This window comes from Tistlia sp., assembly GCF_040905785.1.
Classification (GTDB): domain Bacteria; phylum Pseudomonadota; class Alphaproteobacteria; order Kiloniellales; family DSM-21159; genus Tistlia.
Genome location: NZ_JBBDQW010000025.1, coordinates 56,793 through 112,181, shown reverse-complemented (window position 1 = coordinate 112,181; position 55,389 = coordinate 56,793). Strand labels below are relative to the sequence as shown.

General features: G+C 71.4%; 54 protein-coding genes and 1 riboswitch (2 of these 55 running past the window's edge). Of the genes, 30 read left to right on the top strand and 24 right to left on the bottom strand.

What is annotated here, in order from left to right; genetic code table 11:
* The 4 genes from WD341_RS06605 to thiE form a co-directional block, all read left to right on the top strand.
* Window positions 1-143 carry the final stretch of a multidrug effflux MFS transporter gene (locus WD341_RS06605; RefSeq protein ID WP_368424643.1) on the top strand. The gene continues 1,066 nt to the left of window position 1, outside the view, so only the last 143 of its 1,209 coding nucleotides appear in the window; its start codon lies beyond the left edge, outside the window; the stop codon is at window positions 141-143.
* 30 nt (window positions 144-173) lie between these two features.
* A riboswitch (TPP riboswitch) is annotated at window positions 174-292 on the top strand.
* Between the two features lie 64 nt (window positions 293-356).
* Window positions 357-1,472: a TRAP transporter substrate-binding protein gene (locus tag WD341_RS06600; RefSeq protein ID WP_368424642.1), complete on the top strand. Its 1,116-nt coding sequence runs from the start codon at window positions 357-359 to the stop codon at window positions 1,470-1,472.
* An 11-nt stretch (window positions 1,473-1,483) separates the two neighbouring features.
* Window positions 1,484-2,317, top strand: a complete 834-nt coding sequence (gene thiM, locus WD341_RS06595; RefSeq protein ID WP_368424641.1) for a hydroxyethylthiazole kinase — start codon at window positions 1,484-1,486, stop codon at window positions 2,315-2,317.
* A 2-nt stretch (window positions 2,318-2,319) separates the two neighbouring features.
* Window positions 2,320-3,006 (top strand): thiamine phosphate synthase, encoded by a 687-nt coding sequence (gene thiE / locus WD341_RS06590; RefSeq protein ID WP_368424686.1) that lies wholly within the window; start codon window positions 2,320-2,322, stop codon window positions 3,004-3,006.
* Between the two features lie 5 nt (window positions 3,007-3,011).
* Here the strand turns inward: thiE and WD341_RS06585 are convergent, their stop codons facing one another.
* Window positions 3,012-4,685, bottom strand: a complete 1,674-nt coding sequence (locus tag WD341_RS06585; protein WP_368424640.1) for a Na/Pi cotransporter family protein — start codon at window positions 4,683-4,685, stop codon at window positions 3,012-3,014.
* 177 nt (window positions 4,686-4,862) lie between these two features.
* Window positions 4,863-5,300, bottom strand: coding sequence for a PaaI family thioesterase (locus tag WD341_RS06580; protein WP_368424639.1), 438 nt, complete (start codon window positions 5,298-5,300; stop codon window positions 4,863-4,865).
* A 133-nt stretch (window positions 5,301-5,433) separates the two neighbouring features.
* Between WD341_RS06580 and WD341_RS06575 the strand changes: the two genes are divergently transcribed.
* On the top strand, window positions 5,434-6,249 hold the full coding sequence (locus WD341_RS06575) for an SDR family NAD(P)-dependent oxidoreductase (RefSeq protein ID WP_368424638.1): 816 nt from the start codon (window positions 5,434-5,436) through the stop codon (window positions 6,247-6,249).
* A 33-nt stretch (window positions 6,250-6,282) separates the two neighbouring features.
* Here the strand turns inward: WD341_RS06575 and WD341_RS06570 are convergent, their stop codons facing one another.
* The 3 genes from WD341_RS06570 to WD341_RS06560 all read right to left on the bottom strand — a co-directional run bounded on the left by WD341_RS06570 (window position 6,283) and on the right by WD341_RS06560 (window position 9,644).
* Window positions 6,283-7,359 (bottom strand): AbrB family transcriptional regulator, encoded by a 1,077-nt coding sequence (locus tag WD341_RS06570; protein ID WP_368424637.1) that lies wholly within the window; start codon window positions 7,357-7,359, stop codon window positions 6,283-6,285.
* A 2-nt stretch (window positions 7,360-7,361) separates the two neighbouring features.
* Window positions 7,362-8,525 carry an acetylornithine deacetylase gene (gene argE, locus WD341_RS06565; protein WP_368424636.1) on the bottom strand — a complete coding sequence of 388 codons (1,164 nt, stop codon included), beginning with the start codon at window positions 8,523-8,525 and terminating at the stop codon, window positions 7,362-7,364.
* 135 nt (window positions 8,526-8,660) lie between these two features.
* Window positions 8,661-9,644, bottom strand: coding sequence for a transcriptional regulator GcvA (locus WD341_RS06560; RefSeq protein ID WP_368424635.1), 984 nt, complete (start codon window positions 9,642-9,644; stop codon window positions 8,661-8,663).
* 167 nt (window positions 9,645-9,811) lie between these two features.
* Between WD341_RS06560 and WD341_RS06555 the strand changes: the two genes are divergently transcribed.
* A complete protein-coding gene (locus tag WD341_RS06555) occupies window positions 9,812-10,033 on the top strand; it encodes a DUF1127 domain-containing protein (protein ID WP_368424634.1) in 222 nt (73 codons plus the stop codon).
* 120 nt (window positions 10,034-10,153) lie between these two features.
* Here the strand turns inward: WD341_RS06555 and WD341_RS06550 are convergent, their stop codons facing one another.
* Complete coding sequence (locus WD341_RS06550) at window positions 10,154-12,460, bottom strand: xanthine dehydrogenase family protein molybdopterin-binding subunit (protein ID WP_368424633.1); 2,307 nt, start codon at window positions 12,458-12,460, stop codon at window positions 10,154-10,156.
* 42 nt (window positions 12,461-12,502) lie between these two features.
* Entirely contained in the window at window positions 12,503-13,354 is an 852-nt protein-coding gene (locus WD341_RS06545; protein ID WP_368424632.1) for an NAD kinase, read from the bottom strand.
* A 112-nt stretch (window positions 13,355-13,466) separates the two neighbouring features.
* Here WD341_RS06545 and WD341_RS06540 point away from each other — a divergent pair, with 112 nt between their 5' ends.
* The 3 genes from WD341_RS06540 (at window position 13,467) to WD341_RS06530 (ending at window position 16,719) form a co-directional block, all read left to right on the top strand.
* Window positions 13,467-14,654, top strand: a complete 1,188-nt coding sequence (locus WD341_RS06540) for a peptidase C39 family protein (RefSeq protein WP_368424631.1) — start codon at window positions 13,467-13,469, stop codon at window positions 14,652-14,654.
* Window positions 14,654-16,117: a RimK family protein gene (locus WD341_RS06535; RefSeq protein ID WP_368424630.1), complete on the top strand. Its 1,464-nt coding sequence runs from the start codon at window positions 14,654-14,656 to the stop codon at window positions 16,115-16,117. The genes WD341_RS06540 and WD341_RS06535 overlap by 1 nt, the downstream gene beginning before the upstream one ends.
* Before the next feature lie 77 nt (window positions 16,118-16,194).
* The gene (locus tag WD341_RS06530) at window positions 16,195-16,719 is read left to right on the top strand and encodes a molybdopterin-guanine dinucleotide biosynthesis protein A (protein WP_368424629.1); all 525 of its coding nucleotides are present in this window, start codon (window positions 16,195-16,197) and stop codon (window positions 16,717-16,719) included.
* Window positions 16,720-16,759: 40 nt separating this feature from the next.
* On the opposite strand, the gene moaA is transcribed toward WD341_RS06530, so the two are convergent.
* Entirely contained in the window at window positions 16,760-17,755 is a 996-nt protein-coding gene (moaA, locus tag WD341_RS06525; protein WP_368424685.1) for a GTP 3',8-cyclase MoaA, read from the bottom strand.
* 317 nt (window positions 17,756-18,072) lie between these two features.
* On the opposite strand from moaA, the gene WD341_RS06520 reads away from it, so the two are divergent.
* Window positions 18,073-18,399, top strand: a complete 327-nt coding sequence (locus WD341_RS06520; protein ID WP_368424628.1) for a hypothetical protein — start codon at window positions 18,073-18,075, stop codon at window positions 18,397-18,399.
* 89 nt (window positions 18,400-18,488) lie between these two features.
* On the opposite strand, the gene WD341_RS06515 is transcribed toward WD341_RS06520, so the two are convergent.
* From WD341_RS06515 to WD341_RS06500, 4 genes are read right to left on the bottom strand one after another with little or no spacing between them, the layout of a single operon-like run.
* Window positions 18,489-18,992 (bottom strand): PAS domain-containing protein, encoded by a 504-nt coding sequence (locus tag WD341_RS06515; RefSeq protein WP_368424627.1) that lies wholly within the window; start codon window positions 18,990-18,992, stop codon window positions 18,489-18,491.
* Between the two features lie 2 nt (window positions 18,993-18,994).
* Window positions 18,995-19,561, bottom strand: a complete 567-nt coding sequence (locus tag WD341_RS06510) for a CAP domain-containing protein (protein ID WP_368424626.1) — start codon at window positions 19,559-19,561, stop codon at window positions 18,995-18,997.
* The gene (locus WD341_RS06505; protein WP_368424625.1) at window positions 19,558-20,838 is read right to left on the bottom strand and encodes an MFS transporter; all 1,281 of its coding nucleotides are present in this window, start codon (window positions 20,836-20,838) and stop codon (window positions 19,558-19,560) included. The genes WD341_RS06510 and WD341_RS06505 overlap by 4 nt, the downstream gene beginning before the upstream one ends.
* The gene (locus WD341_RS06500) at window positions 20,835-21,476 is read right to left on the bottom strand and encodes a class I SAM-dependent methyltransferase (RefSeq protein ID WP_368424624.1); all 642 of its coding nucleotides are present in this window, start codon (window positions 21,474-21,476) and stop codon (window positions 20,835-20,837) included. The genes WD341_RS06505 and WD341_RS06500 overlap by 4 nt, the downstream gene beginning before the upstream one ends.
* Window positions 21,477-21,583: 107 nt before the next feature.
* On the opposite strand from WD341_RS06500, the gene WD341_RS06495 reads away from it, so the two are divergent.
* A complete protein-coding gene (locus tag WD341_RS06495) occupies window positions 21,584-22,594 on the top strand; it encodes a class I SAM-dependent methyltransferase (protein ID WP_368424623.1) in 1,011 nt (336 codons plus the stop codon).
* A gap of 15 nt (window positions 22,595-22,609) precedes the next feature.
* Here the strand turns inward: WD341_RS06495 and WD341_RS06490 are convergent, their stop codons facing one another.
* The gene (locus WD341_RS06490; protein ID WP_368424622.1) at window positions 22,610-23,233 is read right to left on the bottom strand and encodes a CDP-alcohol phosphatidyltransferase family protein; all 624 of its coding nucleotides are present in this window, start codon (window positions 23,231-23,233) and stop codon (window positions 22,610-22,612) included.
* 211 nt (window positions 23,234-23,444) lie between these two features.
* Here WD341_RS06490 and WD341_RS06485 point away from each other — a divergent pair, with 211 nt between their 5' ends.
* The 3 genes from WD341_RS06485 (at window position 23,445) to hemN (ending at window position 25,841) form a co-directional block, all read left to right on the top strand.
* Window positions 23,445-23,948 carry a MarR family winged helix-turn-helix transcriptional regulator gene (locus WD341_RS06485; protein ID WP_368424621.1) on the top strand — a complete coding sequence of 168 codons (504 nt, stop codon included), beginning with the start codon at window positions 23,445-23,447 and terminating at the stop codon, window positions 23,946-23,948.
* A 177-nt stretch (window positions 23,949-24,125) separates the two neighbouring features.
* A complete protein-coding gene (locus WD341_RS06480) occupies window positions 24,126-24,431 on the top strand; it encodes a non-heme iron oxygenase ferredoxin subunit (RefSeq protein ID WP_368424620.1) in 306 nt (101 codons plus the stop codon).
* A gap of 87 nt (window positions 24,432-24,518) precedes the next feature.
* Window positions 24,519-25,841, top strand: a complete 1,323-nt coding sequence (gene hemN, locus WD341_RS06475) for an oxygen-independent coproporphyrinogen III oxidase (RefSeq protein WP_368424619.1) — start codon at window positions 24,519-24,521, stop codon at window positions 25,839-25,841.
* A gap of 9 nt (window positions 25,842-25,850) precedes the next feature.
* Here hemN and WD341_RS06470 read toward each other — a convergent pair whose 3' ends face one another.
* From WD341_RS06470 to WD341_RS06445, 6 genes are all read right to left on the bottom strand, one after another.
* Window positions 25,851-26,711 (bottom strand): amidohydrolase family protein, encoded by an 861-nt coding sequence (locus WD341_RS06470; RefSeq protein WP_368424684.1) that lies wholly within the window; start codon window positions 26,709-26,711, stop codon window positions 25,851-25,853.
* A gap of 2 nt (window positions 26,712-26,713) precedes the next feature.
* On the bottom strand, window positions 26,714-28,054 hold the full coding sequence (locus WD341_RS06465) for an NAD(P)/FAD-dependent oxidoreductase (RefSeq protein ID WP_368424618.1): 1,341 nt from the start codon (window positions 28,052-28,054) through the stop codon (window positions 26,714-26,716).
* Between the two features lie 17 nt (window positions 28,055-28,071).
* Window positions 28,072-28,896, bottom strand: coding sequence for an ABC transporter permease (locus tag WD341_RS06460; RefSeq protein WP_368424617.1), 825 nt, complete (start codon window positions 28,894-28,896; stop codon window positions 28,072-28,074).
* A complete protein-coding gene (locus WD341_RS06455) occupies window positions 28,893-29,753 on the bottom strand; it encodes an ABC transporter permease (protein ID WP_368424616.1) in 861 nt (286 codons plus the stop codon). Before WD341_RS06455 ends, WD341_RS06460 begins: the two co-directional genes overlap by 4 nt.
* Entirely contained in the window at window positions 29,750-30,841 is a 1,092-nt protein-coding gene (locus tag WD341_RS06450; protein ID WP_368424615.1) for an ABC transporter ATP-binding protein, read from the bottom strand. The genes WD341_RS06455 and WD341_RS06450 overlap by 4 nt, the downstream gene beginning before the upstream one ends.
* Window positions 30,842-30,914: 73 nt before the next feature.
* The gene (locus WD341_RS06445; RefSeq protein ID WP_368424614.1) at window positions 30,915-31,997 is read right to left on the bottom strand and encodes an ABC transporter substrate-binding protein; all 1,083 of its coding nucleotides are present in this window, start codon (window positions 31,995-31,997) and stop codon (window positions 30,915-30,917) included.
* Between the two features lie 199 nt (window positions 31,998-32,196).
* On the opposite strand from WD341_RS06445, the gene WD341_RS06440 reads away from it, so the two are divergent.
* Complete coding sequence (locus WD341_RS06440; protein WP_368424613.1) at window positions 32,197-33,129, top strand: LysR substrate-binding domain-containing protein; 933 nt, start codon at window positions 32,197-32,199, stop codon at window positions 33,127-33,129.
* 30 nt (window positions 33,130-33,159) lie between these two features.
* On the opposite strand, the gene WD341_RS06435 is transcribed toward WD341_RS06440, so the two are convergent.
* The 3 genes from WD341_RS06435 to WD341_RS06425 form a co-directional block, all read right to left on the bottom strand.
* Window positions 33,160-34,878, bottom strand: a complete 1,719-nt coding sequence (locus WD341_RS06435) for a class I adenylate-forming enzyme family protein (RefSeq protein WP_368424612.1) — start codon at window positions 34,876-34,878, stop codon at window positions 33,160-33,162.
* A gap of 103 nt (window positions 34,879-34,981) precedes the next feature.
* A complete protein-coding gene (locus WD341_RS06430) occupies window positions 34,982-36,610 on the bottom strand; it encodes an acyl-CoA synthetase (protein WP_368424611.1) in 1,629 nt (542 codons plus the stop codon).
* A gap of 5 nt (window positions 36,611-36,615) precedes the next feature.
* The gene (locus WD341_RS06425) at window positions 36,616-38,754 is read right to left on the bottom strand and encodes a molybdopterin oxidoreductase family protein (RefSeq protein WP_368424610.1); all 2,139 of its coding nucleotides are present in this window, start codon (window positions 38,752-38,754) and stop codon (window positions 36,616-36,618) included.
* A 75-nt stretch (window positions 38,755-38,829) separates the two neighbouring features.
* Here WD341_RS06425 and WD341_RS06420 point away from each other — a divergent pair, with 75 nt between their 5' ends.
* The 13 genes from WD341_RS06420 (at window position 38,830) to WD341_RS06360 (ending at window position 51,937) form a co-directional block, all read left to right on the top strand.
* Window positions 38,830-39,153: a c-type cytochrome gene (locus tag WD341_RS06420; protein WP_368424609.1), complete on the top strand. Its 324-nt coding sequence runs from the start codon at window positions 38,830-38,832 to the stop codon at window positions 39,151-39,153.
* A 121-nt stretch (window positions 39,154-39,274) separates the two neighbouring features.
* Entirely contained in the window at window positions 39,275-40,288 is a 1,014-nt protein-coding gene (locus tag WD341_RS06415; RefSeq protein WP_368424608.1) for a TRAP transporter substrate-binding protein, read from the top strand.
* A 107-nt stretch (window positions 40,289-40,395) separates the two neighbouring features.
* Complete coding sequence (locus WD341_RS06410) at window positions 40,396-41,019, top strand: TRAP transporter small permease (protein WP_368424607.1); 624 nt, start codon at window positions 40,396-40,398, stop codon at window positions 41,017-41,019.
* Between the two features lie 10 nt (window positions 41,020-41,029).
* Window positions 41,030-42,427, top strand: a complete 1,398-nt coding sequence (locus WD341_RS06405; RefSeq protein WP_368424606.1) for a TRAP transporter large permease — start codon at window positions 41,030-41,032, stop codon at window positions 42,425-42,427.
* A gap of 319 nt (window positions 42,428-42,746) precedes the next feature.
* Complete coding sequence (locus WD341_RS06400) at window positions 42,747-43,640, top strand: division plane positioning ATPase MipZ (protein WP_368424605.1); 894 nt, start codon at window positions 42,747-42,749, stop codon at window positions 43,638-43,640.
* A 70-nt stretch (window positions 43,641-43,710) separates the two neighbouring features.
* Window positions 43,711-43,965 (top strand): hypothetical protein, encoded by a 255-nt coding sequence (locus tag WD341_RS06395; protein ID WP_368424604.1) that lies wholly within the window; start codon window positions 43,711-43,713, stop codon window positions 43,963-43,965.
* A gap of 340 nt (window positions 43,966-44,305) precedes the next feature.
* On the top strand, window positions 44,306-45,067 hold the full coding sequence (locus WD341_RS06390) for a VWA domain-containing protein (protein WP_368424603.1): 762 nt from the start codon (window positions 44,306-44,308) through the stop codon (window positions 45,065-45,067).
* 20 nt (window positions 45,068-45,087) lie between these two features.
* Complete coding sequence (locus tag WD341_RS06385; protein ID WP_368424602.1) at window positions 45,088-45,843, top strand: DnaJ domain-containing protein; 756 nt, start codon at window positions 45,088-45,090, stop codon at window positions 45,841-45,843.
* A 364-nt stretch (window positions 45,844-46,207) separates the two neighbouring features.
* Window positions 46,208-47,101, top strand: a complete 894-nt coding sequence (galU, locus tag WD341_RS06380) for a UTP--glucose-1-phosphate uridylyltransferase GalU (protein ID WP_368424601.1) — start codon at window positions 46,208-46,210, stop codon at window positions 47,099-47,101.
* 45 nt (window positions 47,102-47,146) lie between these two features.
* Window positions 47,147-48,472 carry a UDP-glucose/GDP-mannose dehydrogenase family protein gene (locus WD341_RS06375; protein ID WP_368424600.1) on the top strand — a complete coding sequence of 442 codons (1,326 nt, stop codon included), beginning with the start codon at window positions 47,147-47,149 and terminating at the stop codon, window positions 48,470-48,472.
* A 3-nt stretch (window positions 48,473-48,475) separates the two neighbouring features.
* Window positions 48,476-49,864, top strand: coding sequence for a phosphoglucomutase/phosphomannomutase PgmG (pgmG, locus tag WD341_RS06370; protein WP_368424599.1), 1,389 nt, complete (start codon window positions 48,476-48,478; stop codon window positions 49,862-49,864).
* A gap of 78 nt (window positions 49,865-49,942) precedes the next feature.
* Entirely contained in the window at window positions 49,943-50,464 is a 522-nt protein-coding gene (locus tag WD341_RS06365; RefSeq protein WP_368424598.1) for a gamma-glutamylcyclotransferase family protein, read from the top strand.
* Between the two features lie 78 nt (window positions 50,465-50,542).
* Window positions 50,543-51,937 carry a methyl-accepting chemotaxis protein gene (locus WD341_RS06360; protein WP_368424597.1) on the top strand — a complete coding sequence of 465 codons (1,395 nt, stop codon included), beginning with the start codon at window positions 50,543-50,545 and terminating at the stop codon, window positions 51,935-51,937.
* A 92-nt stretch (window positions 51,938-52,029) separates the two neighbouring features.
* Here the strand turns inward: WD341_RS06360 and WD341_RS06355 are convergent, their stop codons facing one another.
* Window positions 52,030-53,337, bottom strand: a complete 1,308-nt coding sequence (locus WD341_RS06355; protein WP_368424596.1) for a serine hydrolase — start codon at window positions 53,335-53,337, stop codon at window positions 52,030-52,032.
* Between the two features lie 164 nt (window positions 53,338-53,501).
* Between WD341_RS06355 and WD341_RS06350 the strand changes: the two genes are divergently transcribed.
* Window positions 53,502-54,260, top strand: coding sequence for a hypothetical protein (locus tag WD341_RS06350; RefSeq protein ID WP_368424595.1), 759 nt, complete (start codon window positions 53,502-53,504; stop codon window positions 54,258-54,260).
* A 44-nt stretch (window positions 54,261-54,304) separates the two neighbouring features.
* Here the strand turns inward: WD341_RS06350 and WD341_RS06345 are convergent, their stop codons facing one another.
* Window positions 54,305-55,066 (bottom strand): peptidase, encoded by a 762-nt coding sequence (locus tag WD341_RS06345; RefSeq protein WP_368424594.1) that lies wholly within the window; start codon window positions 55,064-55,066, stop codon window positions 54,305-54,307.
* Window positions 55,067-55,383: 317 nt separating this feature from the next.
* On the opposite strand from WD341_RS06345, the gene WD341_RS06340 reads away from it, so the two are divergent.
* Window positions 55,384-55,389, top strand: the 5' end (the start) of a protein-coding gene (locus WD341_RS06340; RefSeq protein ID WP_368424593.1) for a phasin family protein. It continues 522 nt past the right edge of the window; 6 of the gene's 528 nt are visible here — the first part of the coding sequence; it begins with the start codon at window positions 55,384-55,386; the stop codon falls past the right edge of the window.

Below are 55,389 nucleotides of genomic sequence, written 5' to 3'. Positions count from 1 at the left end.
CCCTGCTGATCGGCCCCCTGCCGGCGGCCGTGGCGATGGCCGGCGTCATGCTGCTCTCGGCGCTGTTGGCGCTGGCGATCTACCGCACCCTGCTGCACGGCCGCGGCGGGACGGGGGCGGGGGCGGCGGGCCGTCCCCTTTGACAGCAGCTTGCCGGATCGCCATCTTCGGAAGCGTTAGGCCTGGGGTGTCTTCCCGGCGGCGCTGCGGCGTGCGCGGGGGAGGCTGAGAGCAGACCCACCGAACCTGATCTGGATCATGCCAGCGCAGGGAGTCGCCGACGCCTCCGTTGCTCCCGCTTTCCGGAGTCTCGACGCGCCGACGGCCCCGCCGCGACGACACGCGAGGAGCCGACGATGACAGCAAGCCCTTCCCACCTCTCCCGACGCCGCCTGCTGGGTGCCGGCGCCGCAGCCGGTGCCGCCCTGGGGGCCGCCCTGGGGGCCGCGGGCCTGGCCGCGCCCGCGGTCCGCGCGCAGGTGCCGCGCGCCTGGAAGCTCGTCACCTCCTGGCCGGCCGGAGCACCGGGGCCGGGCACGACGGCGGCGCGCCTCGCCGAGCGCATCACCCGGGGCAGCGGCGGCCGCCTTACCGTCGAGGTCTTCGGTGCCGGCGAGCTGGTGCCGGCCTTCGAGGTCTTCGACGCGGTCGCCTCGGGCACCGCCGAGCTCGGCCATACCGCCTCGCTGTTCTGGGCCGGCAAGATGGCGATCGCGCCGGTCTTCACGGCGGCGCCCTTCGGCCTGATGCCGGAGGCGCACAACGCCTGGATCTACTACGGCGGCGGGCAGGAGCTCTGGGACGAGCTCTACGGCCGCTTCGGCGTCAAGCCCTACCTGGCCGGCAACTCGGGCTTCCAGATGGGCGGCTGGTACCGCCGGCGCATCGACGGCCTGGAGGACGTCAAGGGCCTGAAGATCCGCATGCCCGGCCTCGGCGGCGAGATCCTGCGCCGGCTCGGCGCGGCGCCGCTGTCGCTGCCGCCGGGCGAGATCTTCACCGCCCTGCAGACCGGCGTGATCGACGCCGCCGAGTTCCTCGGCCCCTGGAGCGACGTCGCCCTGGGGCTGGACCGGGCCGCGCCCTACTACTACTGGCCGGGCTTCCACGAGCCGAACGGCAGCGCCGAGGCACTGGTCAACCGCGCGGCCCTCGAGGCGCTGCCCGACGACCTGCGCAGCCTGGTCGAGATCGCCTGCGAGGCCGAGAACAATCGCGGTCTCGCCGAGGCCGAGTGGTTCAACGCCCAGGCGCTGCAGCGCCTTGAGGCCGGCGGCACCGAGCTGCTGCAATTCCCGGCCGACCTGCTGCAGGCGGCGCGCCGCGAGTCCGAGGACGTGCTCGACCGCGTCGCCGACGGCGACCCCCTGTTCGGGCGCATCCTGGAGTCCTGGCGGGCGGCGCGCGAGGCCTCAATCGCCTGGGGCCGGGTCAGCCGCCACGCCCTGCTCGGCGCCCAGCTCGCCTCGTGAAGGAGATCGCCATGACCGCCCAAGGCTCCGCCCTCAAGGCTCCCGGCGCCACGCTGGCGGCAATCCGTCACCAGGAGCCCCTGGTCCACAACATCACCAACTTCGTCGCCATGGACCTGGCCGCCAACGCCCTGCTCGCGATCGGCGCCTCGCCGCTGATGGCTCACGCCCGCGAGGAGGTCGCCGAGGTCGTCGCCCTGGCCGCCGCCCTGACGCTCAACATCGGCACCTTCTCGCCGGCCTGGGTCGCCGCCGCCGAGCTGGCGGCGGGCGAGGCGCGGCGGCTCGGCAAGCCCTGGGTGCTCGACCCGGTCGGGGTCGGCGCCACCGCCTTCCGGCGCGATAACGGCCGCCGCCTGTCCGCCCTCGGCCCGACCGTCGTGCGCGGCAACGCCTCGGAGATCCGCGCTCTGGCCGGCCTCGCCGGGCAGGGCATCGGCAGCGCCGGCAAGGGCGTCGACGCCTCCGATTCGGTCGAGAGTGCGGCCGAGGCCGCCGACGTCCTGGCCCGGCGTCTCGACTGCGTCGTCGCGGTCACCGGCGAGGTCGACCGGGTGACCGACGGGCGGCGCATCGCCACGGTCGCCAACGGCCACGCCATGATGACCCGGGTCACCGCGCTCGGCTGCTCGCTGACCGCCGTGACAGGCGCCTGCCTGGCGGTCCAACCCGACGCCTTCCTGGCCACGGTCCATGCGCTGGCGCTGGTCGGCGTCGCCGGCGAGCAGGCGGCCGGGCAGGCGACGGGCCCCGGCTCCCTGCGCGTCGCCTATCTCGACCGGCTCTACGGCCTGTCGCCCGAGGAGCTCGACCTGGCGGCCAGGATCGAGGAGGCGGTCGCTTGAGCATGCCGGCCCTGCGCGCGCCCTTCGACCTCTCGGTCTACCTGGTCGTCGGGCCGGGCGACTGCCGCGGCCGGCCGGTCGCGGAGGTCGTCGCGGCGGCGCTGCGCGGCGGCGTGACGCTCGTCCAGCTGCGCGACAAGGAGGCCTCGAGCGGGGCCTTCCTGGCCCTCGGCCGCGAGCTCAAGGCGCTCTGCCGCGAGGCCGGCGTGCCCTTCATCGTCAACGACCGGGTCGAGGCCGCGGTCGCGCTCGACGCCGACGGCCTGCACGTCGGCCAGGAGGACCTGGACGCCGGCGCGGCGCGCGCGGCGATCGGCCCGGGGCGCCTGCTCGGCCTGTCGGTCCATGCGCCCGAGCAGCTCGCCGGCCTGGAGCCGGGCTGCGTCGACTATCTCGGCGTCGGCCCGGTCTTCGCGACGAACAGCAAGGCCGACGCCCGGCCCGCCGGCGGTGCCGAGGGCATCGCGCTGATCCGCCGGGCCAGCGCGCTGCCGATCGTCGCCATCGGCGGCCTGACCGCCCAGCGGGTGCCGGTGCCGCTCGGCGCCGGCGCCGATGGCGTCGCCGTGGTCTCCGCGATCGCCGGCGCGCAGGACCCGGCGGCCGCCACGCGCGAGCTGGTCGAGGCGGTGGCTGAGACTCGGCGGCCAGGCCGCGGCGCCTCGACGAGCCGGCCCGGCCGCCGCTGACTCCGTCAAGCCTGGGTGCCGGCCGACGCCGCCGCGGATGCCGAGGGCGCGGCGCGCAGGCTCTCCTGGGCGCCGTCCTCGGCTTCCTCGGCCTGCTGTGCGACCAGCGCGTGCGCCTGCCAGATCACCCGCTCGAACAGCGAGATGCCGGCCAGCATCGTCGCCGCCTGCTCCGCGTCGTCGGTTTCGCTGCGCTCGCCGAGGTAGCTCTCGCGGACGCTGCGGATCGCCGGTCCGCGGTCCGTGGTCACGTCGAGCGCGAAGGCGCGGTCCTCGGCCGTGGCCTCGCGGGCCAGGGCCTCCGCGCAGGTGTGGAGAATGGCATGCAGCGAGTCGCCGAGCAGCTGGCCGAGGTGCCGCCCGCCGTCGCTGGCCAGCAGCTTCTCGACCGTCGCGGTGAAGCGAGCGACGTCGTCCGTCAGGCTTTCGAGGTGCCGCTGCGCCTCGATCCGACGGTAGTACCGCCCGAGCTGGCCGGCGCTCATGGTGAGGCGGCCGAGGTCCTCCAGGAAGCCGTCGGTCGCGCGCAGCAGCGCGCGCGGCGCTTCGGCATCCGCGGGCCGGGCCCCCTGCGCCGGACCCGCCCCCGCCTCCGCCAGCGGGGCGAGCAGGTCGGCGACGGCCTGGAAGATCCTGTGATGCTCGCGCGCCGTCAGCTCGATCGCGAGGTCCGGATCTTGAAGAGCGAAGTCGCCGATGAACGCGGGCCGCGCCAGGTCCTCTGCCGGTGTGCGCGGCCAGAGGCGTCCGAGCAGTCGGGCCGAGGGGCCGAGCGTCGGCATCAGCAGAAGCGCCGCGCTGGCGTTGAACAGCAAGTAGGCCCAGGCGACGCGGGTCGCGGGGTCGTCGCTCAGCCATTCGAGGAGCGCGAGCGACAGCGGCAGCGACGTCATGGTCTCGATGAAGAACAGGGGCAGGAAGACCAGGCAGCCCACGACGTTGAAGGCGACCTGATACATCGCGAGCTGGCGGGCCTCGCCGCGCAGCTTCATGGACAGCAGGTAGGTCGTGGCGCTCGACCCCAGGTTGGTGCCGTAGATCACCATGGCCGTGGTCTCGAACGAGAGGACGCCGCTGGCCATCAGCGACATGGAGAGGACGCCGATCGCGACCGAGGAATTGACGACGACCGTCAGCACCGCGCCGATCAGGAAGGCGAGCAGATGGGAGCCTGCCGTCGATTCCAGCAGGCTGCGGACGGTCTCGCTGTCGGCCAGGGGCGCGGTCCCTTCCTTCAGCAGGCTCAGCCCGACGAACAGCAAGGCGATGCCGAACAGCGCCCAGAGGCCCTGGCGCCAGGGCCTGAGACGCTCGATCGTGACGCCGAGCCCGACGAGTCCCGTGAGCACCAGGACCGCGGGCCCGAAGTCGAGGGACACGATGAACAGCAGCGCTCCGGCGCCGAGGTTCGAGCCGACGATGAGCGGCAGGCCGCGCACCACGACCGTCATGCCGGCGACCAGGAGGCCGACGACGATGAAGGTGACGACGGCCGAACTCTGGGTCAGGGCGCCGGCCAACGCGCCCCAGGCGAAGCCCTTGCCGGGGGTTGCGGTCCAGCCGCCGACGGCGCGCTGGAAGCGGCGGCTGGTCATCCCTCTCAGGTTCGCCGACAGCAGCTCCAAGCCGGCGAAGAACAGGCCGAGGCCGGCGAGGATCTGGGCCAGGGTCTCGATCACGCGCGGTGGCTTCCGGAGCGCCGAGTCGTCATCTGTCGCCCTGCCGGGCGGAGTCCGGGCGTGTCGATCGCCATTGGAGCCGCCTCCTGCTGTACAGCCGACCCCGACGCTAGGGCAGGCAGCCGGCGAAGGCCAGCTTTCGCTCTCTTGCGAACCGGCGGCCGGCGGTCCCGGCCCCTAGGCGGGCGCGCCCTCGAGCGTCTCGCTGCCGCGCTTCAGACGGAAGGTGCCGTCGCCGCGGCCGATCAGGCGGCCGTCCTCGCCGAACACCTCGGCGCTCGAGAAGTAGATGGTCCGGCCGCCGCCGGTGCGCGTCGCCTTGGCCAGGATCCGCTCGCCGATCTGGCCGGCGGCGATGAACTGGCTGGTCAGCGACAGGGTGAAGGCCCGGCGCGCGTTGGCCGGCACCGAGCACCAGGTCCCGGCGTAGCCGCAGGCGGCATCGATCAGCGTCGCCAGGACGCCGCCGTGCAGCACCCCCGTGCGGTTCCTGTGGTGCGCCTCCAGCAGCAGCCCGACCTCGGCGTAGCCCTCCTCCCAGCGCAGCAGGCGGTAGCCGACGAGGTCGCGGAAGCCGCCCGACAGGCCGTGCGGGTCGATCGCTGTCTGGTCCATCGGCCGCAGGTTGTGCGCTGCAGCGGAGTCTGTCCAGTCCCGGCGCGGCCGCCCCGGGCATGCTCCGGCCGCGCTTTTCCGCTGCGCGGGCCTCCGCTATAGCTGGCGGCCGACCCAAGGAGGAGGAAGCGACATGGCCGGACGGCTGCAAGGCAAGCGGGCGATCGTGATCGGGGCGGGCTCCTCGGGCCCCGGCTGGGGCAACGGCAAGGCGGCGGCGGTGCTGTTCGCGCGCGAGGGCGCGCGGGTGCTCTGCGTCGACGTCAAGGCCGAGGCGGCGGCCGAGACCGTGGGCCTGATCGAGGGCGAGGGCGGCACCGCCCGGGCCGTCACCGCCGACGTCACCAAGTCGGATCAGGTCCAGGCTCTCGTCGAGGACTGCGTGGCGGCCTGGGGCGGCGTCGACGTGCTGCAGTTCAACGTCGGTATCCTCGGCCTCGGCGGGCCGGTCGAGGCCAGCGAGGAGACCTGGCGCCGGGTGCTCGACGTCAACCTGACCAGCCTGTTCCTGACCTGCAAGCACGTGCTGCCGGTCATGGAGCGGCAGTTCGAGGCGACCGGCCGCGGCGGCGCCCTCGTCGCCATCTCCTCGATCGCCGGGATCCGGGACATCGGCGTGCCCTACATCGCCTACAATGCCAGCAAGGGCGCCATCATCCCCTTCGTGCGCTCGGTCGCGCTGCAGTACGCGAAGAAGGGCATCCGCGCCAACGCGGTGCTGCCCGGACTGATGAACACGCCGATGATCCGCGAGCCGCTCAAGGAGGCCTATGCCGGCGGCGACGTCGACAGGATGATCGAGATCCGCGACGCCCAGTGCCCGACCGGCAAGATGGGCGACGCCTGGGACGTGGCCTACGCCTCCCTGTTCCTCGCCTCCGACGAGGCGAAGTACGTGACCGCCACCGAGCTGATCGTCGACGGCGGCATGACCGCCAAGTGCGTGTAGCCGGGGCGTGAAGGCGCTATCCCGGGCCGCGCGTCAGGGCCGGCCGGCACCCGGGCGCCCGAGCAGTCTGAACGCCAGGGGCGCCAGCACGACGATCAGGAAGATGCGCACGATGTGGTGGATCGCGACGAAGGCGGCGTCGGCGCCGAGGGCGATGGCGATCAGGCTCATCTCGGCGAGGCCGCCCGGCGCGAAGGCGAGCACCAGCGGGCCGGTCGGCAGGCCCGTCGCCGCGTGCAGGCCGAGGGCGAAGGCGACGGTGATGGCGACCAGCAGCGCGGTCACGCCGAGCGAGGCGACCAGGGCCCGGCCGATCAGCCGCAGCGGCGTGCCGGCGAAGCGCGCGCCCAGTGCCGTCCCGACCGCGACCTGGGCGCAGGCGACGATCTCGGCCGGCGGCTTGGCCGTGGTCATGCCGGCGAGATGCACCAGCGCGGAGGCGACCATCGGCCCGACCACGGCGGCGGCCGGCACCTTGAACCAGCGCGCGACGAGGAAGCCCACCAGGCCGCTCAGTCCGAGGAAGGCGTAGTCGACCGCGCTCAGGTCGAGCAGCGCCGGGCCCATGGCCGGACGGTCGCCGAGATCGAGCCCGCCGCCGAGGGTGAAGGCGAAGGGGATGGCCAGGACCACGAGCATGATCCGCGTCGCGTGGATCAGCGAGATGATGCGCCCGTCGCCGCCCATCTCGGTGCCGACCAGGACCATCTCCGACAGGCCGCCGGGCATCGCCGCGAAGTAGGCGGTCACCGGGTCGTAGTTGCACAGCAGGCGGAAGTAGAGGAGGCCAGCCAGGCCGCAGGCCGCGACGTAGAGCGCGATGGCGGCGAGGCTCGGCGCCCAGGTGCCGGCCGAGGCCAGGATCTCCGGCGTGAAGCCGCTGCCCAGCATGACGCCGAGCACGGCGATCATGAGGGTGCGCAGCGGCGCCGCCATCGCGATCGGCGCGCCGGCCAGCGCGGCGACCGAAGTCGCCAGCATGGCGCCGATCATCCAGGCCAGCGGCAGGTGCAGCAGGTTCGCCGCCCAGCCGCCGAGCCCGCCGAGCGTGAGTGCCAGGGCGATGGCGGACAGCCGCGGCCAGCCGGGAAGCCGGGGCAGGCGAGCCACCGTCAGGCGGCGAGGCGCTCGATCAGCCGCTCCATGAAGCGCTCGCAGAGCGCCAGCTGCTCCAGGGCGACGAACTCGTCGGGCTTGTGCGCCTGGTCGATCGAGCCCGGGCCGCAGACCACCGAGGGGATGCCGGCCTGGGAGATCAGCCCGGCCTCGGTGCCGAAGGCGACCTTGGCGGTGCTGTTGCCGCCGGTGAGCGCCTTGGCGAGCTGCACGACCTCGTGGTCGGCGGGCGTGTCGAGACCGGCGAAGGCGGAGTAGAACTCGAACTCGATGCCGGTGTTCGGCCGGATCGCCTGCATCTTCGGCACCAGGACCTGTTCGGCGTAGTCGGTGACCTGCCTCATCAGGGCGTCGGGGTCGTCGACCGGCAGGTTACGGAACTCGAAGTCGAAGGCGCAGTCCCGGGGCACGATGTTGAGCGCGGTGCCGCCCTGGATGAGGCCCGTGTGGATCGTCGTGTGGGGCACGTCGTAGTCGGCGTCGAAGGGCCCGTTCTTCGCCTTGTCCTCGGCCATCTCGATCAGCTTGCCGATCAGGCGCGTCGCGTACTCGATGGCGTTGACGCCGGTCGGCGCCAGCGAGGAGTGGCACTCGAAGCCGCGCACCCGGCAGGTGTGGCTGAGCTTGCCCTTGTGGGCGTTGACCACCTTCATGTCGGTCGGCTCGCCGATGATCGCCATGCGCGGGCGGATCGGCTTGCCGGCGAGGTGCGCGAGCAGCGGGCGCACGCCGACGCAGCCGATCTCCTCGTCATAGGAGAAGGCGAGGTGCACCGGCTCGCTCAGCTCGGCCGCGGCGAAGCGCGGCGCGTAGGCGAGGCAGATCGCGACGAAGGATTTCATGTCGCAGGTGCCGCGGCCGAACAGCTTGCCGTCGGCCTCGGAGACCCGCCAGGGATCGACGGTCCAGTCCTGGCCGTCGATCGGCACCACGTCCGTGTGGCCCGAGAGCGCGATGCCCGGCCGGTCGGTCGGACCCAGGGTGGCGTAGAGGTTCGCCTTGGTCCGCTCGTCGTTGTAGACCAGCTCCGAGTCGGCCCCGAGGTCCTTCAGGTAGTCGCGGATCCAGTGGATCAGCTCGAGGTTCGAATTGCGGCTGGTCGTATCGAAACCGATCAGGCGACGGATCATCTCGACGCTGGCGTCGGACGGACGGGTCATGCTGGGCTCGCTCGCGGTCTGGAAGACAAGGGTGGGGCATAGCACAGCCCGGGCGCCGCCGTTAGACCCCGGCGCGCAGGGCCGGGCTGCGGCGAAGGGGCCGGGCTGCGGCGAAGGGGCTGTGCCACCCCGACCTCACTCCGGCCTTGCCGCCGGTTCCTCGGGCGTTGCCCCCTGGGCCTCGGGCGGCTGCAGCAGGTCGGGGCGGGTCTCCTCGGCCTGGGCCTCGGCGAGCAGCCACTCGCGGAAGGCGCGGACCTTGGGCCACTCGTCGGCCGGGCGCGCCGAGACCACCCAGTAGGCCAGGCGCGTCTTGAGGCGCGGCCCGAAGGGCGCGGTCAGGCGGCCGTCCTTGAGGAAGTCGGCGGCGAGCGTCTTGCGGCCGAGCGCGACGCCCTCGCCGGCGGCCGCGGCGGTCAGCACCATCCACATGTCCGAATAGCCGGGCCCGCGGTCGGGATCGATGCCGGAATCCTCCAGGCCGGCGGCGCGCAGCCAGATCCGCCAGTCGGGACTGTCGTCGGTGCGGCTGACCTCGTCGTGGACCAGGGTGTGGTGGCGCAGGTCCTCCGGGCGCCGCAGCGGCGGATCGCCCTCGACCAGGCCCGGCGCGCAGACCGGAAAGATCTCGTCGCCCATCAGGTAGTCGCAGCGCAGGCCGGGATAGTTGCCGAAGCCGTAGCGCACCCCGAGGTCGATGTCCTCGTGGGCGAAGTCGACCAGCCGGTCGTCGGCCTGGACCAGCACGTCGATGTCGGGATGCTGCTCGCGGAAGCGGCGCAGCCGCGGCAGCAGCCAGACCCCGGCGAAGGAGGGCAGCACCGAGATGCGCAGCGGTCCGGAGAGGTCGCGGGCCCGGACCCGGCGCGTCCCGGCGTCGATCAGGTCGAAGGCCTCGGACAGCAGGGGCAGATAGACCCGGCCGGGCTCGGTCAGCGCGAGCGCGCGGTTGAGTCGGCGGAACAGCGGCGCGCCGATGTGCTCCTCCAGCGCCTTGACCTGATGGCTGATCGCCGCCTGGGTGACGTTCAGCTCCTCGGCGGCCTTGGTGAAGGACAGGTGGCGCGCCGCCGCCTCGAAGGCGCGCAGGGCGTTCAGCGGCGGCAGACGGCGAGCCATGGGAGGCTCCCTGAATAGCGCGGCGGCAAAGCGTAGTGCATTAGAATGCCTAATGGGAACGATGAGATAAGGTCGTTTGCCGGTTCCGGCCGGTTTCGCCAGATTATCCCTCATGGACGGCGGTACGGCCAAGCGGCCGGCGCCGCTTCGAGATGAGGAGATCTATCATGACGACCATCGAACTGCACAAGTCGGCTGCGGTCCCGGCCCCTGCGGCCCGCTCGCTGTCGTCGCGGATCGCCGGCCTCGTCGAACTGCTGTTCCAGTGGCAGGAGCGCTGGGAGCAGCGCGAGCGGTTGAGCGGCTTCGACGAGCACCTGCTGCGCGACATCGGCCTCAGCCGCGCCGACGCCGTGCGCGAATCCAGCAAGCCGTTCTGGCGCATCTAGCCCATCGCATGCGACGAGCGATCCGGTTGCCGGTACGGACTGGCGCGGTCACCGGAAGGACGGGGGAAAAACAAGGGCGGGCGCCTGCGGGACGCTCGCCCTTGCCGTTTATGGGGCCTTTCAGCCCTGCGCCCTTCCGTGCAGCGCCCGCCAGACGACCTCCGGCGTCAGCGGCGGGTCGAGATGCTCGACGCCGGACTCGCGCAGGGCATCGAGCACGGCGTTGAGGATCGGCCCGGGGGCGCCGATCGAGGGCAGCTCGCCGACGCCCTTGGCACCGATCAGGCTGTTCGGACTCTCGGTCGGCGCGAAGGCGAGAGCCAGCGTCGGCATTTCGTCGGCCCGGGGCAGCGCATAGTCCAGCAGCGAGCCCGACAGGAGCTGCCCGCTTTCGGGGTCGTAGCGCACCGCCTCCGAGAGGATCTCGCCGATCTCCTGGGCGATGCCGCCGTGGAGCTGGCCCAGGGCCGCCGGCGGGTCGATGACGCGGCCGAGGTCGTCGACGCCGGTGAAGCGTACGACCCGGACCTCGCCGGTCTCGGGATCGATCTCGACCTCGGCGACGTAGGCGCCGTTCGGGAAAGTCGTGTGGATGCCCTCGAAATCGAGCCGGCCGAGGCAGCCGGCCTCCGGATCGGCGGCCCGCTGCGCCTCCTCCAGGGCCGCCCAGCCCGCCGCCACCTCGGCCAGGCTCAGGCCGCGGTCGGTGCCGACGATGCGGAAGCGGCCCTCGCCGTACTCGATGTCGCCCGCCGCCGCCTCGAGCAGCAGCCCGGCCGAGGCCTTCATGCGCTCCAGCATCTGCAGCGACGCCCGATGCACGGTGTTGCCGGCGACCGCCAGCAGGTTCGAGCCGCCGGTGCCGCCGCCGATCTCAAGCCAGTCGCTGTCGCCCTGCTCGACCCGGACCCGGCTCGCCGGGATGCCCAGGGCCTGGCCGGCGACGAGGGCGAGGGCGCGCCGATGGCCCTGGCCGGAATCCTGGCTGCCGCTGCGGACCCGCACGGTGCCGTCGGGCAGGGTGAGGACCTCGCTGCGCTCGGCGGTCGAGCCGCCCGTGGCGTGCAGGTGCAGGCCGACCCCGGCGCCGCGCAGCCGGCCGCGCCCGCGGCTCTGCGCCCGTCGCTCCTCGAAGCCGGCCCAGTCGGCGGCCTCCAGCGCCCGCTCCAGGACCGCCGGGAAGTCGCCGCCGTCGTAGCTCTCGCCCATCGCCGTCGCGTAGGGCAGGTCGGCCGGCGTCACGAGGTTGCGGCGCCGCAGCTCGACCCGGTCGAGGCCGAGACGCGCGGCGGCCACGTCGATCAGCCGCTCCAGGGTCGAGACCGTCTCGGGCTTGCCGGCGCCGCGATAGGCGTCGGTCGGCACGGCGTTGGTGAAGATGCCCTGGACCCGGTAGTGCAGCCCCACGATCCGGTAGCAGTGGCCGAACACCCGCACCGCGCCCTTGGTCGCGGTCATCGGTGCCACGGTGTTGAGGAAGGCGCCCAGGTCGGCGAGCGCGTCGATCCGGAAGGCGAGGAAGCGGCCCTCGCCGTCGAGTGCCAGCTCGGCCCGGTCGACCCGGCCGCGGCCCATGGCGTCGGCGACCATGGCTTCGCTGCGGCTGGCGGTCCACTTGACCGGGCGGCCGGTCTCGCGCGCCGCCGCCAGGGCCAGGACCTGCTCCGGATAGGGCCAGATCTTGACGGCGAAGCTGCCGCCGACGTCTTCCGTGACGACCCGCAGGCGCCCACCCTCGATGCCCAGGCAGTTGGCCAGCGCCGTGCGCAGCGAGACCACGCCCTGGCTCGCGGTCCAGAGCGTGAAGCGGCCGCTGCCGGCATCGTAGGCGGCGAGGGCGCCACGGGTCTCGATCGGGGCGATGACGATGCGCGGATGGCGAACCGTCAGCGCCACCACGTGGGCGGCGTCGGCGAAGGCCGCCTCGGTCTCGGCGCGGTTGCCGATCTCCCAGTCGAAGGCGCGGTTGCCGGGCGCCTCCTCCCAGATCGCCGGCGCGCCGGCAGTCGCCGCGGCCTCGACCTCCACCACCGTCGGCAGCTCGTCGAGCGACAGCTCGATCGCCTCCAGGGCGTCCAGGGCCGCCTCGAGGGTCTCGGCGACGACCGCCGCGATCGGCTGGCCGACGTGCTTGACGGCCGCGCCGGCGAGCACCGGGCGGTGCGGCTCGATCATAGCGGTGCCGTCCCGGCTGGTGACGGAGGCCCGGCAGGCGAGCGGCCCGATCCCGAGCCGCTCGAGGTCGGCGGCGGTCAGGACCAGCCGGACGCCGGGCGCCGCGCGGGCCGCCGTCACGTCGAGCCCGGCCACCCCGGCGTGGGCGAGCGGGCTGCGCAGGACCGCCATGTGCAGGCAGCCCTCGGGCGTGCGGTCCTCGAGGTAGCGGCCGCGGCCGGTCAGCAGTCGGTCTTCGTCGAAAGGCGCCATTGTCTCGGATTGCGGCTCGGCGGGAGGGAAGGGGAGCGCACGCTAGGGCGTGAACTGCTCCTTGAGGATGCGTTCCTCGAGGTTGTGCTCGGAGTCGAACAGCAGGGTGAAGATCGCCTCGCGGTCCTCCTGCACCCTGACCCTGGCGACGTTGCGCACCTCGGTGAAGTCGGCGACCGCGCTGACCGGGCGCTTGTCGCGCTCCAGCACCTCGAAGGAGACCGTGGCGCCGTGCGGCAGCAGGGCGCCACGCCAGCGCCGCGGCCGGAAGGCGCTGATCGGCGTCAGAGCGAGCAGCGGTGTGCCGATCGGGATGATCGGCCCGTGGGCCGAGAGGTTGTAGGCGGTGCTGCCGGCCGGCGTCGCGACCATGACGCCGTCGCAGACGAGCTCCTCGAGGCGTGCCACCCCGTCGATGCGGATCCGGATCTTGGCGGCCTGCCGGGTCTCGCGGAACAGTGCGACCTCGTTGACGGCGATCGCCGCAACCTCCTCGCCGGCCGCGGTCTCTGCGACCATGCGCAAGGGGTTGAGCACGACCTTGTCGGCGCGGGCCAGGCGCTCGGGCAGGTCGTCCTCGCCGTACTCGTTGAGCAGGAAGCCGACGGTGCCGCGGTTCATGCCGTAGATCGGCAGGGCCCGGCCGAGGTGGGCGTGCAGCACCTCGAGCATGAAGCCGTCGCCGCCGAGCGCGACCACCGCCTCGGCCTCGTCGAGCGGGGTCGAGCCGTAGCGCTCGGTCAGCGAATGCAGCGCCTCCTGGGCCTCGGCGCCGGGGCCGGCGACGAAGGCGAGGCGCCGGTAGTCCGGACTCGGCCCGGCCGCCGCGCCGGCTTCGCCAGCGGGGGCCTCGCCGCGTCCTGCGCATGACTGCGGAGCCGAACCGTCCTGCACTTTTCGTCCCTCTGCTCTCGACGCCGGGAGTATAGCGCTGCACAGTCGATGCGATAGCCTTGGCCGAAGGGCAGGACGGCTCCGGGTCGCCGGCCCCTTTCAGCGAGGCTCCATGAGCGTCGAGACAATCCTGACCAGCCTGTCGCCGAGCCCGCCCAGCCCGCCCGCCGCCGCTCCCCTGGTGGTGCGCCCCGCGGTGCTGTCCGATCTCGACGCCCTGGTCGCCCTGGAGAACCGCTGCTTCGAGAGCGACCGCCTGTCGCGCCGCAGCTTCCACCACCTGCTGAGCAAGGGCCATGCCGCGCTGTCGGTCGCCGAGCGCGAGGGACGCCTGCTCGGCTACGCGCTGGTGCTGTTCCACGGCCAGACCGCCCTGGCCCGGCTCTATTCCCTGGCGGTCGCGCAGGAGGCGCGGGGTCAGGGCATCGCGCGCCGCCTGCTGACGGTCGCCGAGGCCGACGCCCTGGCCGAAGGCTGCGCGGTGCTGCGCCTGGAGGTGCGCGCCGACAATCCGCCGGCGATCGCCCTCTACCGCGACGCCGGCTACCGGCGCTTCGCCGTGCTGCCCGACTACTACGAGGACCACGAGCCGGCGGAGCGGATGGAGAAGATCCTGACGCGCGGCGCCGGGCGGGTGCGCGAGGTGCCCTACGTGCCGCAGAGCCTGGACTTCACCTGCGGCCCGGCCAGCCTGATGATGGCCATGGCGGCCCTCGATCCCGACAGCCCGCGCGACCGCTCGACCGAGCTCAGGATCTGGCGGGAATCGACCCTGGTCTTCATGACCTCCGGGCACGGCGGCTGCGGCGCCTACGGCCTTTCTCTGGCGGCCTGGCGACGCGGCTTCGATCTCAGCGTTTACATCACCGATACCGGTCCGCCCTTCCTCGATTCGGTCCGCAGCGAGGAAAAGAAGGAGGTCATGCGTCTGGTGCATCAGGATTTCGTCGCCGAGGCGCTGCTCGCCGGCGTTCCGGTCGAGCAGCGCGGCCAGACCGCGAACGAGCTGGCGGGCTTCGTCGAGGCCGGGGCCATCCCGGTCGTGCTGATCAGCTCCTACCGGATCTACGGCGAGAAGAACCCGCACTGGGTCACCGTGACCGGTGCGGACCAGCGCTTCCTCTACATCCACGACCCCTTCGTCGACATCGAGGAGGGGCGGAGCTCGACGGACTGCATCCACGTGCCGATCGCGCGCGCCGAGTTCGACCGCATGGCACGCTACGGCAGCGCCCGCCTGCGCGCCGCCGTGATCCTGGCGGGCCGGCGGGGGCCGGCGGGCAAGGCGGGGAGAGCCTGATGCCCGGACCGATCGTGGTCGTCGAGGATGCCGCCGACAAGCAGTGGGCAGAGGCCGCCGGCACCGCCGTCACCGCCCAGGAATATGTGCGCAGCCCCGAGCGCTTCGGCGGCCGCGGCCAGCGCGTCGTCAACCTGTCCGGCGACTACAGCTACCTGGACTTCGGCTACTATTGCTCGCTCCTGGCGGAGGCGCGGCGCCAGAAGCCGATTCCGAACGTGGCGACCATCGCGACGCTGTCGCGCAAGGCCGTCTATGCGCTGGAGCTGCCGGAGATCAACGCGGCGCTGCGCCGCGACATCGAAAAGCTGCCGGCGCCGCCGCGCTCGGCCTTCACCCTGACGCTGTCCTTCGGCCAGGCCCTCGACGGGCGCTTCGCCGGCTTCGCCCGCGTCGCCTTCGACCGCTTCCGCTGCCCGCTGCTGCGCGCCGAGGTCGTCAAGGACGAGCGCTGGCAGGTCAAGACCCTGAAGCCGCTGGCGCCGAGCGCGCTCAGCCCCGAGGAGTTCGAGGCCTTCCTGCAGGCGCTGGGCCGCTACACCCGCGCCGACTGGCGCGAGCGCCGGCGCAAGACCGCCACGCCGCGCTACTCGCTGGCGGTGCTGTGGAACCCGGCCGAGGCGCTGCCGCCGTCCAGCGCGCGCACCATCAAGAAGTTCCAGAGCGTCGGCGCCTCGATCGGCCTGGAGGTCGTGCCGATCGAGCGCAAGGACTTCCTGCGCCTGGCCGAGTACGACGCGCTCTTCATCCGCGAGACCACGGCGATCGACAACCACACCTATCGCTTCGCCAAGAAGGCCGAGGTCGAGGGCATGCCGGTGCTCGACGACCCCATGTCGATCCTGCGCTGCACCAACAAGGTGTTCCTGGCCGAGCTGCTGCAGGCCAACAAGCTGCCGGCGCCCAAGACCCTGATCCTGGACCGCAGCCAGGTGCTGCAGGCCGAGGAGCTGCTCGGCTTCCCGCTGGTGCTGAAGATTCCCGACGGCTCCTTCTCGCGCGGCGTCTTCAAGGCGACCGACCGCGCCGAGCTGGTCCGCATCGCGCGCGACCTGTTCAAGCGCTCCGACGTCATCCTGGCCCAGGAGTTCATGTACACCGAGTTCGACTGGCGGGTCGGGGCGCTCAACCGCCAGCCGCTCTTCGTCTCGCAGTACATGATGGCCGACAAGCACTGGCAGATCGTCAAGCACGAGGCCGACGGCAAGCACGACGAGGGCCGCTTCAAGACCTTCGCCGTCGACCAGGCGCCCAAGCAGGTCGTCGAGATCGCGATGAAGGCCGCCAACCTGATCGGGGACGGGCTCTACGGCGTCGACCTGAAGCAGAACGACCGCGGCGTCTTCGTCATCGAGATCAACGACAACCCGAACATGGACCGCGGCGTCGAGGACGCCGTGCTGAAGGACGAGCTCTACGCCCTGGTGCTGCGCGAGTTCCTGCGCCGCATCGAAGCGCGCTAGGAGGCCCTTCTTCCGCCTTCGACTCCGCGCCCGGCCTCGCCTAACCTTGCGGCCGCAACGGAGAGGGAACGGAAGCGATGCGCACGAAGGGACTGGTGGCGGGGCTGCTCGTCGCGGCGGGTGCGATGGCAGGCGGCGTGATGGCCGGCGGTGCCGCGGCGGCGCAGGAGGTCCAGCCGGCCGATCTCGGCGACGAGCGCCACGCCGGCTACTACTATCCCTCGCCGCAGACCGAGGAGACCTACGTCGCGCGCGCCCGGACGCTCCAGGAGGCCAACCGCACGCTCAGGCTCGGCTTCGTCACCGGCTTCACCCAGGGCCAGCTCGAGGCGCCGACGCCGATCTGGTTCGTGATTTACGCCAAGGGCGCGGACTCGGAGAAGATGATCATCACGGCGCTCGAGGAGGGCAAGATCGACACCCTCTACCGCGCCCGCGGCCTGCTCGCCGCGTTGACCGCCATGGCGCGCCAGCTGCCCGTGTTCCAGGAGCACGGGCTGCAGGACTGGTTCACCTTCTTCGACCTCGCCAAGATGCTCGGCTTCGAGCAGATCACCATTTCCGACGGCAAGGGCTACGCCCACCGGGTCAACATCGAGTAGCGCCCGGCGGGGGCCGGCATCGGATGGTGGCGGCGGCTCGCTAGCCGCCGGTGACCGACATGTGGCGCGAGACCGAGGTCGCCTGGCGGCGGCGGCGGTCGAGCACGAAGTCGTGGCCCTTGGGCTTGCGCGTGATGGCCTCGCGGATCGCCGCGGCGAGCCCGGCGTCGTCGTCGCTGGCGCGCAGCGGCGCGCGCAGGTCGGCGGCGTCCTCCTGGCCCAGGCACAGGTAGAGCGTGCCGGTGCAGGTCAGGCGCACCCGATTGCAGGATTCGCAGAAGTTGTGGGTCAGGGGCGTGATGAAGCCGATGCGCCGGCCGGTCTCGCGGCAGAGCGCATAGCGCGCCGGCCCGCCGGTCCTGTGGTCGCTCTCCTCCAGGGTCCAGCGCCGGGCCAGCTCGCCGCGCACCATCGAGAGCGGCCAGTACTGGCCGAGGCGCTGCTCGGTGCCGATGTCGCCCATCGGCATGACCTCGATGAAGGTGAGGTCGAAGCCCTCGGCGCCGCACCACTCGACCAGTCGGTGGATCTCGTCGTCGTTGACGCCCTTCAGCGCCACCGCGTTGATCTTGACCTCCAGGCCCGCCGCCTTGGCCGCGGCCAGTCCGTCGAGGACCTTGTCGAGCTTGCCCCAGCGGGTGATGGCGGCGAACTTGTCGGGATCCAGCGTGTCGAGCGAGACGTTGATCCGCCGCACGCCGGCGGCGAACAGCTGGTCGGCATAGCGGCCGAGCTGGCTGCCGTTGGTCGTCAGGGTCAGCTCGTCGAGGGCGCCGCTGTCCAGGTGCCGGCCCAGGCGCTCGATCAGCCACAGGATGTTGCGCCGCACCAGCGGCTCGCCGCCGGTCAGGCGCAGCTTGCGCACGCCGAGGTCGACGAAGGCGCTGCACAGCCGGTCGAGCTCCTCGAGCGAAAGGACCTCCGCCTTGGGCAGGAAGCTCATGTCCTCGGACATGCAGTAGACGCAGCGGAAGTCGCAGCGGTCGGTGACCGAGACCCGAAGGTAGGTGATCGCGCGCTGGAACGGGTCGATCAGCGGCGCGGCGCCTTTGGGCGCGATTCCTGTGGGCGCGCGGCCCTCGGCGGTCGCGAGATCGGCCGTCGGTGCCGTCATACGGTGGTCCTCCTTCCCGGGCGGCTCCGCGTCGGTCCCGCTGTGGCGGGCCGCTCCTTGCCGGATGCGGAGCGTTCTATCCGCTCGAACATAACGCAAGCGGGCGGCCTTTTCGCCCCGAAATTCTTTGGGGCCATGCCGGAGTCCAGTCCCCCGAATCCCGTCCCGCCGGGCCTTGCGGTCTGCCGGCGGGAATTCCGGCCCTTGGCGGAAGCCGCCGCTGCGGCTAGCAATGGGGCATGACACGCGCCCGCTCCACCGGTCGCCTCGACGGCATCCTCGCGCGCCTCGTCGCCGGCCTCGTGCTGCTCGCCGCGGTCGGGGGGCTGCTGGCGATCCACTGGCAGGACCTGTTCCCGGAGGAACGGCCGGTCGAGGCCGCCGATCCGGACGACCCGGCCGTCGCCTGCATCGCCGAGCGCTCGGCGCAGATCGAGGCGATGATCGCGGACAACCCCGGGATGGCCGGACAGAAGGCGCTGTTCCTGGAGCGCGCCGAGGCGATGTGCCGCGCGACGGCCGGCGGGAGCGGCTCCGGCGGTCCGCCGCCCCTGCCGAGCAACTAGCCTGGATATCCCACGCCCTTCGGGTCGCTCGTGGAGCGATGCCGACCCCTTCCGGTACGAGAAATCCAGGCTAGACTAGCCGGCCCCGCTCAGCGCCGGCCGCTCGGCGGCATCTTCCGCAGGTGCTCGGGCGAGAGATTCGCGTAGTCCTCGATGGCGACGGCCTTGTCGATGGCCGTGCCGTCGCTCGACAGCGGCAACAGGCCGCACTCGTAGTAGAGGTGGCGGTCGCCGAAGGCGAAGGTGCGGATACGCGCGTAGTGGGGCAGTCCGGTGGCGAGCATCGAGCGGTATCCGTCGAGGAAGACGCCGCTCTCCTCGAGGTCGGCGAAGGTCAGCTCGTCGAGATAGAGGCCGGTGAAGTCGAACTTCGACCAGGTCACGACCTCGGTGCCGACCAGCCGGTAGCGCACGCGCAGCGGCGCCGGCTCCAGGTCGACCAGCATGATCGAGGGCAGCAGCGCCTTGATGTCGGCCGGATCGAGGTCCACGCGCAGCGGCACCGGGCGGCTGCCCTTAAGCCGCTGCCAATGCTCGGTCAGGGCGGCGATGCGCGGCGATTCGACAAGGCCGGGGTCGGGCAGGAAGGGCATCGCTAGTCGGCCGGGCGTGCCAGCACCAGCGTCCAGAGGCGCCGGGCGCCCCGGATCTCGCGTGGGTCGGCGTCGATGCCGGCCTCGGTCATCGCCGGCGCCAGCAGGTTCTCGTCGTGGCCCGGGCTGCCCTGCCAGGCGCGCAGGACCGTGCGCGGCGAGCGCTGGCCGGCGGCCAGGTTCTCCGCGGCCGAACGGAAGCGGTAGCCGGCGGCCCCCAGCCGCGCCGGCAGGCAGGCGCCGCCGGGGCTGCAGTGGGCGAAGTAGCCCCCGCGCGCCATGGCGTCGTTGTGCGCGGCCGCGGCTTCGGCCAGGCGATCGTTCCAGGCCAGGGCGGCCAGGCCGTGGCTCTGGCGATAGCCGTTGATCAGGTCGAGCAGGGTGCGTTCCTCCCGGGCCAGGCGCGCCTCGGCGCCCGGCGCCTGACTTCCGCCGCCGACCAGGTTGTCGGCGAGGCTGGGCGTCGCCACTATCGCCCAGAGGACGAGTGCCAGCGAGAGCTTTTGCGTGCGGAGCAGAAGGCGGAGGAGCTCCGGCCGTCTGTCGGGCGCCGCGCGGGCCCTGCTCATTCCGGGGCCTTCCCGACCGGCGGCTCCGCCCCGGCATCCTCCGCGCGGCCGCGGCTCAGGCGAAGCAGCAGCGGCGAGCTGCGGATCAGCGCGACGAAGCGCGCCCGTGCCGCGCGCGGCACCGCCGGCCGGCGCGTCATGCGATAGAGCACGAAGGCGACGAAGCCGCCATGCATCGCCGAGGTGTAGAGGAAGAAGGCCGGCGGCCCGAAATGGTCGATCACGAGGGAGGCCGCGAAGGGACCCACGGTCGCACCCAGCGAGAAGAAGAAGGTCAGGCCGAGCGACAGCTCGACGTACTCGCCGGGCCGCGCATGGTCGCTGGCGTGCGCGACCGACAGCGAGTAGAGCGGGAAGGCGAAGCCGCCGAACAGGAACACCCCGGCGAAGATCGCGCCGCCCTGCGCGTGCGACAGCAGCAGGCTGGCGAGAGCCGCGCCGGCCGTCGAGAGGATCAGCACGGTGCGCCTCTCGAAGCGGTCGGACAGCCAGCCCAGCGGAAACTGGAACAGCGCCCCGGCCGCGATGCCCAGGCTCATGAACAGCGCGATGCCATCGATGTCGAGGCCCATGCCCTGGGCGTAGACAGGGCCCAGGGTGCGGAAGGCGCCGTTGGTCAGGCCGATGGTGATGCAGCCTGCGCAGGCGACCGGCGACAACAGCCAGATCGCCCGCGGCCGCAACAGGGCCCGCTCCGGCGGCGCCGGGCTCTGCAGGCGCGAGGCGGCGACCGGGATCATGGCGGTGCAGTAGAGAATCGCCGTGACCACGAAAAGCGCGAAGCCGCCGGGACCGATCGCCGGCATCAGGAACTGCGCGCCGGTCACGGCGCTGAGGTCGACGATCCGGTAGATCGAGAGGATCCGGCCGCGGTTGCCGCGGTCGGCCAGGTCGTTCAGCCAGCTCTCGATGACCGTGGCGATGCCGGCGAAGGCCATGCCCATCAGGGCGCGGGCGGCGACCCAGACCCAGGGGTCGATCAGCAGCAGCATGATCAGCACGGCGATCGCGGCGACCGAGGCCATCACCGCGAAGATGCGGATGTGCCCGGAGCGTTGGATCAGCTTGGCGGTCATCAGGCAGGCAGCAAAGGTGCCGACGTAGTAGGCGGCGCCGATCAGGCCGAGCTGGACGTCGGAGAAGCCCTCGGCGCGACCGCGCACGGCGACCAGCGTCAGCAGCACGCCGTTGCCGGCGAGCAGGATGCCCGCCGACAGCAGGATCGGCAGCAGCGCCGCGATCCGCACGCCCCGGGTCTGGGCCGCCGGCTCGCTCATGGGCGGGAAGCCGCGGCGACGTCGCTCGGCGCGGCCTGCCGCTGCAGGACCAGGTGGTGCAGGTGCCAGCGCTTGCGGTCGCCCTTGGGGGTGGTCGTCTCGCTGCGCTCCTCCCTGCGGTCCAGGACCTCGTAGCCGGCGAGCAGCGGCGCCAGTCCCTCGGCGTCCTGCACCGTCAGGCCGGCGTTCCCGGCCCAGTCGTCCTCCGGGCCGAGCAGCTGGCCGCAGAACAGGCCGCCCGGCGGGAGAGCGCGGCGGATCGCCGTCCAGGTGGCGGCGAAGTCGGGCGGCGCCAGCAGGAAGAGTACGAAGCTGGCGTTGACCAGCTCGGCCTCGGGCAGGGGGGCGAGCGACTCGATCCGGGCGACCCGGCAGTCCAGGCGGTCGCCGGCGGCGGCCTCCGGACGGCGCTTCAGCGACTCGACGGCCGCCTCCTCCGCGTCCAGCGCCAGGACCCGCCAGCCGCGGCGCAGGAGCTCGACGGTGTCGCGGCCGGCGCCGCAGCCGAGGTCGAGCGCCCGCGCCGGGGCGCGGCCGGTTGCTTCCCAGGCCGAGAGGGCGGCCAGCAGCGTGTCGCGCGCCGGCCGCTCGGCGGTCTGTCGATAGTAGCGTCGCCAGCGATGGCGCGAGCCCTGCATGGGACGCGAGCTTAGGCGGCGCGGGCGTGGATTGACAGGGGCCGCGGGTGGGACGATATCCGCGGGCGGCGCCAGCCCTCGGCGCTGCTTTCGGATTCCACGCCCAGATGCACAGCAGGGACTTGCGCGCCGACCGGCGCCTCGAGGTCGGGCTCGCGCTGCTCGCCGAGCGCCGGCCCACGGCGGCGGCGAAGGCCGTCGAGGCGGCCCTGGAGATCGACCCCGGCTACGGCGACGCCTGGTTCGCCCTCGGCGAGGCGCGCGAACTGGCCGGCCACCGCCGCCGGGCCGCCGCCGCCTGGCGTCGCTACCTCGCCCTCGAGCCGGCCGACCCGCTGGGCGCGGGGCTGCGGCTCGCGCTGCTCGGCGCCGCGCCGCCGCCAGGCCGGCCGCCCGAGGCCTACGTCACGCGCCTGTTCGACCAGTACGCGCCGCGCTTCGACACAGCCCTGCGCGGCGGCCTCGGCTACGACGCCCCCGAGCTGCTGGCAGAGGCCGTCGCCGAGGCGGGAAGGGCGCGCACGCCGGACGGCGCCCTGCTGCCGCGCCGGGTGCTCGATCTGGGCTGCGGCACCGGCCTGTGCGGGCCGCTGTTTCGCGAGCAGGCGGTCTGGCTGGAGGGCCTGGACCTGTCGCCCGGCATGCTGGCCCGGGCGCACGAGCGGCGGGTCTACGACGCCCTCGTCGCAGGGGAGGCCGTCCGCCATCTCGCGGCGGTCGGCAGCGCCGCCGACCTGGGCACCGGCGCGCGCTTCGACCTGATCGTCGCCGCCGACGTGCTGGTCTACCTCGGCGACCTGAGCGCGCTGTTCCAGGCGGCCTTCGGAGCCCTGGCCCCGGGCGGGCTCTTCGCCTTCACCCTGGAGCGCGGTCTCGAGGCCGACCCGCCGCAGCCCTACCGCCTGCAGGCGAGCCAGCGCTATGCCCACCACCCGGCGGGCGCCGCGGCGCTCGCCGCCGCAGCCGGCTTCGAGACCCTGACGCTCGCGCCGGCCAGCTTCCGGCTCGAGGCCGGTCGGCCCGTGCCGGGCGTCGTCGTGCTGCTCCGGCGTCCGGAGGCGGCGACGGCACCGCTGCTCCTGGCGCTCGAGGTGCCCCGCGGCCGGCCGACGGCCTGAGCCTCGCCGCGCCGATCACGGGCCGTCCGGGGACTCGCGGAAGGCCCGCCAGCCGGCCAGTATCCGGGTCGCCGTGGTGATCCAGCACAGCCCGCCGAACAGCCAGGCGAGCGGCTGGAAGGCTTGGGGAAACAGGCAGATCGCCAGCAGGAAGGCGATCGTCTCGGTGCCTTCGGTGAGGCCGCCCAGGTAGTAGAGCGACTTGCGGCCGCGCAGGCTGGTCGTCAGGCCGCGCTTGGCGGCGACGACCGCATAGGCCAGGAAGGTACTGCCGGTGCCGACGAAGCTGAGCACGACGAAGGCGGCGGCGAGGCCGTTGGCCCGCTCGGCAAGGGCGAAGGCGAAGGGCACCGCGGCGTAGAACAGGAAGTCGCAGACGATATCGAGGAAGCCGCCGAGGTCGCTCGCCCCGCCGCGCCGGCGGGCAACCGCGCCGTCCAGACCGTCGGCCAGGCGGTTGGCGAGGATTGCGGTGACGGCCAGGTCGTACTGCTGCCAGGCGATCGCCGGCACGGCGAGCAGCCCGATCGCGAATCCCCCGAGCGTGACCCCATTGGCGGTCACGCCGACGCCGGCCAGGACGCCGGCGAGGCGGTCGAGGGGCGGATCGATCAGGCGGCGCAGCGGCGCATCGAGCATCGGTGCATTCTAACCTGCGGTTGGGTGGACCTGCGCGAGTCTTCGCGCATCGCCCGAGTCTGGCACCCCCGGCGCCTCAGGAGGGCCCCAGCAGGCTCAATTCTTCGTTACCAATCAAAGAAAGTATAACAAGGGACAACTGATACGGGTTGGCAACTTTCCGGCTTGCCCGTAGGATTATTGCTACCGCAAGTTAGGGGAGGGTCCGCGCGTGGCGCGACAGACAACGGCATCGAAGGAGCCCTGCGAGCAGGGCGATCGGCTGATCCTCGTCAAGGGTGGGGGGCGTCCCGAAGACGTCGCGGCGCGCGTTCGCGACCTCCACCGCCAGTTCGGCCGGGTCCTACAGCAGCGCATCAGCGAGCTCGGCCTGACGCTGGGCACCTGGTACTTCCTGCGCGCCCTCTGGGAGGAGGACGGCCTGAGCCAGCGCGAGCTGTCGCAGCGCATCGGCACCATGGAGCCGACGACCGTGAGTGCCCTGAACGCCATGGAACGCCTCGACCTGGTCCGCCGCGAGCGCGATCCCCACGACAAGCGCCGGCGCCGGGTGTTCCTGACCGAGCACGGCCGCAGCCTGAAGCAGCAGGCGCTCGGCCTGCTTGGCGAGCTCGACCGCCAGGCGCTCGGCGGCCTCAGCCCGTCCGAGATCGGGCAGCTCCACCTGCTGCTCGACGGCGTGCTGGAAAACCTGCGGGTTCAGCGCAGCCACTGACCCCCCTTAAAGAGCCCCGGGAGAACCGGCCCCTGCCGCCCATCGGGACGGCGCGCGGCGGCCCCCGGCGCATTTTTGCTTGCACCGCCCGGGCTCGCGCGGTTCCTCTACCCGCCGCCCCGAGGCCGGAGCCGGCCTGTCGGGAGCGAGGGACCGGGACAGGGAGAGCGGCGGGCGATGGCTTGGCAGAAGGTGGCGACGCAGGGCGACGTCGGTGACGGCGCTGTGATCCAGGTGACGGTCGGCGGCCGGCAGATCGCGCTCTATCGGGTCGGGGGCGAGATCTTCGCCACCGACAACATCTGTACCCATGCCTTCGCCTGCCTGCACGAAGGCTATCTCGACGGCCACACCATCGAGTGCCCGCTCCACCAGGGCGTGTTCGACATCCGCACCGGCGAGCCGCTGGAGGGCCCGGTCGACGAGCCGCTTCCGATCTTCCCGGTCAGGACCGAGGGCGACGACATCCTGATCGACATCTGACGCAGGGGACCGGCGGAGCGGGCGGTGGGGCGCCGGCTTTTGCGCCAGGTCAAGTCGGGGCGGCGGTCGCAGCGCTAGAAGGGCGCCATGGAACCCGCCCTGCTCGCCCGCTACGACCGCGCGGTCCCGCGCTACACCAGCTACCCGACCGCGCCGCACTTCCACGGCGGCGTCGAGGCGGCGCACTACGCGCGCTGGCTCTCGGAGCTGCCCGAGGGCGCGCCGCTGTCGCTCTACCTGCACATTCCCTTCTGCGACTCGCTCTGCTGGTTCTGCGGCTGCAACACCCGGGTGGTGCGCGAGCACAAGCCGATCGCGGCCTATCTCGACCTGCTGGCGCGTGAGCTCGACCTCGTCGCGGCGCGCCTGCCGGGCCGCTTCGCGGTTTCCCATCTGCATCTCGGCGGCGGCTCGCCGAGCCTGCTGCGCCCGGCCGAGATCGACAGCCTGATGGCCGCCATCTGGCGGCGCTTCGACAGGGCCCCCGGCGCCGAGGTCTCGGTCGAGATCGATCCGCGCGACCTCGAGCCGGCGGTCGTGGAGGCCTTCGCCGCGGCCGGCATCACGCGCGCCAGCCTGGGCGTGCAGGACTTCGCGCCGCGGGTCCAGAAGGCGATCAACCGCCTCCAGTCCTTCGAATGCACGGCCGCCGCGGTCGAGTCCCTGCGCGCCGCCGGTATCGCGGCGGTCAACCTGGACCTGCTCTACGGCCTGCCGCACCAGGACCTGGCGAGCCTCTCGGAGACCGTCCGCCTGGCGCTCGAGCTGGCGCCCGACCGCCTCGCCCTCTTCGGCTACGCCCACGTGCCCTGGATGAAGAAGCACCAGCGGCTGATCCCAGAGGCCGCGCTGCCGGACGGGCCGGCGCGCTGGGCCCAGGCCGAAGCCGCGGCGGCGCAGCTGGTCGCCGCCGGCTACCGGCGCATCGGCCTCGACCATTTCGCGCGCCCGGAAGATTCCCTGGCATTGGCCCAGGCGGCAGGGCGGCTGCGGCGCAACTTCCAGGGCTACACGACCGACGAGGCGCCGGTTCTGCTCGGCCTCGGCGCCTCCTCGATCGGCAGCCTGCCGCAGGGCTACCTGCAGAACGCGCCGGACCTGCCGACCTACCGCAAGGCCGTGCTGGCCGACCGCCTGCCGGTCGTGCGCGGCATCGCGCTGAGCGACGACGACCGGGCGCGCCGGGCGGTCATCGAGCGGTTGATGTGCGATTTCGCCGTGACCCTCGACCGCGAGGCCTACGCGGCCGAGCTGGCGGCGCTCCGGGGGCACGCCGCCGACGGCTTGGTCGAGCTGGACGGGGGGCGCCTCCGGGTCACCGAGTGCGGACGGCCGCTCGTCCGCTCGGTCGCCGCCGTCTTCGACCGCTACCTCGCGCCCGGCGAGGGAAGGCACTCGCGCGCGGTGTGACCCCCGCGCTCAGAGGCGCAGGAAGGCGGCGGCGTTGTCGTGGAGCCACTTGCGCTTGACGCTGTCCTTGAGCGGCAGGGCCTCGACCTCCTCGACGGCACGCGCGACCGGCTGCATCGGCCAGGCCGAGCCGAAGACGAAGCGGTCCTGCAGCACCGTGTTGCCGTACTGCAGCAGCGGCTCGTAGCCGGAATGAGCGACCCCGAGGTACTTCGGCCGGACCGCCACCAGCCCGATGTAGACGTTGGCGTGCCGCCAGGCGACGCCGAGCAGCTCCTGGACCCAGGGCCAGCCCGGCGGCGAGGCGATGACCCGCAGCTCCGGGAAGTGGACCATGACCTCGTCGAGCTGCAGGGGGTGGCCGTACTTCATCAGCGACTGGGTCGAGAAGTTGATCGAGCAGTGCAGGTTGACCGGCACGTCGAGCTCGATGCACTTGGCGTAGAGCGGATAGAGCCGCGGATCGTTGATCGCGATCTGGTTCTCGAAGCCCTGGATGTTCAGGCCCTTGAGGCCCAGCTCGCGGATCGCGACCTCCAGCTCGCGGATCGCGGCCATGCCCTTCAACGGATCGACGCCTGCGAAGCCGATGTAGCGCTCGCCGTGGCTCTTGCAGAAGGCTGCCACGTCCTCGTTGCGGATCTTGAGCCCGAAGCTGGTCTCGACGTCGCGCGCCTTGATCACGACGTGGCGGGCGTCGAGCCTGTCGTACATCGCCAGGTAGCGCTCCAGGGCCTGCGCTTCGTCGGTCTCCTGGCCGGCCGCCAGCTCGCTGGACTGGTAGACGCGGCGATAGTTCTGCAGGTGACCCTTGTTGGCGCGCTCGCCCTGGAGCGCGGCGACGGGAGGCGTGCTGCCGTAGTCGATCATCGTCACGAGGAATTCCTTCTGCGGGCGACGCCGGAGCCCGCGAGGCGGCGGTCCCAGGCGTCGCGGAACTGGTAGTAGCGGCCGACCAGCGGCATGAACCAGGGCGTCTCGCGATAGAACCAGCGGCCGGGATGCTCCAGGCCCTCGAAGGCGCTTCGCTCGTTGCCGCCGGCCATAGTCAGGGCGGCGCGGTAGCCGAGGTAGCTCATCATGGCGACGCCGCTGCCGTTGCAGCCGACCGCGTAGTGGAGCCCGTCGACCGTGCCGATATGCGGCAGGAAGTCGAAGGAGAATGCAACGTTGCCGGTCCAGGAATGCGTGACCCGCACGCCCTCGAGCTGCGGGAAGACGCGCAGCATGGTGCGGTGGAGCAGGCGCGCCGAGCCGCGCTCGTCGATCGGGCTGAAGCTCTCGCGGCCGCCGAACAGCAGGCGCGTGCCGTCGGGCGACAGGCGGAAGTAGCTCAGCACCCGCTTGGTGTCGTTGATCGTGCGGCCGGTCGGGATCAGGGCGGCGGCGCGCTCGCCGAGCGGCTCGGTGGCGATGATGTAGCTGCCGAGCGGGATGATCCGGCGCCGCAGCCAGGGCTTCAGGCGGCCGCTGTAGCCGTTGGTGCCGAGGAATACGCCCCCGGCGCGGATCCGGCCGCGGGGCGTCTCGACCGCGAAGCCGCCCGCCTCGCGGCCGATGGCGGTCGCCGGGCAGTTGGCGACCAGGGTGACGCCGTGGCGCCGGCAGGCCGCCATCAGGCCCTGGTGGTAGAGCGCCGGCTGCAGCTGGCCGGATTTCTCGACGACGATGCCGCCGTGGTAGAAGTCGCTGGCGATCTCCTGGTGCTGGGCCTCGGGCTCGACCAGGCGCACGCCCGCCTGGCCGGCGCTCTTGGCGGCCAGGGCCCGGAAGTGCGCCGGCGTCAGGGCGCCGACGAAGCGGCCCTTGACCCGCCAGTCGCACTCGATCGCTTCGCGCTCGATCAGCGTCTCGATGTGCTCGTAGGAGCCGGCGGCCTCCGCCAGGAGGGCGCGGTAGCGCGCCTCGCCGAGCAGGCGCACCGCCGGCGAGGCCTGCGCCGCGGAGGGCGCCTTGCCCAGGTTCGAGCCGCTCGAGACATGCCCGGCGTTTCGCGTGCTGGCGCCCTCGCCGAAGCGGCCGGCCTCGAGCACGGTCACCGCGGTGCCGCGCCGGGCCAGCTCGAGAGCGGCGTTGAGGCCGGCGAAGCCGCCGCCGACCACGACCACGTCGCTGCGCTCGGGCGGCCCCTCGCCGTCCAGCGGGTCGGGCGCCGCCGCCTCCCACCAGTAGGGCGCGGCCTTGAAGTCGGGGTGGAAGATGTCGTCAGGCAAGGGGCGCGTCCTATGGCTCAGCGGATCGGGTTGACGCCGACGCCGAAGCGCGAGGCGAGGGCGACGACCAGCGCGACCAGCAGGATCTGCAGGACCGAGACGGCGGCGATCGTCGGGTCGATCTCGAAGATGATGTTCTCGAACATCTTCTTGGGCAGCGTCGCGTTGGTGCCGCTGGTGAAGAGAGCGATGATCAGCTCGTCGAAGGAGGTGATGAAGGCCAGGAAGGCAGCCGAGACGATCGAGGGCCGGATCTGCGGCAGGGTGATCCGCCAGACCGCGCCGAGCCGGCTGGCGCCGAGGCCCATGGCCGCCTGCTCCTGGTTGGCGTCGAAGGTCCGCAGCGCCGCCCCGACGACGAGCACGACGAAGGGGATGGCGTAGATCGTGTGGCCGAGCATGACGCCGTACCACTCGCCGATCAGCCTGAAGCGGGCGAAGACGCCGTAGAGCGCCACCGCGATGATGATGTTGGGCACGATGATCGGCGCCGCGACCAGGCGGTCGACCCAGGCGCGCCCCGGGTAGTGGCCGCGCACCAGGCTGAAGGCCGCCAGCGTGCCGAGCAGCGTCGCCAGCACCGTGGTGCCGAGGGCGACCTTGATGCTGGTCACCGTCGCCTGGATCCAGGAGGGATCGTTGAGATAGCTCTCGTACCATTGCCAGGAGAAGCCGGGCGGTGGGAAGGAGAGGTAGCGCGCGGCGCTGAAGGAGATCGGGAAGACGACGAACAGCGGCGCCATCAGGAAGAAGAAGACCAGGGCGCAGTAGAGCCCGAGCAGCGAGCGGAAGCCGGAGCGGCGTCGGCGCGCCCGGACGGTCCGGGGCTGGGAAGGGCTCACCATTTGCGGTCCCCCTTCATCGCCCACTTCATCAGGCCGTAGACGATCAGCGTCGCCGCGAGCAGCACGGCCGAGAGCGCGCCGGCGAACTCCCAGTTCAGGAACTTGTTGACGTACTGCTCGATCAGCACGGCGATCATGGTGACGCGGCCGCCGCCGAGCAGCGCCGGCGTGATGAAGAAGCCCATCGAGAGGATGAAGACCAGGGTCGCGCCCGACAGCACGCCGGGCAGGGTCAGCGGGAAGTAGACTCGCAGGAAGACCCGCCAGTCGGGCGCGCCGAGACCGCGCGCCGCGGCGACGAGGTTGAGGTCGATGCGCTGCATGGCGGCGTAGACCGGGAAGATGAAGAAGGGCATCAGCACGTGCACCATGCCGAGCAGCACCGTCGGCATGGAGTGCAGCAGCACCATCGGCTCTTCGATGATGTCGAGCGAGAGCAGCGCCTCGTTGAGCACGCCGCGACGTCCCAGGATGACCATCCAGGCGTAGGTGCGCACCAAGATGCTGGTCCAGAAGGGCATCAGTACGCAGAAGAAGCCGATGGTCCGCCACAGGGGCGGGGCGACGGTCAGGAAGTAGGCGACGGGATAGCCGAGCAGGAAAGCGAGCAGCGTGACGTAGGCGGCGATCTCGAAGGTGTTCCAGATGACCTGGAGAAACAGGCTGCCGGTCAGCGCCTTGACGTAGGGCTCGACGGTGCCCGCCTGGATCGGCAGCAGCATGAACTGCGCGACCGGGATCGCGAACAGCACGAGCAGGAACACCACCGTCGGCAGGCCCAGCAGCAGGGGGCCTCGGTGGGGGCTGCCGTGGCTAAAGAGCCCGCGGCTGCGGCGCTCCGCCGCGACGCTCACGCGCCCGCCTCGGGATCGGCGATGACGTGGAGGTCGTGCGGGTCGAGGCGGAAGGCCAGGCGCGCGCCCTCGGGCCGGACCTGGTCCTCGCCGCGGCCCGGCCAGCGCAGCAGCACCTCGAGGCCGCTCGGCAGGGTGACGCGGTACTTCTCGGATTCGCCGAGGTAGACGACCTCCTTGACGACGCCCTCGAAGAGATTCGGCCCCGCACCCTTGCCCGACGCCGCCTGGCGCGGCCGCTCGGGTCGGATCAGCGCGTTCACGGCGTCGCCCGGCGCCAGGCCCCCGCGCGCCTCGGCACGCAGCGTCTCGCCTTCCCTGGTCTCGATGACCAGCAGGCCGTCCTCGATCGCCGTCACGCGGCCACGGAACAGGTTGGACTCGCCGATGAAGTCGGCGACGAAGCGGTTGGCCGGGCGCGCGTAGATCTCGCGCGGCGTGCCGAGCTGCTCGATCCGCCCGGCGCTCATCACGGCGATCGAGTCGGAGAGGATCAGCGCCTCCTCCTGGTCGTGGGTGACGAAGACCGTGGTCAGGTCGAGCCTGCGCTGCAGGCGCTTGACCTCGAGCTGCATCTGCTCGCGCAGCTTGCGGTCGAGCGCGCCGAAGGGCTCGTCGAGCAGCAGCAGCTCGGGATCGAAGACGATCGCCCGGGCGAGCGCGACGCGCTGCTGCTGGCCGCCGGAGAGCTGCGAGGGGTAGCGCTTGCCGTAGCCGGCGAGCTCGACCGTGTCGAGCGCCCACTCGACCCGCTCCTTCGTCTCGGCGCGGCCCTTGCGGCGCATCTGCAGCGGGAAGGCGACGTTCTCGGCGACCGTCATGTGCGGGAACAGGGCGTAGTTCTGGAACACCATGCCCATGTTGCGCTTGGCCGGCGCGAGCAGGGTGACGTCGCGCCCACGCACCAGCACGTCGCCGGCGTCGGGCATCTCGAAGCCGGCGATGATCCGCAGCATCGTCGTCTTGCCCGACCCGCTGGGGCCAAGGATCGTCATCAGCTCGCCGCGGCGCAGCTCGAGGTCGACATGGTCGAGGGCGACGACGTCGCCGAAGCGCTTGGCGATGCCGGCTAGGCTGAGGTCGCTCATGACGGGCGGGTCTCCAGAAAAACGTCGGCGGCGGGGAAGCGGACCTGCCGCCTCCCCGCCGGACCTGTCGGCGTTACTGGTGCGACAGCTTCCAGAGGTTCCAGCGCTCCTTGACCTCCTCGCCGTGCTCGAGCCACCACTCGAGGTCGGTCCAGACCAGGTTCTCGATGATCCCCGGGGCGGTCGGCAGGTAGGGAGCCAGCTTCTCGTCGACGTACTTGGCCGACTCGAGATGCAGGCCGGGGTAGCCGATCTCCTCGGCGTAGACGGCCTGGCGCTTCGGATCGGTCATGACCTGCAGGTACTGCTGGCCCCAGCAGGCGGTCGGCGAGCCCTTGGGAATGCCGTAGGCCGAGAGCTTGATCATGCCCTCGTTCCACTCGATGTCGATCGGGGCGCCGTCCTGGATCAGGTCGTAGAAGCGGCCGTTCCAGCCGCTCGCGAGCACGACCTCGCCGTCGAGCAGCAGCTGCGCCGGCTGCTGGCCGGAGGACCACCAGACGGTGATGTGCGGCGCGATCTCGTCCATCTTGGCGAAGGCGCGGTCGAGGTCGAGCGGGTAGAGGTCCTCGGGTGCCACGCCGTCGGCCAGCAGGGCGTACTCGAGGTTGTCGGTCGGGTCGTCGCGCAGCGAGCGCGGGCCGGGGAAGGCCTCGACGTCCCAGAACTCCGCCCAGGTCTTCGGGTGGTCGTCGTCGGGGAAGGCCTTGGTCGAATAGCCGAGCACGGTCGCGTAGGCGCTCTTGGCGAACCAGTGCGTGTTCTCCCGCGCCTCCTCGGGGAAGCCGGAGAGGTCGACGATCTCGAGGTCGATCGGGTCGAGCAGGCCCTCCTTGACCGCAACCAGGATGTCCTGGCCGCCGATCTCGGTGACCGCCCACTCGATGTTGCCGGTCTGGACCTGGGCCCGCAGCTTGGCGAGGTCGGCGGGGCTGGTGTCGATGACCTTGATGTCGAAGATCTTCTCGAAGTCGCTCGAGAAGGCGGTGCGCATCGCGGTCGCCATGGCGCCGCCCGAGGCGTTCACGACGATGGAATCGGGCTTGTCGCCGGGGCAGGCATTCTCGGCGGCCCCAGCCGTGCCGGACCAGCCCAGCACCAGGGCCAGCGCCGAGGCGGCGAGCAGGCCACCCGTCGCGCGATTCTTGTCCTGCATGTTCGATCCTTCCTCTGTTCCTATGGCGGCTCTTCTTGGCTCGGACCTCTCGCCGTCGTGGGTCGTCCGACCTGGGCGCGAGGTGCCGGAACTCGGCCCTTCGAACACTGCGCCACAGGGGGAAGGGGGAATCAAATAGCGAATTGCAGGAAGTTCATTCCTTAATGTTATATATGGCAACCGCAAGAGAGAGGGGCGGATGATCACCACCCGACAGCTTGACGCCTTTCGCGCCGTGATGCAGCACGGCACCGTGACCGGCGCCGCCGAGAGCCTCGGCCTCTCGCAGCCGGCGGTCAGCAAGCTGATCGCCGGCCTGGAGGACGAGACGCGCCTGCGCCTCTTCGACCGCGTCAAGAAGCGGCTGGTCGCGACGCCGGAGGGCGAGCTGCTCTACCTCGAGGCGGAGAAGATGGTGCTGGGGCTGGACGCTCTGCAGCGCGTCGCCGAGGGCCTGCGCACGACGCGCGCGGGCCGCCTCAACCTCGTCGCGATGCCGGCCCTGGGCCAGCGGCACCTGCCGCGGATCGTCGCGCGCTTCCTCGATGAGCACCCCGAGGCGGCCGTGACGCTGCACACCCACGGCTCGCAGGTCGCCAACCAGTGGGTCGCCGGACAGCAGGTCGATCTCGGTCTGTCGCTGCTCAACATCGAGCATCCCTCGGTGGTCAAGCGCACGCTCTGCCGGGTCGAGGCGGTGGCGGCGCTGCCGCCGGGCCACCGGCTGGCGTCGCGCGAGCGGCTCGTCCCGGCCGACTTCGCCGGCGAGAGCTTCATCTCCTTCACCCGCGACACCCGCACGCGCCATGCCATCGACCAGGTCTTCGAGGCCGCCGACGTCGATCGGGTCGAGCGCGTCGAGGCCTACATCTCCGACGTCGCCTGCAGCTTCGTCGCCGAGGGCCTCGGCGTCGCCCTGGTCGATCCCTTCACGGCGGCCAGCTTCGCCGCCACGGGCAGCCTCGTGCTGCGGCCCTTCGCGCCGGCGGTGCCCTACCAGATCCGACTGCTGCGCCCGCGCCACCGCGCGCCCTCGCGCCTGGCCGCCGCCTTCGAGCTCTTCCTGGAGGACTCCCTGGACCGGCTCATCGAGGAGCTGTCGATCCGCCGCTTTGCACCGCCGGCGCGCTGAGAGCCGGCCGCGAAGCCGGGGGGCGGGTCCCTACCGCCAGACCCCCTCGACCGCATCCCAGGCGCCTGCGCGCAGGTCGTCGGACTCCGAGCGCAGCTCGCCCTTGCGGATCTTCATCGAGGGCGTGCGGGGGAAGCTGTCGCGGTAGGCCAGGTAGCGCGGCACCTTGAAGCGCGCCAGGCGCCGCGCGGCGTGCGCCAGGATCCGCTCCGGCGGGACGCTGTCGCGGTCGTGGCCGGGCGCCAGGATGACCAGCGCCTTGACCTCCTCGCCGCGGTCCGGATCCTTGACGCCGATGACCGCCGCGTCCTGGATCTCCGGCATCTCCAGCAGCACGCTCTCGACCTCGCGGGCGGCGATGTTCTCGCCGCTGCGCCGGATCATGTCCTTCTTGCGGCCGACGATGTAGTAGTAGCCGCGCGCGTCCCGGCGGAACAGGTCGCCGGTGCGGAACCACTCGCCGAAGAAGGCCTCGGCCGTTGCCTCGGGCTTCTTGTAGTAGCCGAGCAGGATGTTGAAGCCGGCGACGACCAGCTCGCCGACCTCGCCCTCCGGCACGTCGCGGCCCTCGTCGTCGACGATGCGGCAGCGCCGGAAGGCCGCCGGGCGGCCGCAGGAGCCCTCGCCGACCATCTCGGTCGCCTCGATCGGCACGAACAGCGTGGTGCCGACCTCGGTCATGCCGAAGGCCTCGCGCGCGACCAGGTTGAAGCGGCGCTCGAGGTCGGCGTGGATCTCGCGCCGCACGCCGTAGATGTTGGCGCGCCGGATCGCGTTGTCGCTGTCGTCGGGCCGCGGCGGCTGCTTGTAGACGACCTCCGGGAAGATGCAGAAGTGGATGGCGAAGCGCCGGACCCGCTCCATGAAGCGGCTGCCGCTCGGCTTCAGCACCGCGAACAGCGTGCCGCGCTGGTAGGCCGCCAGCAGTGTCATCCACTGCGGGTCCATGTAGTAGAAGGGCTGGTTGGCGAAGATGTTCTTCAGCACGATGCCGTCCCGCCGGGCCGCCACCTTGCCGGTGCCGATCCAGTAGCTGTGGCGCAGCATGCAGCCCTTGGGGAAGCCGGTCGTCCCCGAGGTGTACTGGATGTTCAGCAGGTCCTCCGGGCCGGCCGTCTCGCGCGGCACGAAGCCGGGGTCACCGGCCGTGACCAGGGCTTCGAAATCGTGGCGGCCGCCCCCCGCGGGCCCCCCCACCGGCCCACCGTGGACGACGACCCGGTCCTCGGTCAGGTGGGCCGGGCGCTCGGTCATGGCGTCCAGTGCCGGCAGGCAGGCCGCATCGACGACCAAGTACTCGGCGTCGCCGTCGTTGAGGATGTAGTCGAGCTCGCGCGACGTGTAGCCGATGTTGATCGGGATCATCACCGCGCCGAGGCGGCCGAGCGCCAGCCAGGTCAGCGGGAAGGCGGGACGGTTCGGTAGCATGACCCCGACGTGGCTGCCCTTGGCGACGCCGAGCCCGGCCAGGGCGTCGGCCAGCCGGTTCGTCCGCTCGATCACCTCGCGGTAGGTCAGGGCCTCGCCGGTCTCGAAGAAGTTCCAGGCGAGCTGGTCCGGCACCTCGGCGGCGGCCTCCGCGACGACGTCGTAGTTCGTCGGCGGCAGCGGCTCGGATTCGATCTGGCGCTGGCGCTCCTCGGGGTCGCGCAGGTGGGCGTCGATGAGGTCGGCTTCCGTCAGCCCCTTGCCGAGGATCTCGAGCACCGACGCCCCGCCCGTCGAGTTCATGACACCGCCCTCGCCCACCGACGCCTCCCCTTTCAGAGTTCATTACTTTTCATCATGACTCGGCGGGTGGGTCAACAAGCCTCTCCGGCACGCCGCCTGGCCGGAGCACCGCGGCGGCCGATCAGCCGCGGGCGCGCAGCTCGCGGCGGATGATCTTGCCGGTGGCGGTCATCGGCAGGGCGTCCAGGAAGGCGACCTCGCGCGGGTATTCGTGGGCGGCGAGGCGGGTGCGCACCCAGTCCTGGATCTCCTTCGCCAGGGACTCCGAGGGCGCATAGCCCTCGGCCAGGACGACGAAGGCCTTGATCCGCTCGGTGCGCACCGGATCCGGGATGCCGACCGCGGCGGCCAGGGCGATCGCCGGGTGGCGCAGCAGGCAGTCCTCGATCTCGCCGGGGCCGATGCGGTAGCCGCCCGAGGTGATGACGTCGTCGTCGCGCCCGACGAAGCGGAAGTAGCCCTCGGCGTCGCGCAGGCCGCGGTCGCCGGTCAGCAGCCAGTCGTCGCCCTCGGGACCGCCGGCGAACTTCTCGGCCGTCGCCTCGGGCTTGTTCCAGTAGCGCAGGAACATCACCGGGTCCGGGCGCCGCACCGCGAGGGTGCCCTCGGTGCCGTCTGCGACCTCCTCGCCCGCCTCGTCGAGCACGCCGACCCGGTGGCCCGGCACCGCGCGGCCCATCGAGCCGGGCCTGACCGGGAAGAGGCCGGCGCAGTTGGAGACGACCAGGTTGCACTCGGTCTGGCCGTAGAACTCGTTGAAGGTCAGCCCGAAGGTCTCGCGGCCCCACGCGAGCAGCTCGGTGCCCAGGGTCTCGCCGCCCGAGCCGATCGAGCGCAGGCGATAGTCGAAGCGTCCGCGCGGGCTCTCGACCGCGCGCATCAGCTTGAGCGCGGTCGGCGGCATGAAGGCGTTGCGCACCTCGAGGTCGGCCAGCAGGCGGAAGGCCCGCTCGGGATCGAACTTGGCCATGCGGTGGGCGACCACGGGCACGCCGTGGTGCAGGCTCGGCAGCAGCACGTCGAGCAGGCCGCCGATCCAGGCCCAGTCGGCTGGCGTCCAGAAGCGGTCGCCGGGCTGCGGGAACAGCTCCTGGGGCAGTTCGACGCCGGGCAGATGGCCGAGCAGGACCCGGTGGGCGTGCAGCGCGCCCTTGGGCTGCCCGGTCGTGCCCGAGGTATAGATGATCACGGCCGGGTCGTCGGCGGCCGTCTCGACCGGCCGGAAGGCCTCGCTCGCCTTATCGAGCTCGCTCCAGAAGCCGCGCGCGCCCTCCTCGGGCCCCTCGATGCAGAAGATCGTCCTCAGCGCCGGCAGGCGGTCGCGCAGGCCCGCGACCTTGGCGAGCCCGACGCGATCGGTGACCAGCAGGCGCGCGCCGCAGTCGGCCAGGCGGTACTCCAGCGCCTCCTCGCCGAACAGCGTGAAGAGCGGCACCGAGATCGCGCCCAGCTTGAAGGCGGCGAGGTGGGCCAGCGCCGTCTCCGGCGCCTGGGGCAGCAGCACCGCGAGCCGCTCGCCGCGGGCCAGGCCGTGCGCCGCGAGGGCATTGGCCAGGCGGTTCGACAGACGCTTGAGCTGGTCGAAGCTGTAGTCGCGCCGGCTGCCGTCGGCCCCCAGGTGGATCAGCGCGAGGCGGCCGGAGCCGTCGGCCCACTTGTCGCAGGCGTCGACGCCGATGTTGTAGCGGTCGGGGATCGCCCAGCGGAAGCGGGCGGCGAGCTCCTCGTAGGTGGCGGCCTGGGGCAGCATGCCCGCTACAGGCCCTTCCCGATCCACACCGCGGTGTCGTGGAAGACGGCGCCGCCCCTCGGCGCGCCGGCGTCGGCCGAGGTCAGGGTGTTGACGCCCAGGCCGTCGAGGAAGGCCCGGTTCGGCCAGATCGATTCGATGACCACGACGTCGGGCTGGACCCCGTCGAAGGCGCGGGCGTGCAGGCGGATCTCGCCGCGCCGGTTGCCGACCCGCAGCAGCTCGCCGTCGGCGGCGCCGAGCCGGGCCAGCGCCTCGGGATGGATCAGCAGGGTCGGGCGCCGCTCGCGCTTCTGCGAGCCCGGGGTCTCGGCGAAGGTCGAGTTGAGATAGCTGCGCGCCGGCGCCGCGACCAGGCGGAAGGGGTGCTCGGCGTCCTGCAACTCGATCGAGGTCCAGTAGTCTGCGCGCGGCGGCAGGCCGGCGTGGTCGCGGCCGACTTTCGACCAGTCGGCGGTGAAGTGGTAGCGGCCGTCGGCGTGCGGGAAGCCCTCGGCGAAGTGCTGGCGCCGCGCGTCCTCGCTGCAGTCGAGCCAGCCGTCGCCCTCGAGCAGGGCCAGCGCCGAGCCGTGGCCGGAGGCCTGGAAGGTCGCCTCGACCAGCTCCAGGGCGGTCATCTCGAAGCCGGGGTGCCGCGCGCCGAGGCGGCGGGCGAGGGCGCAGATCACCTCGTGGTTGGAGCGGCAGGCGCCGGGCGCCTCGACGACCTTGGAGGCGACCTGCAGGTAGGTGTGGCCGCTCGCCGTGTAGAAGTCGTCGTGCTCCAGGAACATGGTCGCCGGCAGCACGATGTCGGCCATGGCCGCGGTCTCGGTCAGGAACTGCTCGTGGACGCAGGTGAAGAGGTCGTCGCGGGCGAGGCCCGCCAGGCACTTCTTGGTCTCGGGGCAGACGTTGGCCGGGTTGGTGTTCTGGACGAAGAGCGCGGTCACCGGCGGGCCGTCGCCAATGTCCCTGGGGTCGCCGGTCATGACCGGCCCGAAGCGCGACTGGTCGAGCTTGCGCACCGAGCGGTCGAGGACGTCGAGGCCTTCGACCAGGGTCTTGTCGAGATGGTAGATCGCGCCGTTGCCCCAGAGCGCGCCGCCGCCCTCGACGGTCCAGGCGCCGGTCACCGCCGGCAGGCCGGAGACGGCGTGCACCGAGGCGGCGCCGTTGCGCGAGCGTGAGAAGCCGTAGCCGACGCGGATGAAGGACTTGCGGGTCGAGCCGTAGAGCCGGGCGAAGCCTTCGATGGTCTCGACCGGAAGCCCGGTTATCGGGCTCGCCCACTCCGGCGAGCGGTCGCGGAAGTGGGCCTCGGTGGCGGCGTCCCAGTCGGTGTGGCGCGCCAGGTAGTCGCGGTCGGCCAGGCCCTCGCGCAGCAGGACGTGGATCACCGCCGCGGCCAGGGCGCCGTCGGTGCCGGGCTTCAGGCAGAGGTGCAGGTCGGCCTGCTCGGCGGTGCCGGTGCGGTAGGGGTCGACGACCACCAGCTTGGCGCCGCGCGCCTTGCGGGCCTTGGCGATCCAGGTCATGACGTTGACCTGGGTCGAGACCGGGTTGCCGCCCCAGACCACGACCAGCTCGCTCTCGGCGATCTCGCGGGCGTCGACCCCGGCCTTGGCGCCGACCCCGGCGAGCCAGCCCGACTCGGCCAGCGTCGTGCAGATCGTCGACCACTGGCGCGAGTAGCCCTTGGCGTGGCGCAGCCGCTCGATGCCGTCGCGCTGCACGTGGCCCATGGTGCCGGCGTAGAAGTAGGGCCAGACCGTCTCGGCGCCGTAGCGCTGCTCGGCCTCCAGCAGGCGCTGCGCGACCTCGTCCAGGGCCTCGTCCCAGGAGATCGGCCGGAAGGCCTCGATCCCAACGCCCTTCTCGCCGACCCGCCGGAGCGGCTGCAGCAGGCGCTCCGGGTGGTGCAGCCGCTCGGCGTAGCGGGCGACCTTGGCGCAGATGACGCCGGCCGTATAGGGGTGCTCCGGGTGGCCCCGCACCTTGCCGATCCGGCCGGGCGTCCCCGGCTCGCCGGGCTCCAGCACCTCGACCTGCAGGGCGCAGGTCGAAGGGCAGTCGTGCGGGCAGGTCGAGCGCGCCCAGATGTTCGGGCGCGGGGCGTCCGGACGGGGCGCGGGCGGGCGGGGGGCGGCGGTGTCTAGCGGCATGGCGCCACTCTAGCCGAAGATCGGCTACACTGGAATCGGCGGTGGGGTGAGCGAGAATCGCGAAGGGAGCTATCGATGGACCGGACCCGAGCCCTTATCCTCGCCTGCGGCCTGCCGCTGGGCGCCGCGCTGGCGGCCTCCTCCGCCTCGGCCCAGGCGGTCTCGGCCGAGCGGGGGCGGGAGGTCGCGCGCCTCTGGTGCGCCCACTGCCATTCGACCGATGCCGCGCCCCAGGCCAGCGACGTCGGGCCGAGCTTCCCCCGGATCGCCGAGCGACGCTCGCCGGACTACCTGCGCGGCTTCCTGGCAAACCCGCACGTGCGCGGCGAGATGCCCCCCTTCGACCTCTCGCGGGAGCACATCGAGGACCTGATCGCCTACCTCGGCACGCTCGAGTAGCGGCGGCCCGGGCCGGGCCGGGAAATTCGACGGTGGATTGTGCGGGTCGCTCTGGTATTTTATCGGCCGCAGGGGTGACCCGACGAAAACGCATAAATAGTCCCCAGGGAGGAACATCGGCATGACACGTACCCTTACAGGCCTGCTGGCCAGCGCGGCGCTGATCGGGCTCGCGACGGCGGCGGCGCCCGCCCAGGCGCAGTGCGACGGCGGCGAGATGGTCATCAAGTTCAGCCACGTGACGGCCGCCCAGGGCCATCCGAAGGGCGAGGCGGCCGACCTCTTCGCGCAGCGCGTCAACGACGAGATGAACGGCGTCGCCTGCATGGAGGTCTTCCCGAACTCCCAGCTCTACAACGACGACAAAGTGCTGGAGGCGATGCAGCTCGGCGACGTCCACTTCGCCGCGCCGTCGCTGTCGAAGTTCGAGAAGTACACGATGAAGTTCCGTGTCTTCGACCTGCCCTTCCTGTTCGAAGACATCGACGCGGTCGACCGCTTCCAGGGCAGCGACAAGGGCAAGGAGCTGCTCGCCAGCATGAAGGACCGCGGCCTGCTCGGCCTGGCCTACTGGCACAACGGCATGAAGCAGCTGTCGGCCAACAAGCCGCTGCTCGAGCCCGAGGACGCGGCCGGCCTGAAGTTCCGCATCCAGACCTCCGACGTGCTGGAGGCGCAGTTCAAGGCGCTCGACGCCAACCCGCAGAAGATGGCCTTCTCGGAGGTCTACGGCGCGCTGCAGACCGGCGTCGTCGACGGCCAGGAGAACACCTGGTCGAACATCTACACCAAGAAGTTCTTCGAGGTGCAGGACGGCATCACCGAGACCGACCACGGCGTCATCGACTACCTGGTGGTCGTCTCGGCCGAGTGGTGGGACGGCCTCGACGAGGAGGTCCGCAACCAGCTGGGCAACATCCTGGCCGAGGTGACCGCCGAGCGGAACGCCCTGTCCACCGAGATCAACGAGAAGAACCGCCAGATGATCCTCGACGCCGGCGGCGAGATCCGCCAGCTGAGCCCGGAGCAGCGCGCCAAGTGGGTCGAGGCGATGGAGCCGGTCTGGGAGGAGTTCCAGGGCGACATCGGCGCCGACCTGATCTCGGCGGCGCAGTCCGCCAACCAGGGCAGCTGATCGGCGGCACCGATCGGGCAGGCGGCGGCGCCGAGAGCGCCGCCGCCGTCCGCCCTTTCGGCGGTCCGGCCGGCGCCGGACTCACACCCAGGGGATAGGGGGCGGCCGTGCAGCGTGCCGGCGAGGTCGTCAATCGCATCGAGGAGGGGGCGATCTCCTTCTTCTTCGCGGTCATGGTGCTGACCACCTTCGTCCAGGTGGTGCTGCGCTACGTCTTCAACACGGGCTTCGTCTGGGCGCTCGAGCTGACCACCTACTGTTTCGCCTGGATGGTGCTGATCGGCATCTCCTGGGGCGTCAAGATCAACACGCACCTCGGGGTCGACGCCTTCGTCCGGCTGTTCCCCGGCAAGGCCCAGCGGGCGCTCGTGCTGTTCGGCTGCCTGTGCTGCATCGCCTATGCCGGCATCCTGCTGGCCGGCGCCTGGGAATACATCTCCAAGATCTACCGGATCGGGATTCCGACCGAGGACCTCTACGTGCCGCGCGTCGTCGTCGAGCTGTTCGCCGGCGGCGAGCCCGATCGCCCGGTGCCGATCCCGCGCTGGATCCCCTACGCCGCGCTGCCGATCGGCCTGGCGCTGCTGCTGTTCCGCTTCTGCCAGGCCTTCTGGCTGATCTATACGGGCGAGCGCAAGACGCTGATCGCCGGCCACGAGGTCGAGGAGCTGGCCGAGGAGGCGCAGCACCGCCTCGTCCCGGACGAGCCGCGACCCGGCGACCTGCGGTAGGGGACCGGCGATGGAATCGATCCTGCTGTTCGTCGTGGTCCTGCTGCTGCTCGTGCTCGGGGTCCCGATCGCGGTCGCCCTCGGCCTGTCCAGCCTGACCATCATCCTGGCCTTCAGCAACGACTCCCTGGCCTCGATCGCGCTCAAGCTGTTCGAGGCGATGGAGCACTACACGCTCCTCGCCATCCCCTTCTTCATCCTGTCCTCGACCTTTCTGTCGACCGGCGGCGTGGCGCAGCGCATCATCCGCTTCTCGATCGCCTGCGTCGGCTCCTTCCGCGGCGGCCTCGCCATGGCCGGCGTCTTCGCCTGCATGATGTTCGCCGCGCTCTGCGGTTCCTCGCCGGCAACCGTCGTCGCGATCGGCTCGATCGTCATCGCCGGCATGCGCCAGGTCGGCTACAGCCGCGACTTCGCCGCCGGCGTGATCTGCAACGCCGGCACGCTCGGCATCCTGATCCCGCCCTCGATCGTCATGGTCGTCTACGCCGCCGCGACCGACGTGTCGGTCGGCCGCATGTTCCTGGCCGGGGTCATCCCAGGCGCGCTCGCCGGCGTCATGCTGATGATCGGCATCTACGTGGCGGCCGTGCGCCGCGGGCTGCCGGCGCAGCCCTGGCAGGGCTTTCGCGAGATCTTCGCCTCGGCGCTCGACGCCGGCTGGGGCCTGTTCCTGATCGTCATCATCCTGGGCGGCATCTACGGCGGCATCTTCACGCCGACCGAGGCGGCGGCGGTCGCCGCGGTCTACGCCTTCCTGATCGCGGTCTTCATTTACCGCGACCTCGGGCCGCTCAAGGGGGTGCCCTGGCGGGCCGAGGGCGAGGGCGCCGGCGGTGCGGCCCTCCGCAACACCTTGGCGATCGCCAAGGGCTTCTTCCCAGGCTGCGTCCACGCCGACACCCGCAAGGTCCTGGTCGAGGCGGCGCGCGTCACGCTGATGCTGATGTTCATCATCGCCAACGCGCTGCTCTTCGCCCACGTGCTGACCAGCGAGCGCATCCCGCAGGTGATCACCGAGACCTTCATCCAGGCCGGCCTGGAGCCCTGGATGTTCCTGGTCGTGGTCAACCTGCTGCTGCTGCTCGGCGGCCAGTTCATGGAGCCCTCGGGCCTGCTGCTGATCGTGGCACCGGTGGTCTTCCCGATCGCCATCCAGCTCGGCATCGACCCGATCCACCTCGGCATCATCATGGTCGTCAACATGGAGATCGGCATGATCACGCCGCCGGTCGGGCTCAACCTCTTCGTGACCTCGGGCATCACCGGCATGTCGGTGCTCCAGGTCGTGCGGGCGGCTCTGCCCTGGCTCGGCATCCTGTTCGTCTTCCTGATCATCGTGACCTACGTGCCCTGGGTCTCGACCTACCTGCCGAACACCCTGATGGGGCCGGAGATCGTGCGGTAGGGGCGCCGGTGCTCACCCGCGCTTGCATGGTTCGACAAGCTCACCATGAAGCGAAGGAGGGGTTCTCGCCGGCTTCAGTCACGCTCCGTGGTGAGCCGGTCGGAGGCCATCATGAAGCAGCGGATAAGGTTCTTGCCGGCTTCAGGTCGCGCTTCATGGTGAGCTTGTCGAACCATGCAAGCGTGAGTTGCGCTGATCCGTCCATGACCCACACGCGAGCCCTTCGTCTCCGGCGCGCGCCGAACCGGGGGCTTCCCTCGAATCCGGCCGCTCGGCTACCCAGGAAGGCGGCAATTCGATGTCAGGAGGCCAGCCACCCGTGAGCGTGCTCGCGCCCAACCCGTCCGTTTCCTTCGCCCCGACCGCGGGCGGCCCGCGCGTCGTGGTGCTCGGCAACGAGAAGGGCGGCAGCGGCAAGTCGACCAGCGCCATGCACCTGGTCGTCGCCCTGCTGCGCCTCGGCTACCGGGTCGGCGTCGTCGATCTCGACGCCCGCCAGGGCACGCTCAGCCGCTACGTCGAGAACCGCGCGGCCTTCGTGCAGGAGACCGGCCTGCCGCTGCCGCTGCCCGAGCTGCGCCGGGTCGCCCGCTCCGACGCCGCCAGCCGCGACGCGGCCGAGAGCGAGGAGCGCGCGCGCCTCGACGGCGCCCTGTCCGAGCTGGCCGACCGGGACTTCCTGGTCATCGACACGCCCGGCAGCGATTCCCACCTGGCCCGCCTCGGCCACCAGGCGGCGGACGTGCTGATCACGCCGCTCAACGATTCCTTCGTCGACCTCGACCTGCTCGCGCGCATCGATCCGGAGGGGCGGCGCATCCTCGGCCCCAGCGTCTACAGCCAGATGGTCTGGGAGCAGCGCCAGCAGCGCGCCCGCGCCGGCCGCCGCCCGGTCGACTGGATCGTCATGCGCAACCGCCTGTCGCACCTCGACGCGCGCAACAAGCAGAAGGTCGGCGGCCTGCTCGACCAGCTGGCCAAGCGGATCGGCTTCCGCCTGGCGCCGGGCTTCGGCGAGCGCGTGATCTTCCGCGAGCTCTTTCCCAAGGGCCTGACCCTGCTCGACCTGCGCGAGGCCGGCACCGACCTCACCCTGTCGCACCTCGCGGCGCGCCAGGAGGTCTTCTCGCTGCTCGCGGCCCTCGGGCTGGAGGCGGAGCCGGCAAGCGGCAACGCCGACGGCGCGAAGGCCGAGGCGGCGGCGACCGGCTGAGCGGTGGCGAAACAGCCTGTCGCGGCTGATGCGCGGTAATGTCATGACTATTCGTGAGAGTCTGAAGATTATGACGGCACTCTTCACCTACAACGACACGGTCAAGGTCACAAAAGACGCGCCTGAACAGTGCCGCCCCGGCGAACTCGCATCGGTGGTCAGCATTAGCCTAGCCACGGAGCGAGGCGGGGAGTTCTTGAAGGAGTTTCCGCATGGCGTGGTTTATTCGATCGAATTCGAGGACGGGTGCATTGTCGAAATCCACGAGGATTTTGTTGAGAAGGGCGCGTTTCCGAGTGAGTTGGGAGATAGGGGCACTAGGTGAAGGTAGTTGGGTTCGGCTATCGAACGAGCGGACCCGGCCCTGCCTCCCCGAAACAATGCTCCGAGTGGCGTGCTAGGCACGGGGCGCGGCCTATAGCGGAGCTGCGGGCGGACGAGCCGCCGGCGCGACCGCCGAGGCGGCGACTTCGGGATCACTTTCCCGGTCAGGTGACGAGCAAAAGGGCCGCGAGATGCTCGCGGCCATCCTCAGTCCCCCTTGCCGGGGCGAGCACCAGAAACCTCCCGCGGTTCCGCCGCCGTGGGATTCGCTTCTGCGACCTTCCGCGGCTGGCGCAGGCAGCTTTCGTATCCTATCTCTAGGCGATGGAGAGCCATCGCCGATGAGCGACGACGACAAGCGCCAGGGCACCCGCAAGGGGCCCCTCGAGCGGCGCCAGGACGAGCCCGCGCCGAGCGTGCGCCAGAAGTCGGGGCGCGGCGAGGTCGACGCCTTCCTCAGCAAGGTCGCGGCGATCCGCCCGAGCGCGGCCGGCGAGGGGCGTGGGCGGCTGATCTTCGCGCTCGACGCCACCGCCAGCCGCCAGCCGACCTGGGACCAGGCGATGCAGATCCAGGCCGAGATGTTCGAGCAGGCGGGCTCGCTCGGCGGCCTCGACGTCCAGCTGGTCTTCTATCGCGGCTTCGGCGAGTGCAAGGCCAGCAAGTGGCAGAGCGAGGCCAAAGGCTTGTTGCGCGCCATGACCGCCGTGACCTGCCTGGCCGGCCGGACGCAGATCGGCCGGGTCCTGAAGCACGCGCTCGGCGAGACCCGGAAGAAGAAGGTCAACGCCCTGATCTTCGTCGGCGACGCCGTCGAGGAGCCGCTCGACGAGCTCGGCCACCAGGCCGGCGAGCTCGGCCTGCACGGCCTGCCCTGCTTCCTGTTCCACGAGGGCCGCGACGCGCTCGCGCGCCAGGCCTTCGAGCAGATCGCGCGGCTCTCCGGGGGCGCCTGCTGCAGCTTCGATCCCTCGTCGCCGCAGCAGCTGCGAGACCTCCTGGCCGCCGTCGCCGTCTACGCCGCCGGCGGGCGCAAGGCGCTGGCCGACTTCTCCGAGCGGCGCGGCGGGGTGGTTCCCCAACTCACCCACCAGGTCCGCTAGATGGGCGGGGGCGGGCGCCGATGATCGCCTATCTCCTGTTCGGGCTGATTCTGCTCGGTGCGATTGTCCTGCTGCTCAAGTGGTTCACCAGCGTCGAGCCCCGGCAGGTCAAGAGCGCCCTGACCTGGGTCGCCGGCGTCATCGGCGTGGTGCTCCTGCTGTTCCTGCTGTGGGGCGGCGCGCGGGCCCTGGCGCCCTTCGCCCTCGCCTTCCTGCTGCCGATGCTGTTCCGCCTACCCAGCCTGCTGCGTCGCCTGGGCTCCTCCCTCGGGCCCCAGCCGGGCCAGACCTCCACCGTCGAGACGCGCTTCCTGCGCATGGTGCTCGACCACGATACCGGCGGCATGAGCGGGACCGTGCGCGAGGGCCCCTGGCGCGGCCGGCGCCTAGACGAGCTGTCCGAGGCCGAGCTGCTGGAGCTGTGGCGCGAGTGCCGCGCCGAGGACGAGCAGTCGGCGGCGGTCCTGGAAGCCTACCTCGACCGCGTTCACGGCCTCGACTGGCGGGAGGCCGCGGGCCTGGACGCGGAGGAAGACGCTGGTCCCAACTCGGGGGCCGGGCGGGGAGAGGACCGCCGGGCCGGCGCGCGCGCCGCCTCGGGCCCGATGACCCGCGAGGAGGCGCTGCAGATCCTCGGGCTGGAGGCGGGAGCCGGCGAGTCGGAGATCCGTGCCGCACACCGCCGGCTGATGCGCCAGTACCACCCGGACAGCGGCGGCTCCAACTACCTTGCGGCCAAGATCAACGCGGCCAAGGAAGTCCTGCTCGGGCGCTAAGCCAGCCGTCCGCCGGAGCGAATCTTCGGCCGCGGGAACCCATGTGGGGGGGCGCGCATTTCCGCCACGGCCGGTTCGCGCGAACCGGGCGGCTGATGCGTCTGTCGCCGCCAGGAACCATCGCCTTGCCCGGCGTGCATCCGCACGCCTCGGTCCCGCGTAGCCGGTGCAGGCGCATCGTCAGTCACGAGGTAGAAGAGGCATGTTCGCGTGATCCGCCCTCCGGCACCGAGAGTTTGCCGACGCGCCGCCGGAGGCGCGGCGCAGCCACCCACCGTTGTTGTCGGTCCTCCTCGCCTGTGGCAAGACTGGCCGCGCGAAGCCGCATGCATCCCCTGAGCCACCACAGATCGGCGTGAGATCCATGAAGAAGACCATTCGCAAGGCAGTCTTCCCCGTCGGCGGCCTCGGGACCCGCTTCCTGCCGGCGACCAAGGCCATGCCCAAGGAGATGCTGCCGGTCGTCGACAAGCCGCTGATCGAGTACGCGGTCGAGGAGGCCAAGGCGGCGGGCATCGAGGAGTTCATCTTCGTCACCGGCCGCGGCAAGTCGGCGATCGAGGACCACTTCGACCACTCCTGGGAGCTCGAGACGGCGCTCGCCAAGAAGGGCAAGACCGAAGAGCTGGAGGCCTCGCGCGCCTCGCTGCTGCGCCCCGGGCAGGTCGCCTACACCCGCCAGCAGGATCCGCTCGGGCTCGGCCACGCGGTCTGGTGCGCGCGCCGCATCACCGGCGACGAGCCCTTCGCCGTGCTGCTCGCCGACGACCTGGTGATGGCCGACGAACCCTGCCTGTCGCAGATGATCGAGGTCTACAACGAGACCGGCGGCAACATCGTCGCCGTGATGGACGTGCCGCGCAGCCAGACCGACCGCTACGGCATCCTCGACGTGGTCTCGGAGGAGGGCCGCCTGGCCAAGGCCCGCGGCCTGGTCGAGAAGCCGAAGCCGGACGAGGCGCCCTCGACGCTCTCGATCATCGGGCGCTACATCCTGCAGCCCGAGGTGATGCAGGAGCTGGGTCGCCAGCAGACCGGCGCCGGCGGCGAGATTCAGCTCACCGACGCCATGGCGCGGACCATCGACAGGGTGCCCTTCCACGGCCTACGCTTTGCCGGAACCCGCTTCGACTGCGGCAGCAAGGAGGGCTTCCTCGAGGCCCAGATCGCCTTCGCGCTGCAGCGCGAGGACCTGGGCGGGGCGATGGCGGAGATCCTGTCCCGCTACTGCGTCGATGCGCGCGTCGCGGCATCCTGACCGCCGCAGCTTCATTTTTTCCATAATACGTCAGGAGGCTCTGCGATGCGCATCGCCATGATCGGTACTGGCTACGTCGGACTGGTGTCGGGAGCCTGCTTCTCCGAGTTCGGCACCCAGGTCGTCTGCGTCGACAAGGACGCCGACAAGATCGCCCGCCTGAAGCGCGGCGAGATGCCGATCTTCGAGCCCGGCCTCGAGCAGCTGGTCGCCAAGAACGTCGAGGCGGGCCGGCTGTCCTTCACGACCGACCTGGGCGAGGCGCTCGAGGGCTGCGACGCCGTCTTCATCGCGGTCGGCACGCCCTCGCGGCGCGGCGACGGCCACGCCGACCTGTCCTACGTCTTCGCGGCGGCCGAAGAGGTCGCGAGCCGGCTCGACCACCCGGCGGTCCTGGTCACCAAGTCGACGGTGCCGGTCGGCACCGGCCGCAAGGTCAAGGAGATCGCCGACCGGGTCCGCCCGGGCGGCGACATCGAGGTCGCCTCCAACCCGGAGTTCCTGCGCGAGGGCTCGGCGATCGAGGACTTCATGCGGCCCGACCGCGTGGTCATCGGGATCGACGACGGCGGCACGGCGCGCGAGACGCTGCGCGCGCTCTACCGGCCGCTGTTCCTCAACGAGACGCCGATCCTCTTCACCCAGCTGGAGACGGCGGAGCTGATCAAGTACGCCGCCAACGCCTTCCTGGCCGTCAAGATCACCTTCATCAACGAGATCGCCGACCTCTGCGAGAAGGTCGGCGCCGATGTCCAGCAGGTCGCCCGCGGCATCGGCCTCGACGGGCGCATCGGCAGCAAGTTCCTGCACGCCGGGCCCGGCTACGGCGGCTCCTGCTTTCCCAAGGACACGCTGGCGCTGGTGCGCACCGCCCAGGAGGCGGCGGCGCCAGTGCGCATCGTCGAAACCGTCGTGGAGGTCAACGAGGCGCGCAAGAAGCGCATGGCCGAGAAGGTCGTCGCCCACTGCGGCGGCTCGGTCGAGGGCTTGACCGTGGCGGTGCTGGGCCTGACCTTCAAGCCGAACACCGACGACATGCGCGACTCGCCCTCGCTGGCCATCGTGCCGGCGCTGCAGGCCGGCGGGGCGACGGTGCGCGCCTACGATCCCGAGGGCATGGCGGAGGCGCGCCGCATGCTCGACGGCGTGGTCTGGTGCGAGGATACTTACGAGGCTCTGGAGGGCGCCGACTGCCTGGTCCTGGTGACCGAGTGGAACGTCTTCCGCAACCTCGACCTGGACCGCATGAAGCAGCTGATGACGCAGCCGCGCATGGTCGACCTGCGCAACATCTACAAGCCGGAGGACATGGCCGAGGCGGGTATCGACTACCTGTCGGTCGGCCGTCCCGCCGCTCCGGCCGGAGCCTGAGCCATGGAACGCCACACCTTCGATCCGACCATCCTGCGCGCCTACGACGTGCGCGGCATCGTCGGCAAGACCCTGCACGCCGCCGATGCCGAGGCGCTGGGACGCAGCGTCGCGACCCTGGTGCGCCGCGAGGGCGGCGACAGCGTCGCGGTCGGCTACGACGGGCGCCTGTCCTCGCCGGACATGGAGGAGGCCGTGGTCCGAGGCCTGCGGGCCGCCGGGGTCAAGGCGCTGCGCATCGGCCTGGGGCCGACGCCGATGCTCTACTACGCGGTGCATGAGCTCTCGGCGGGCGGCGGCATCATGATCACCGGCTCCCACAACCCGCCCGACTACAACGGCTTCAAGCTGATGCTCGGCAAGAAGTCGCTGTACGGCGAGGGGATCACCGCGCTCGGCCGCATGGCCGAGGCCGGCGACTGGGAAACCGGCTCCGGCGAGGACGAGCGCTTCGACCTCATGGAGCGCTACGTCGAGCGCCTGCTGCGCGACTTCGACGGCCCGCGCGACCTGAAGATCGCCTGGGACGCCGGCAACGGCTCGGCGGGTCCGGCCATGGTGCGCCTGACCGCCCAGCTGCCCGGCGAGCACATCCTGCTCTACCAGGACGTCGATGGCCGCTTTCCCAACCACCATCCCGACCCGACGGTGCCGGAGAACCTGACCGAGCTGCGCCGCACGGTGCTGGAGCAGGGCTGCGACCTGGGCATCGCCTTCGATGGCGACGGCGACCGCATCGGCGCCCTCGACGGCCAGGGCCGGGTGCTGTGGGGCGACCAGCTGATGCTGCTGTTGGCGCGCGAGGTGCTGGCCGAGCGGCCGGGCGCGCCGATCATCGCGGACGTCAAGGCCAGCCAGGTCCTGTTCGACGGCATCGCCGCGCTCGGCGGTCAGCCGATCATGGGCCAGACCGGCCATTCCCTGGTCAAGGCCAAGATGATCGAGACCGGCGCCCCCTTCGCCGGCGAGATGAGCGCGCACCTGTTCTTCGCCGACCGCTTCTACGGCCACGACGACGCGCTCTACGCCGCCGTGCGCCTGCTCAACGCGATCGGCAAGTATGGCGACAGCCTGGCCGCCTTCCGCGATTCCTTGCCCAAGGTGGTCAACACGCCGGAGCTGCGCTTTCCCTGCGAGGAGAGCCGGAAGGTCGCGGTCGTCGAGGAGGTCGCCGCACGCCTCAAGCAGGCCGGCGCCGAGGTCATTGACATCGACGGCGTGCGCGTCAAGACCGCCGACGGCTGGTGGCTGCTGCGCGCCTCGAACACCCAGGACGTGCTGGTCGCGCGCTGCGAGGCGCAGGACCGGGCGGGCCTGGAGCGGCTCTACGACGCGCTCGCCGAGCAGCTCGAGCAGAGTGGGCTGGAGGCACCGGCGCTCGCGTCGGACTGACGCCGTCCCCGCCCCGGGACTTGAATCTCGCGGCTAGTGCCGTTAATCCGGCGCCTCTCGAGGCCCCGGGACGCTGCGATGCGCTTCTTCTTCTATGGAACCCTGCTCGACCCGGACGTGCGCTGGCTCGTCCTGCCGCACTGCTTCGAGCGGCTCGCGCTGCGGCCGGCCGCGCTGACCGGTTGGCGGCGCGTGCAGGCGCGTCACGGCTGCTTCCCGGTCGTCCGCCGCCAGCCGGGCGGGCGGGTCGCCGGGCTGCTGGTCGAGGGCATCGACCGCGCCGGGCTGCATCGCATGGCGCACTTCGAGGGCGACGGCTACACCGTGGGCCGGATCGCCGTCGCCGCCGGGGACCGGTCGTTCGAAAGCCACCTCTTCCTGCCGGAGCGGCCGGCGCTCTGTCTCGCTGCCGGCTGGTCGCTCGAGGCCTGGCAGCGCCGCCACAAGCGCCGCTTCCTGCCGCGGGTACGGCGCTGGATGGGGGAGTTCGGCGCCGCCGGCCCCTGGTCCGCCGACCTCAGCTGGCATGCCCGCCGCCGCCTCGCGGCGATCGCCCGCGAGACGAAGTCGGCGCGCGCCGCGCTGCGGCTGGCCGCCTGACTCACCCGCTTCGGCTTTACCGGCGATTAACCCTGTCCCGCCTACCCTGGTCCGCAGAATCGCCTGGGGGGAGAGCCGTTGAGCAGCGAACAGGCCCGGCAGGGCAACCTGATCGAGCGAACCGCGCGCGAAGCCGGCGAGCTGTCGATCGAGGTCGCCGACGTCGCCGGCAACGTCGAGCAGCTGAGCCGGGTCCTGGAGACGCAGTCGGAGGCCTTCTCGAATCTCGTCGAGACGGCCAACGCCCTGGCGACCAGCAACCATTCGGTGCGCGCCGCCTCCTCGCTGTCGCAGCAGGCCGCGACGCAGGCCGCGGCCGAGATCGCCCGCTCGCGCGGCACGATCGACGAGTCGCTCGGCGCGATCCACGAGTTGGTCGAGTCGGTTCACCACATCGAAGAGCGCCTGGGCGGCCTGCAGCAGGCGCTCGCCGAGGTCGCCAAGGTCTCCTCCGACATCGACGCGATCGCGCGCCAGACCAACCTGCTGGCGCTGAACGCGACGATCGAGGCGGCGCGCGCCGGCGAGGCGGGCAGGGGCTTCGCCGTGGTCGCGGGAGAGGTCAAGAGCCTGGCGACCCAGACCAGCGAGGCGACGAAACAGATCGAGCATACCCTCGGCGGCCTCACTGAGCAGGCCGAGGCGCTGATCGCCCGCGGCAGCGAGAGCACCGGGCGCGCCCAGTCCGTGCGCAGCGGCACGACCGCGATCGGCGAGGCGATCGCCGCCCTCGAGGGCGCGATGCGCCAGGTCGAGGAGCAGGCCTCGGGCATCGCCCGCTCGACGGAGGAGATCGAGGAGCAGTCGGACAGCTTCCTGGGCACCCTGGAAGCGGCCTCCGAGGATCTCGGCCATTCGTCCGAGACCCTCGGCGAGACCCGGGACCGCATCGGGCGCCTGGTCCAGGTCGGCGAGCGCCTGGTCGGCATGATGGCGGGCAGCGAGGACAATGGGCTCGATCACCCCTTCGTGCTCCGCGTCCAGGCGGCGGCCTGCCAGGTCGAGGCGGCTTTCGAGCGCGGCCTCGCCGAGGGCGCGATCACGGAGGCCGCCCTGTTCGACAGCGACTACCAGGCGATCCCCGGCAGCGACCCGCAGCAGTTCCTCGCGGGGGTCACGGAGTTCGCCGACCGGGTGCTGCCGGAGATCCAGGAGCCGGTGCTGGAAAGCGATCCCCGCATCGTCTTCTGCGCGGCCGTCGACCGGGGCGGCTACCTGCCGACCCACAATCGCAAGTTCTCGCAGCCACAGGGGCGCGACCCGGTCTGGAACAACGCCAACTGCCGGAACCGCCGGCTCTTCGACGACCGCGTCGGCCTCGCCGCCGGACGCAATGAGGCGCCCTTCCTGCTGCAGGCATACCGCCGCGACATGGGCGCCGGCGAGTTCGTGCTGATGAAGAACGTCTCGGCGCCGATCACCGTGCGTGGCCGTCATTGGGGCGGCCTGCGGCTGGCCTACAAGCCGGCCTGACGCCGGGCCCCGGCAAGGTCTCCGGCGCAAGACAAAAGGGCCCGCGCCTGAGCGCGGGCCCTTCGGCCGTTTGCGGTGTCGGTGCCGGCCGATCAGCCCTCGGTCGCGATGATCAGGCAGTCCATCGCCGCCCGCTGCTGCAGCTCGCGGCAGGCACGCTGCGCCTCGGCCTTGCCGAGCCCGAGGATACGCGCGCGGTAGAGCGTCTTGTCGCCGGTCGGCAGGTCGGTCACCACGACCTGCTCGGCCGGCAGCAGGGTGGGCATGCGCTCGCTCGCCGTCCTGGCCAGGGCCAGGGCCGAGTCGTAGTCGAAGAAGGCGCCGACCTGGATGCCGTAGGGCCCGGTCACGGTGGCCGCCTGTGCCGGACGAATCAGGCCGTCGAGCACCGAGCTGGCGGTCTTCCGAGCCGTCAGGTCCCTCGGGTCGGAGTCCAGGCTGCCGCCCTCGACCGCTCCGGCCTCTGCCATGGAGCTGGCTGCGGCGATCTGGCCGGGGAGCGCCTCGGCAGCGGGCTGAGCGGCCGGTGCCGGGGCGCCGGAGGCCGAGGCCAGCAGGGTCGTCGGCTTCGGCGGCGAGGGGTCGGGCGTGAAGCGCGGCAGCGAGGCCACGCGCACGAAACTGCGGTCGAGCAGCTCCCTCATGTGGGCGTCGCGCGACCGCGAGGTCTTACCGCCGAAGACCACGGCGATCAGGCGGCGTCCGTTGCGCACCACCGAGGCCGCCAGGTTGAAGCCCGAGGCGCGGATGTAGCCGGTCTTGATCCCGTCGGTGCCTTCGTAATTGGCCAGCAGGTGGTTGTGGCTCTTGTAGGTGTTGCCCCGATAGCGGAAGGCCTTGGTCGAGAAGACCCCATAGTAGTGCGGGTAGTTGCGCAGCAGGGCGATCGAGAGCGTCGCCATGTCGCGAGCCGTCGACTTCTGGCCGTCGTTGGGCAGGCCCGAGGCGTTGCGGAAGGTCGTCTTGGTCATGCCCAGGGCACGAGCCTTCTCGGTCATCATGCGGGCGAACTCGATCTCCGTGCCGCCGAGCGCCTCGGCGATCACCACCGCGACGTCATTGGCCGACTTCGTGGTCAGCGACAGTATCGCGTCCTCGACGCGGATCGTGCTGCCCGCCTTGAGCCACAGCTTGGAGGCCGGCATGCCCTCGGCGCGCTTGGAAACCCGTAGCTTGTCGTCGAGCGACAGGGAGCCACGATCCAGCGCCTCGAAAAGCATGTAGAGCGTCATCATCTTGGTGAGCGAGGCCGGATACTTCCGGTCGTCGGCATTGGCGGCGTGGAGCACCGTCCCGGTCTCGTAGTCGATCACGATCGAGGCGTACTTCGCCGCGCCGGGAGTCGGCGCAACGAGCAGCGCCACGGCGAGCGAGGCCAGGGCGAGAGCCGTTAAACGCAAGGAGTGTCTGAAAATTGCCCGACGAAGCACAGGTCACCTCCGAAGAATCGTCCGTAAGCCTCGTGAATCACGCTCTCTTTTACGCGAAAAGGCTTGTTGCTGTCCAGCGCGCTCGCGCCCGATGCGCAGCGCCGGCCCCCGGATCCCGGACAGCGACTCTGAGCATGGCCAGGATGACCGCGATTGGTAAAGTATTTCCTACCAAGAGACTCCGCCGGCCGGCGGCGCTGTCGCTGGCGGGCCTCCTGCTGCTCGCGGCCTGCGGCTACCAGGGCGGTGGCCTGAACGCGCCCTTCTCGCAGAAGCTGACCTGGTTCAGCCTGCTCAACGGCGACGACATCCGCGCCGCCTGCGCGCCGGGGGCACCCGAGCGTCTCCGCCTGGTCTACAATGGGCGCTACCACGAGCAGCTGCGGATCTACGACCTCGTCGCCAGCGACCCGGCCGGCCCGAACGCCGGCGGCGCCGAGCTGACCGCGCGGGTCCAGGACGCCGCCAGCTACAACAAGCTCGGCTCGATCGACCTGAGGAGCCCGTTGTCGGCCTGGCAGTGGCAGGAAGCCTCGGCCTCGCTCGGCCGCGAGGACTACCAGCGCCTGCAGAGGGCGCTCGAGCAGGCCGGACTGGGCGGGCCCACGCCGGTCGGCACGGAGCTGCGCTCGACGCGCTTCTACTGGATCGCCATCGGCTGCGTCGGCGGCGAAGTCTGGTTCCAGGCCTGGCAGGATCCCGAGACCGACGTCACCCGGCTGCCCTTCGTCGCGCTGCTGCTCGCCGCCGACCGCACCGGCGTGCCCTTCAACGCGCCGCGACCGCTCAGCGCCGCCGAGACCGCGCTGCGCGAGCCGGGCCCCGAGAAGGAGCGCGAGACCTACGGCTTCAGCATGAGGGTCGATCGCAACGGCCTGGGCGGCTTGCTCTAGGCAGTGGTCCCTGCGCCGTCGTCGGGGGCGTAATCGTGGGGCGGCTACTCGTCGCGGACGAGGGCCAGGCGCCGGGCGTCGGCCGAGGGCAACAGGCTTTCGATCCAGGGGCCGGCCGGCATCTCGGCGGCCAGCTTGGTGATGTGCTCGTTCCACCAGGTGCGCTGCGCGACCAGGTCCTCGTAGTCGTACTGGACCTCGCGCCAGCGCCGGTCTGACGCGGCGAAGGTCATCATGTCGACCGGATAGCCGACGTCGGCAGAGGAGAAGCGGGTGGAATCGAAGGACAGGTAGGCGAGCTTGAGCGCGTTCTCCATCGGGGTCTCGTAGCGCAGCGCCCGGTCCAGAATCGGCTTGCCATAGGCCACGGAGCCGATCGAGAGGTAGGGCGTGCGGCGGTCGACGGCGATCCAGTTGGCCTCCGGGTAGATCAGGAACAAGGCGGGCTCGGGATCGTCCTCGAGCTGTCCGGCGACGATGGCGTGCAGGTTGAAATGAAGGTCGGACTTTTCGAGCGCCCCGCGATCCTGCTCCTCGACCTCGCGCAGGCTCTGGCAGTAGCTGTCGATCGCCTCGAGCATCGAGCCGTGGCCGTTCGGGAAGCGCTTGCGCTGGGTGCGGTCGAAGAAGGCCAGCGTCTTGTCGCGCAGCGAGCGCAGGCCCGAGGTCATGATCGCGATCTGGGCGCCCTCTGGGCCGTGGCGCGTCGCCTTGCGCGCGTTGCTGACCTGGCTGCCGGCGGTAATCCGGCCGTCGGCCAGCAGAACCAGCCCCTCGGTCACCAGCAATCCCAGGCAATAGGTCATCGGCAGGTCATCGGCAGGTCATCGGCAGGTCCTCGGCACGACATCGCCCCGACCGCGGACCGGCGGCCTCGGAAGCGCGACAGCCTGACAGGTTCGCCTGGCCGCGGCAAGGCGAGCCGCGGCGCCCAGCCTGCGTCCGGTCGCGCCTCGGCGCCCGGGAGAGGCCGGGACGATCCTATGCTGCACTGCAGCAAAAATCGCTTGACTCACAACCGGAGGTGCTTATCTTTTGGTCATGTTGCGGTGCACAAAACCGGCAACGCCAGAAACCGAGCCACCGCTCAGCGCCCCTGAGCCCCCGACGAGGAGAGACCCTTATGACT

Coding starts and splice junctions, on each gene's coding strand:
- WD341_RS06600 (WP_368424642.1), top strand. CDS start 357: ATGACAGCAAGCCCTTCCCACCTCTCCCGACGCCGCCTGCTGGGTGCC.
- thiM (WP_368424641.1), top strand. CDS start 1,484: ATGACCGCCCAAGGCTCCGCCCTCAAGGCTCCCGGCGCCACGCTGGCG.
- thiE (WP_368424686.1), top strand. CDS start 2,320: ATGCCGGCCCTGCGCGCGCCCTTCGACCTCTCGGTCTACCTGGTCGTC.
- WD341_RS06580 (WP_368424639.1), bottom strand. CDS start 5,300: ATGGACCAGACAGCGATCGACCCGCACGGCCTGTCGGGCGGCTTCCGC.
- WD341_RS06575 (WP_368424638.1), top strand. CDS start 5,434: ATGGCCGGACGGCTGCAAGGCAAGCGGGCGATCGTGATCGGGGCGGGC.
- argE (WP_368424636.1), bottom strand. CDS start 8,525: ATGACCCGTCCGTCCGACGCCAGCGTCGAGATGATCCGTCGCCTGATC.
- WD341_RS06560 (WP_368424635.1), bottom strand. CDS start 9,644: ATGGCTCGCCGTCTGCCGCCGCTGAACGCCCTGCGCGCCTTCGAGGCG.
- WD341_RS06555 (WP_368424634.1), top strand. CDS start 9,812: ATGACGACCATCGAACTGCACAAGTCGGCTGCGGTCCCGGCCCCTGCG.
- WD341_RS06550 (WP_368424633.1), bottom strand. CDS start 12,460: ATGGCGCCTTTCGACGAAGACCGACTGCTGACCGGCCGCGGCCGCTAC.
- WD341_RS06540 (WP_368424631.1), top strand. CDS start 13,467: ATGAGCGTCGAGACAATCCTGACCAGCCTGTCGCCGAGCCCGCCCAGC.
- WD341_RS06535 (WP_368424630.1), top strand. CDS start 14,654: ATGCCCGGACCGATCGTGGTCGTCGAGGATGCCGCCGACAAGCAGTGG.
- WD341_RS06530 (WP_368424629.1), top strand. CDS start 16,195: ATGCGCACGAAGGGACTGGTGGCGGGGCTGCTCGTCGCGGCGGGTGCG.
- WD341_RS06520 (WP_368424628.1), top strand. CDS start 18,073: ATGACACGCGCCCGCTCCACCGGTCGCCTCGACGGCATCCTCGCGCGC.
- WD341_RS06515 (WP_368424627.1), bottom strand. CDS start 18,992: ATGCCCTTCCTGCCCGACCCCGGCCTTGTCGAATCGCCGCGCATCGCC.
- WD341_RS06510 (WP_368424626.1), bottom strand. CDS start 19,561: ATGAGCAGGGCCCGCGCGGCGCCCGACAGACGGCCGGAGCTCCTCCGC.
- WD341_RS06505 (WP_368424625.1), bottom strand. CDS start 20,838: ATGAGCGAGCCGGCGGCCCAGACCCGGGGCGTGCGGATCGCGGCGCTG.
- WD341_RS06500 (WP_368424624.1), bottom strand. CDS start 21,476: ATGCAGGGCTCGCGCCATCGCTGGCGACGCTACTATCGACAGACCGCC.
- WD341_RS06495 (WP_368424623.1), top strand. CDS start 21,584: ATGCACAGCAGGGACTTGCGCGCCGACCGGCGCCTCGAGGTCGGGCTC.
- WD341_RS06490 (WP_368424622.1), bottom strand. CDS start 23,233: ATGCTCGATGCGCCGCTGCGCCGCCTGATCGATCCGCCCCTCGACCGC.
- WD341_RS06480 (WP_368424620.1), top strand. CDS start 24,126: ATGGCTTGGCAGAAGGTGGCGACGCAGGGCGACGTCGGTGACGGCGCT.
- hemN (WP_368424619.1), top strand. CDS start 24,519: ATGGAACCCGCCCTGCTCGCCCGCTACGACCGCGCGGTCCCGCGCTAC.
- WD341_RS06470 (WP_368424684.1), bottom strand. CDS start 26,711: ATGATCGACTACGGCAGCACGCCTCCCGTCGCCGCGCTCCAGGGCGAG.
- WD341_RS06450 (WP_368424615.1), bottom strand. CDS start 30,841: ATGAGCGACCTCAGCCTAGCCGGCATCGCCAAGCGCTTCGGCGACGTC.
- WD341_RS06445 (WP_368424614.1), bottom strand. CDS start 31,997: ATGCAGGACAAGAATCGCGCGACGGGTGGCCTGCTCGCCGCCTCGGCG.
- WD341_RS06440 (WP_368424613.1), top strand. CDS start 32,197: ATGATCACCACCCGACAGCTTGACGCCTTTCGCGCCGTGATGCAGCAC.
- WD341_RS06430 (WP_368424611.1), bottom strand. CDS start 36,610: ATGCTGCCCCAGGCCGCCACCTACGAGGAGCTCGCCGCCCGCTTCCGC.
- WD341_RS06425 (WP_368424610.1), bottom strand. CDS start 38,754: ATGCCGCTAGACACCGCCGCCCCCCGCCCGCCCGCGCCCCGTCCGGAC.
- WD341_RS06420 (WP_368424609.1), top strand. CDS start 38,830: ATGGACCGGACCCGAGCCCTTATCCTCGCCTGCGGCCTGCCGCTGGGC.
- WD341_RS06415 (WP_368424608.1), top strand. CDS start 39,275: ATGACACGTACCCTTACAGGCCTGCTGGCCAGCGCGGCGCTGATCGGG.
- WD341_RS06405 (WP_368424606.1), top strand. CDS start 41,030: ATGGAATCGATCCTGCTGTTCGTCGTGGTCCTGCTGCTGCTCGTGCTC.
- WD341_RS06395 (WP_368424604.1), top strand. CDS start 43,711: ATGACGGCACTCTTCACCTACAACGACACGGTCAAGGTCACAAAAGAC.
- WD341_RS06390 (WP_368424603.1), top strand. CDS start 44,306: ATGAGCGACGACGACAAGCGCCAGGGCACCCGCAAGGGGCCCCTCGAG.
- WD341_RS06385 (WP_368424602.1), top strand. CDS start 45,088: ATGATCGCCTATCTCCTGTTCGGGCTGATTCTGCTCGGTGCGATTGTC.
- galU (WP_368424601.1), top strand. CDS start 46,208: ATGAAGAAGACCATTCGCAAGGCAGTCTTCCCCGTCGGCGGCCTCGGG.
- WD341_RS06375 (WP_368424600.1), top strand. CDS start 47,147: ATGCGCATCGCCATGATCGGTACTGGCTACGTCGGACTGGTGTCGGGA.
- pgmG (WP_368424599.1), top strand. CDS start 48,476: ATGGAACGCCACACCTTCGATCCGACCATCCTGCGCGCCTACGACGTG.
- WD341_RS06365 (WP_368424598.1), top strand. CDS start 49,943: ATGCGCTTCTTCTTCTATGGAACCCTGCTCGACCCGGACGTGCGCTGG.
- WD341_RS06350 (WP_368424595.1), top strand. CDS start 53,502: ATGGCCAGGATGACCGCGATTGGTAAAGTATTTCCTACCAAGAGACTC.
- WD341_RS06345 (WP_368424594.1), bottom strand. CDS start 55,066: ATGACCTATTGCCTGGGATTGCTGGTGACCGAGGGGCTGGTTCTGCTG.